The organism is Streptomyces sp. NPDC048290 (genome assembly GCF_040652095.1).
In the GTDB taxonomy this organism is placed as follows: domain Bacteria; phylum Actinomycetota; class Actinomycetes; order Streptomycetales; family Streptomycetaceae; genus Streptomyces.
The window spans coordinates 160014-217199 of the sequence record NZ_JBEZLM010000003.1 but is presented as its reverse complement, the minus strand read 5'-3'; the positions used below and the strand labels follow the sequence as shown (position 1 = coordinate 217199).

47 protein-coding genes (2 of these 47 running past the window's edge) are annotated in these 57186 nt (G+C 72.9%); 27 read left to right on the top strand and 20 right to left on the bottom strand.

Annotated elements, in window-relative coordinates; all coding sequences use genetic code 11:
• Positions 1-305 carry the 3' end of an enoyl-CoA hydratase-related protein gene (locus AB0D49_RS05775; RefSeq protein ID WP_362751284.1) on the top strand. It extends 454 nt beyond the left edge of the window, so the window shows 305 of its 759 coding nt (coding positions 455-759); its start codon lies off the left edge, out of view; it ends in the stop codon at positions 303-305.
• A 349-nt stretch (positions 306-654) separates the two neighbouring features.
• Positions 655-3042, top strand: coding sequence for a Tex family protein (locus AB0D49_RS05770; protein ID WP_362751281.1), 2388 nt, complete (start codon positions 655-657; stop codon positions 3040-3042).
• Between the two features lie 445 nt (positions 3043-3487).
• On the opposite strand, the gene AB0D49_RS05765 is transcribed toward AB0D49_RS05770, so the two are convergent.
• Both AB0D49_RS05765 and AB0D49_RS05760 read right to left on the bottom strand, forming a co-directional pair.
• Positions 3488-5125: an ABC-F family ATP-binding cassette domain-containing protein gene (locus AB0D49_RS05765; protein ID WP_362751278.1), complete on the bottom strand. Its 1638-nt coding sequence runs from the start codon at positions 5123-5125 to the stop codon at positions 3488-3490.
• A 99-nt stretch (positions 5126-5224) separates the two neighbouring features.
• Positions 5225-6256, bottom strand: coding sequence for an oxidoreductase (locus AB0D49_RS05760; RefSeq protein WP_362751275.1), 1032 nt, complete (start codon positions 6254-6256; stop codon positions 5225-5227).
• Positions 6257-6322: 66 nt separating this feature from the next.
• On the opposite strand from AB0D49_RS05760, the gene AB0D49_RS05755 reads away from it, so the two are divergent.
• The gene (locus AB0D49_RS05755) at positions 6323-7279 is read left to right on the top strand and encodes an FAD-dependent oxidoreductase (RefSeq protein ID WP_362751272.1); all 957 of its coding nucleotides are present in this window, start codon (positions 6323-6325) and stop codon (positions 7277-7279) included.
• A 173-nt stretch (positions 7280-7452) separates the two neighbouring features.
• On the opposite strand, the gene AB0D49_RS05750 is transcribed toward AB0D49_RS05755, so the two are convergent.
• Positions 7453-8784 (bottom strand): M14 family metallocarboxypeptidase, encoded by a 1332-nt coding sequence (locus tag AB0D49_RS05750; protein WP_362751269.1) that lies wholly within the window; start codon positions 8782-8784, stop codon positions 7453-7455.
• Positions 8781-10745 carry a Xaa-Pro dipeptidyl-peptidase gene (locus tag AB0D49_RS05745; protein WP_362751266.1) on the bottom strand — a complete coding sequence of 655 codons (1965 nt, stop codon included), beginning with the start codon at positions 10743-10745 and terminating at the stop codon, positions 8781-8783. Before AB0D49_RS05745 ends, AB0D49_RS05750 begins: the two co-directional genes overlap by 4 nt.
• 221 nt (positions 10746-10966) lie before the next feature.
• On the opposite strand from AB0D49_RS05745, the gene AB0D49_RS05740 reads away from it, so the two are divergent.
• The 3 genes from AB0D49_RS05740 to AB0D49_RS05730 all read left to right on the top strand — a co-directional run bounded on the left by AB0D49_RS05740 (position 10967) and on the right by AB0D49_RS05730 (position 14708).
• Entirely contained in the window at positions 10967-12466 is a 1500-nt protein-coding gene (locus AB0D49_RS05740) for a M1 family metallopeptidase (protein ID WP_362751263.1), read from the top strand.
• Positions 12467-12873: 407 nt separating this feature from the next.
• A complete protein-coding gene (locus AB0D49_RS05735) occupies positions 12874-13770 on the top strand; it encodes an arginase family protein (protein ID WP_362751260.1) in 897 nt (298 codons plus the stop codon).
• Between the two features lie 203 nt (positions 13771-13973).
• Positions 13974-14708 carry a MerR family transcriptional regulator gene (locus AB0D49_RS05730; RefSeq protein ID WP_362751257.1) on the top strand — a complete coding sequence of 245 codons (735 nt, stop codon included), beginning with the start codon at positions 13974-13976 and terminating at the stop codon, positions 14706-14708.
• 259 nt (positions 14709-14967) lie between these two features.
• On the opposite strand, the gene AB0D49_RS05725 is transcribed toward AB0D49_RS05730, so the two are convergent.
• From AB0D49_RS05725 to AB0D49_RS05710, 4 genes are all read right to left on the bottom strand, one after another.
• On the bottom strand, positions 14968-17145 hold the full coding sequence (locus tag AB0D49_RS05725) for a 3-hydroxyacyl-CoA dehydrogenase NAD-binding domain-containing protein (RefSeq protein ID WP_362751254.1): 2178 nt from the start codon (positions 17143-17145) through the stop codon (positions 14968-14970).
• A 44-nt stretch (positions 17146-17189) separates the two neighbouring features.
• On the bottom strand, positions 17190-18404 hold the full coding sequence (locus AB0D49_RS05720) for an acetyl-CoA C-acetyltransferase (protein ID WP_362751251.1): 1215 nt from the start codon (positions 18402-18404) through the stop codon (positions 17190-17192).
• A complete protein-coding gene (locus AB0D49_RS05715) occupies positions 18401-19564 on the bottom strand; it encodes a CaiB/BaiF CoA-transferase family protein (RefSeq protein WP_362751249.1) in 1164 nt (387 codons plus the stop codon). Before AB0D49_RS05715 ends, AB0D49_RS05720 begins: the two co-directional genes overlap by 4 nt.
• Before the next feature lie 260 nt (positions 19565-19824).
• A complete protein-coding gene (locus AB0D49_RS05710) occupies positions 19825-20211 on the bottom strand; it encodes an MmcQ/YjbR family DNA-binding protein (protein ID WP_362751246.1) in 387 nt (128 codons plus the stop codon).
• Positions 20212-20301: 90 nt separating this feature from the next.
• On the opposite strand from AB0D49_RS05710, the gene AB0D49_RS05705 reads away from it, so the two are divergent.
• Entirely contained in the window at positions 20302-21480 is a 1179-nt protein-coding gene (locus AB0D49_RS05705) for a saccharopine dehydrogenase NADP-binding domain-containing protein (protein WP_362751243.1), read from the top strand.
• A 148-nt stretch (positions 21481-21628) separates the two neighbouring features.
• Here AB0D49_RS05705 and AB0D49_RS05700 read toward each other — a convergent pair whose 3' ends face one another.
• Positions 21629-21775 (bottom strand): hypothetical protein, encoded by a 147-nt coding sequence (locus AB0D49_RS05700; protein WP_362751240.1) that lies wholly within the window; start codon positions 21773-21775, stop codon positions 21629-21631.
• A gap of 258 nt (positions 21776-22033) precedes the next feature.
• Here AB0D49_RS05700 and AB0D49_RS05695 point away from each other — a divergent pair, with 258 nt between their 5' ends.
• Positions 22034-22222 (top strand): hypothetical protein, encoded by a 189-nt coding sequence (locus AB0D49_RS05695; protein WP_362752081.1) that lies wholly within the window; start codon positions 22034-22036, stop codon positions 22220-22222.
• Here the strand turns inward: AB0D49_RS05695 and AB0D49_RS05690 are convergent.
• Entirely contained in the window at positions 22171-22893 is a 723-nt protein-coding gene (locus tag AB0D49_RS05690; protein ID WP_362751237.1) for an endonuclease V, read from the bottom strand. The two genes, AB0D49_RS05695 and AB0D49_RS05690, sit on opposite strands and share 52 nt — an antisense overlap.
• 74 nt (positions 22894-22967) lie before the next feature.
• A complete protein-coding gene (locus AB0D49_RS05685; RefSeq protein ID WP_362751234.1) occupies positions 22968-24077 on the bottom strand; it encodes an oxidoreductase in 1110 nt (369 codons plus the stop codon).
• Between the two features lie 271 nt (positions 24078-24348).
• On the opposite strand from AB0D49_RS05685, the gene AB0D49_RS05680 reads away from it, so the two are divergent.
• The 5 genes from AB0D49_RS05680 to AB0D49_RS05660 all read left to right on the top strand — a co-directional run bounded on the left by AB0D49_RS05680 (position 24349) and on the right by AB0D49_RS05660 (position 31124).
• Positions 24349-24765, top strand: coding sequence for an SsgA family sporulation/cell division regulator (locus AB0D49_RS05680; protein ID WP_362751231.1), 417 nt, complete (start codon positions 24349-24351; stop codon positions 24763-24765).
• 352 nt (positions 24766-25117) lie between these two features.
• The gene (locus AB0D49_RS05675) at positions 25118-26740 is read left to right on the top strand and encodes an ABC-F family ATP-binding cassette domain-containing protein (RefSeq protein WP_362751228.1); all 1623 of its coding nucleotides are present in this window, start codon (positions 25118-25120) and stop codon (positions 26738-26740) included.
• 10 nt (positions 26741-26750) lie between these two features.
• Positions 26751-29045, top strand: a complete 2295-nt coding sequence (locus tag AB0D49_RS05670; protein WP_362751225.1) for an excinuclease ABC subunit UvrA — start codon at positions 26751-26753, stop codon at positions 29043-29045.
• A gap of 101 nt (positions 29046-29146) precedes the next feature.
• Entirely contained in the window at positions 29147-29923 is a 777-nt protein-coding gene (gene ddaH / locus AB0D49_RS05665; RefSeq protein ID WP_362752079.1) for a dimethylargininase, read from the top strand.
• A 226-nt stretch (positions 29924-30149) separates the two neighbouring features.
• Positions 30150-31124 carry an acyl-ACP desaturase gene (locus AB0D49_RS05660; RefSeq protein WP_362751222.1) on the top strand — a complete coding sequence of 325 codons (975 nt, stop codon included), beginning with the start codon at positions 30150-30152 and terminating at the stop codon, positions 31122-31124.
• 112 nt (positions 31125-31236) lie between these two features.
• On the opposite strand, the gene AB0D49_RS05655 is transcribed toward AB0D49_RS05660, so the two are convergent.
• The gene (locus AB0D49_RS05655) at positions 31237-31482 is read right to left on the bottom strand and encodes a WhiB family transcriptional regulator (protein WP_362751219.1); all 246 of its coding nucleotides are present in this window, start codon (positions 31480-31482) and stop codon (positions 31237-31239) included.
• Positions 31483-31854: 372 nt separating this feature from the next.
• Between AB0D49_RS05655 and AB0D49_RS05650 the strand changes: the two genes are divergently transcribed.
• Entirely contained in the window at positions 31855-32646 is a 792-nt protein-coding gene (locus AB0D49_RS05650; RefSeq protein WP_362751216.1) for a VOC family protein, read from the top strand.
• Between the two features lie 77 nt (positions 32647-32723).
• Here the strand turns inward: AB0D49_RS05650 and AB0D49_RS05645 are convergent, their stop codons facing one another.
• From AB0D49_RS05645 to AB0D49_RS05635, 3 genes are all read right to left on the bottom strand, one after another.
• A complete protein-coding gene (locus AB0D49_RS05645; RefSeq protein ID WP_362751212.1) occupies positions 32724-33770 on the bottom strand; it encodes a LacI family DNA-binding transcriptional regulator in 1047 nt (348 codons plus the stop codon).
• Positions 33771-33995: 225 nt separating this feature from the next.
• Positions 33996-34928, bottom strand: coding sequence for an ornithine cyclodeaminase family protein (locus AB0D49_RS05640; protein WP_362751209.1), 933 nt, complete (start codon positions 34926-34928; stop codon positions 33996-33998).
• Positions 34929-35128: 200 nt separating this feature from the next.
• Entirely contained in the window at positions 35129-36247 is a 1119-nt protein-coding gene (locus AB0D49_RS05635; protein WP_362751206.1) for a multicopper oxidase domain-containing protein, read from the bottom strand.
• A 282-nt stretch (positions 36248-36529) separates the two neighbouring features.
• Here AB0D49_RS05635 and AB0D49_RS05630 point away from each other — a divergent pair, with 282 nt between their 5' ends.
• Together AB0D49_RS05630 and AB0D49_RS05625 are read left to right on the top strand one after the other, a co-directional pair.
• A complete protein-coding gene (locus AB0D49_RS05630; protein ID WP_362752076.1) occupies positions 36530-38959 on the top strand; it encodes a ThuA domain-containing protein in 2430 nt (809 codons plus the stop codon).
• A 17-nt stretch (positions 38960-38976) separates the two neighbouring features.
• Complete coding sequence (locus tag AB0D49_RS05625) at positions 38977-41193, top strand: family 16 glycoside hydrolase (RefSeq protein ID WP_362751203.1); 2217 nt, start codon at positions 38977-38979, stop codon at positions 41191-41193.
• A gap of 67 nt (positions 41194-41260) precedes the next feature.
• Here the strand turns inward: AB0D49_RS05625 and AB0D49_RS05620 are convergent, their stop codons facing one another.
• Positions 41261-41539 carry a hypothetical protein gene (locus AB0D49_RS05620; protein WP_362751200.1) on the bottom strand — a complete coding sequence of 93 codons (279 nt, stop codon included), beginning with the start codon at positions 41537-41539 and terminating at the stop codon, positions 41261-41263.
• Between the two features lie 129 nt (positions 41540-41668).
• Complete coding sequence (locus AB0D49_RS05615; RefSeq protein WP_362751197.1) at positions 41669-42544, bottom strand: CPBP family intramembrane glutamic endopeptidase; 876 nt, start codon at positions 42542-42544, stop codon at positions 41669-41671.
• A gap of 194 nt (positions 42545-42738) precedes the next feature.
• On the opposite strand from AB0D49_RS05615, the gene AB0D49_RS05610 reads away from it, so the two are divergent.
• Positions 42739-42927 carry a hypothetical protein gene (locus AB0D49_RS05610; RefSeq protein WP_362751194.1) on the top strand — a complete coding sequence of 63 codons (189 nt, stop codon included), beginning with the start codon at positions 42739-42741 and terminating at the stop codon, positions 42925-42927.
• Between the two features lie 96 nt (positions 42928-43023).
• Here AB0D49_RS05610 and ligD read toward each other — a convergent pair whose 3' ends face one another.
• The gene (gene ligD, locus AB0D49_RS05605) at positions 43024-44034 is read right to left on the bottom strand and encodes a non-homologous end-joining DNA ligase (RefSeq protein WP_362751191.1); all 1011 of its coding nucleotides are present in this window, start codon (positions 44032-44034) and stop codon (positions 43024-43026) included.
• A gap of 75 nt (positions 44035-44109) precedes the next feature.
• Here ligD and AB0D49_RS05600 point away from each other — a divergent pair, with 75 nt between their 5' ends.
• Both AB0D49_RS05600 and AB0D49_RS05595 read left to right on the top strand, forming a co-directional pair.
• Positions 44110-45180, top strand: a complete 1071-nt coding sequence (locus AB0D49_RS05600; protein WP_362751188.1) for an ATP-dependent DNA ligase — start codon at positions 44110-44112, stop codon at positions 45178-45180.
• 526 nt (positions 45181-45706) lie between these two features.
• Positions 45707-46627, top strand: coding sequence for a DUF3048 domain-containing protein (locus tag AB0D49_RS05595; protein WP_362752073.1), 921 nt, complete (start codon positions 45707-45709; stop codon positions 46625-46627).
• A 19-nt stretch (positions 46628-46646) separates the two neighbouring features.
• Here AB0D49_RS05595 and AB0D49_RS05590 read toward each other — a convergent pair whose 3' ends face one another.
• The gene (locus AB0D49_RS05590; protein WP_362751185.1) at positions 46647-47114 is read right to left on the bottom strand and encodes a MarR family transcriptional regulator; all 468 of its coding nucleotides are present in this window, start codon (positions 47112-47114) and stop codon (positions 46647-46649) included.
• Between the two features lie 276 nt (positions 47115-47390).
• Between AB0D49_RS05590 and AB0D49_RS05585 the strand changes: the two genes are divergently transcribed.
• The 7 genes from AB0D49_RS05585 to pcaD all read left to right on the top strand — a co-directional run bounded on the left by AB0D49_RS05585 (position 47391) and on the right by pcaD (position 53981).
• Positions 47391-48146, top strand: a complete 756-nt coding sequence (locus AB0D49_RS05585; protein WP_362751182.1) for a CoA transferase subunit A — start codon at positions 47391-47393, stop codon at positions 48144-48146.
• Positions 48146-48832: a CoA transferase subunit B gene (locus AB0D49_RS05580; RefSeq protein ID WP_362751179.1), complete on the top strand. Its 687-nt coding sequence runs from the start codon at positions 48146-48148 to the stop codon at positions 48830-48832. Before AB0D49_RS05585 ends, AB0D49_RS05580 begins: the two co-directional genes overlap by 1 nt.
• Positions 48829-50031 carry an acetyl-CoA C-acyltransferase gene (locus AB0D49_RS05575; protein ID WP_362751176.1) on the top strand — a complete coding sequence of 401 codons (1203 nt, stop codon included), beginning with the start codon at positions 48829-48831 and terminating at the stop codon, positions 50029-50031. The genes AB0D49_RS05580 and AB0D49_RS05575 overlap by 4 nt, the downstream gene beginning before the upstream one ends.
• Before the next feature lie 11 nt (positions 50032-50042).
• On the top strand, positions 50043-50819 hold the full coding sequence (gene pcaH / locus AB0D49_RS05570; RefSeq protein ID WP_362751167.1) for a protocatechuate 3,4-dioxygenase subunit beta: 777 nt from the start codon (positions 50043-50045) through the stop codon (positions 50817-50819).
• Positions 50820-50824: 5 nt separating this feature from the next.
• A complete protein-coding gene (gene pcaG / locus AB0D49_RS05565; RefSeq protein WP_362751165.1) occupies positions 50825-51430 on the top strand; it encodes a protocatechuate 3,4-dioxygenase subunit alpha in 606 nt (201 codons plus the stop codon).
• A gap of 71 nt (positions 51431-51501) precedes the next feature.
• Entirely contained in the window at positions 51502-52770 is a 1269-nt protein-coding gene (pcaB, locus tag AB0D49_RS05560; RefSeq protein ID WP_362752070.1) for a 3-carboxy-cis,cis-muconate cycloisomerase, read from the top strand.
• Positions 52767-53981 carry a 3-oxoadipate enol-lactonase gene (gene pcaD / locus AB0D49_RS05555; RefSeq protein WP_362751162.1) on the top strand — a complete coding sequence of 405 codons (1215 nt, stop codon included), beginning with the start codon at positions 52767-52769 and terminating at the stop codon, positions 53979-53981. The genes pcaB and pcaD overlap by 4 nt, the downstream gene beginning before the upstream one ends.
• A gap of 122 nt (positions 53982-54103) precedes the next feature.
• On the opposite strand, the gene AB0D49_RS05550 is transcribed toward pcaD, so the two are convergent.
• Positions 54104-56788, bottom strand: coding sequence for an AAA family ATPase (locus tag AB0D49_RS05550; RefSeq protein ID WP_362751159.1), 2685 nt, complete (start codon positions 56786-56788; stop codon positions 54104-54106).
• A gap of 248 nt (positions 56789-57036) precedes the next feature.
• On the opposite strand from AB0D49_RS05550, the gene AB0D49_RS05545 reads away from it, so the two are divergent.
• Positions 57037-57186, top strand: partial view of an MFS transporter gene (locus AB0D49_RS05545; protein ID WP_362752067.1) — the start only. It continues 1104 nt past the right edge of the window; 150 of the gene's 1254 nt are visible here — the first part of the coding sequence; it begins with the start codon at positions 57037-57039; its stop codon lies beyond the right edge, outside the window.

Below are 57186 nucleotides of genomic sequence, written 5' to 3'. Positions count from 1 at the left end.
CCAAGTACCTGCTGTTCTCCGGCGAGCTGATCGACTCGGCGCGGGCGCTGCGCACCGGTCTGGTGGACGAGGTGCTGCCGGAGGGCGAACTCGGCAAGCGGGTCGCCGAGTTCACCCGGACGCTGGCCGCCCGCTCGCTGCTGACCCAGGCGTCGGCGAAGGAGTTCGCGGGCGGCCGGACGGACCGCGACGCCCACTGGGAGGCGCAGGCCCGCGCCAGCGGGGACGGCGCGGAGGGGGTAACGGCGTTCCTGGAGCGCAGGGCGCCGGAGTTCGGCTGGACGGTGCCCGGCTCGGCCCCGTGAGGCGACCGGGCTCCTGATGGTGCCGGGTCCCCCGGCCGCCCCGCCCGGCCCCGTGAAACGACCGGGCTCCCGGTGGTGCCGGGTCCCCCGGCCGCCCCGCCCGGCCCCGTGAGGCGACCGGGCTCCTGATGGTGCCGGGTCCCCCGCCCGTCCCGCTCGGCCCTGCGGGGGACCCGGCTCCCGGTGGTGCCGAGTTCCCCGCCCGCCCCGCTCAGCCCCCTGAGGCGACCCGGCTCCCGGTGGTGCCAGGTCCCCCGGCCGCCCCGCCGGGGCCCGCCCTGATCCCCGGTTGTCGGTGCCACCTGCCACAATTGCGGCGCAACCCGAAGTGGAGAAGGCGGTACGGCTCGTGACGACACCCGGGTCCCTGGCAGTGGGGTCCATCGAAGGCAGGATCGCCGAGGAACTCGGCGTACGGGAGCGGCAGGTCAAGGCCGCCGTGGAGCTGCTGGACGGCGGTTCGACGGTGCCCTTCATCGCCCGCTACCGCAAGGAAGCGACCGAGATGCTCGACGACGCCCAGCTGCGCACGCTGGAGGAGCGGCTGCGGTATCTGCGGGAGCTGGAGGAGCGCCGGGCGGCGATCCTGGAGTCGGTGCGTGAGCAGGGCAAGCTCACCGAGGAGCTGGAGGCGCGGATCCGGGGCGCCGAGACGAAGGCGCGGCTGGAGGACGTCTACCTCCCCTACAAGCCGAAGCGGCGGACGAAGGCGCAGATCGCCCGGGAGGCGGGTCTTGAGCCGCTGGCCGAGGGGCTGCTCGGCGATCCGTCCGTGGAGCCGCAGGCCGCCGCCGCCGCGTTCGTGGACGCGGACAAGGGAGTCGCCGATGCGCAGGCCGCGCTGGACGGGGCCCGCGCGATCCTCACCGAGCGGTTCGCCGAGGACGCGGATCTGATCGGTGAGCTGCGCGAGCGGATGTGGGGGCGCGGGAGGCTCGCGGCGAAGGTGCGGGAGGGCAAGGAGGAGGCGGGCGCGAAGTTCGCCGACTACTTCGACTTCGCCGAGCCCTTCACCGCGCTGCCCTCGCACCGGGTGCTGGCGATGCTGCGCGGCGAGAAGGAGGAGGTCCTCGATCTCGCCCTGGAGCCGGAGGAGGCGACCGAGGGCCCGTCGTCGTACGAGGGGATCATCGCCCACCGGTTCGCCATCGCGGACCGTGGGCGGCCCGCCGACAAGTGGCTGACGGACACGGTCCGCTGGGCCTGGCGCACCCGGGTGCTGGTGCACCTGGGCATCGACCTGCGACTGCGGCTGCGGACGGCCGCCGAGGACGAGGCGGTCGGGGTGTTCGCCGCCAATCTGCGTGATCTGCTGCTCGCCGCCCCCGCGGGCACCCGGTCGACGCTGGGTCTGGACCCCGGTTTCCGGACCGGCGTGAAGGTGGCCGTGGTGGACGCGACGGGCAAGGTCGTGGCCACCGACGTCATCCACCCGCACGTCCCGGCCAACCGCTGGGACGAGGCCATCGCCAAGCTGGCCCGGCTGGCGAAGGAGCACGCGGTCGAACTGGTCGCGATCGGCAACGGCACGGCGTCCCGCGAGACCGACAAGCTCGCCGCCGACCTGATCACCCGGCACCCGGAGCTGAACCTCACCAAGGTGATGGTGTCGGAGGCGGGCGCGTCGGTGTACTCGGCGTCGGCCTTCGCCTCGCAGGAGCTGCCGGACATGGATGTGTCGCTGCGCGGCGCGGTCTCCATCGCCCGCCGCCTCCAGGACCCGCTGGCCGAGCTGGTGAAGATCGACCCGAAGTCGATCGGCGTCGGCCAGTACCAGCACGACCTGTCCGAGGTGAAGCTGTCCCGCTCGCTGGACGCGGTGGTGGAGGACTGTGTGAACGGCGTCGGCGTGGACGTCAACACGGCCTCGGCGCCCCTGCTGTCCCGGGTCTCCGGCATCACCTCGGGGCTCGCCGAGAACATCGTGGCGCACCGCGACGCCAACGGCCCGTTCACCTCCCGCGCCCAGCTGAAGAAGGTGTCCCGGCTGGGCCCGAAGGCGTACGAGCAGTGCGCCGGGTTCCTCCGCATCCGTGGCGGCGACGACCCGCTGGACTCCTCCAGCGTGCACCCCGAGGCGTATCCGGTGGTCCGGCGGATGGTGAAGACCGCCGGTCAGGAGGTCGCGGCGCTGATCGGCAACACATCGGTGCTGCGCTCGCTGAAGCCCGGTGACTTCGTGGACGAGACGTTCGGTCTGCCGACCGTCTCCGACATCCTGAGGGAGCTGGAGAAGCCGGGCCGCGACCCGCGCCCCGCGTTCAAGACGGCCACGTTCAAGGAGGGCGTCGAGAAGCTCGGCGACCTGTCCCCGGGGATGGTCCTGGAGGGCGTGGTCACCAATGTGGCGGCGTTCGGCGCGTTCGTGGACGTCGGTGTCCACCAGGACGGTCTGGTGCATGTGTCGGCGATGTCGAAGACGTTCGTCAAGGACCCCCGCGATGTGGTCAAGCCGGGCGACATCGTGAAGGTGAAGGTGCTGGACGTCGACATCCCGCGCAAGCGGATCTCGCTGACCCTGCGGCTGGACGACGAGGCGGCCGGGCAGGAGCGCGGCACCGGGGGCGGCCGGTCGCAGCAGCGGGGCGGCGGGCGTCCGCCGCAGCAGCGCCAGGGCGCGCCGCGCGGCGGTGACCGGGGCGGGTCCCGTCAGGCGCCGCCGCCCGCGAACAGCGCGATGGCGGACGCCCTGCGCAAGGCGGGTCTGCTGAACCCGAAGGACGGCAAGCGCCGCTGAGACGGTGACTGGAGGGCCCGGTTCCGCCCCACAGGGGGTCGGGGCCGGGCCTTTCGGGTCCGTACAGCGCGGGGGGGGCGGCGGCGGCTCGGCTCCGCACGGAGGGCGGGCCCAGGGGGTCGAATCGTCTCCCCGAGGTGTTGCGGGCTCGGCTCCGCGCGGGGGGGCGGGCACAGGGGGTCGAATCGGTCCCCGCGAGGTGTTGCGGGCTCGGGACCACACGGGGGGGCGGGCACAGGGGGCCGAATCGGCCCGCGAGGCGTGGCGGGCTCGGGACCACACGGGCGGGCGGGCTCAGAGGGCCGATTCGGCCCCCGCGAGGCATCGCGGGCTCGGCTCCGAACAGGGGGCGGGCCCCTGCCGTCCGTACACCGCAGCGCGAGCCGCTCCCCCATCGCCCCCCGGTCGCTCGGCGGCGCACTCCCATGGAAACGGCCCGCGCCGGTCAGCGTTCCGTGACCTTCCCGTCCGAAACCTCCAGGCGGCGGGTGACCTGGACCGCGTCCAGCATCCGGCGGTCGTGGGTGACCAGGAGGAGCGTGCCCGTGTAGGCGTCCAGGGCGGATTCCAGCTGTTCGATGGCCGGGAGGTCCAGGTGGTTGGTGGGCTCGTCCAGGACCAGCAGGTTGACGCCCCGGCCCTGGAGCAGGGCGAGGGCGGCGCGGGTGCGTTCGCCGGGGGACAGGGTGTCGGCGGGGCGCAGCACATGGTCCGCCTTCAGGCCGAACTTGGCGAGCAGGGTGCGGATGTCGGCGGGTTCCGTGTCGGGGACGGCGGCGGCGAACGCGTCCAGCAGGGTGCGCGGGCCGTGGAACAGCCCCCGGGCCTGGTCGACCTCGCCGATCAGCACGCCGGGGCCGAGGGTGGCGCCTCCGGCGTCCAGGGGGACGCGTCCCAGCAGCGCGCCGAGCAGAGTGGACTTCCCGGCGCCGTTCGCGCCGGTCACGGCGACCCGGTCGGCCCAGTCGACCTGGAGGGTGACCGGTCCGAGGGTGAAGCCGCCCCGCCGTACCTCGGCGTCCCGCAGCGCGGCCACGACGGCGCCGGCGCGCGGGGCGGCGGCGATCTCCATACGCAGCTCCCACTCCTTGCGGGGCTCCTCGACGACCTCCAGGCGTTCGATCATGCGCTGGGTCTGCCGGGCCTTCGCGGCCTGTTTCTCGCTGGACTCGCTGCGGAACTTGCGGCCCAGCTTGTCGTTGTCCCCGGCCTTGCGGCGGGCGTTCTTGACGCCCTTGTCCATCCAGGAGCGCTGCATCTGGGCGCGGTCCTGGAGCGCGGCCTTCTTGTCGGCGTACTCCTCGTAGTCGTCCCGGGCGTGTCGGCGGGCCACCTCGCGCTCCTCCAGGTAGGCCGTGTAGCCGCCGCCGTAGAGGGTGATCTGCTGCTGGGCGAGGTCGAGTTCGAGGACCTTGGTGACCGTGCGGGTGAGGAACTCGCGGTCGTGGCTGACGACGACCGTGCCCGCGCGCAGCCCGGTCACGAACCGCTCCAGGCGTTCCAGGCCGTCGAGGTCGAGGTCGTTGGTGGGCTCGTCGAGGAGGAAGACGTCATAGCGGGAGAGGAGCAGGGAGGCGAGGCCCGCGCGGGCGGCCTGGCCGCCGGACAGGGACGTCATGGGCTGGTCGAGGCCGATGGCGAGGCCCAGCGCGGCGGCGGTGTCCTCGGCCCGCTCGTCCAGGTCGGCGCCGCCGAGGCCGAGCCAGCGCTCCAGGCTGACGCTGTAGGCGTCGTCGGCGCCGGGTGCCCCGTCGACCAGGCCCTGGGTGGCCTCGTCCATGGCCCGCTGGGCGGCGGCGACCCCGGTACGGCGGGCCAGGAACTCCCGCACGCTCTCCCCCGGGCGGCGCTCGGGCTCCTGCGGGAGGTGTCCGACGGTCGCGGTGGGCGGGGAGAGCCGCAGCTCGCCCTCCTCGGGCGCGGTGAGCCCGGCGAGCAGCCGCAGCAGGGTCGACTTTCCGGCGCCGTTGGCACCGACCAGTCCGATCACATCGCCGGGCGCGACGACCAGGTCGAGCCCGGAGAACAGGGAGCGGTCGGCGTGTCCGGCGGCGAGGTTCTTGGCGACGAGGGTGGCAGTCATCAGGGGGCCGATGCTATCCGGCGGGGTGGTCGGCGCTCCGGGGGCGTCGGCCGGGATGGGAGGACCGGTCGCCCGCACGCTCCCCGCGCTCCGGGGACGTCACGGGCGACGGGCCACCGGCTGGACCAGGACCCCGCCCGCCGTCCGGGCCACCACGTACGACTCGCCCCGAACCGCGCGGGCGTCCAGGGGGATGCGGTGGTGGCCGGGTTCGAGGACGCCGTCGAAGAGAGGGTGGGTGTGGGTGCGGTAGAGCCGGTCGAGGCGGTAGGCGGTGAGCTGGACCCGACAGGGGGAGGTGACGTCGACGCCCGCCTCGCCGTCGCCCGCGACCAGCCCGGTCAGGCGGCGCCGCTCGGCGGGGCCGGGGTCGAGGGCGTGCTCTATCTGGGCGACCAGCAGCGGGATGATCGGGGCGAGTCCGTCGACGTAGGCGACCGTCACGTCGGCGCGGGTGAACGCCTCGCGGACGGCGGCGCGTTCTCGCTCGCCGACCGCGCGGCCGAAGGCGACGGCGCCGTAGCCGCGCAGTTCGTCGGCGGGCACGTCCTGGGCGTCACGGGTGATGTCGGCGCCGATGCCGATGGTGCGCAGGGCGGCGGCGAGCTTGGCGAGGACGGCGACGCGGGCGCCGATCAGCAGCACCCGGCGGCGCGGGGCGGCGGGTTCGGCGGTGTCCAGCAGGGCGTGCAGGGCGGCGCGGTAGTCGGCGCCGCGGAAGCGGAACGGCCCTATCCCGTGGTAGCCGTTGCGTTCCAGGTCGGCTTCGGGGGCGGTCTGCCAGGCGAAGTCCCGCCAGACGTAGTCGTCCTCGTCGCGTTCGATGACGGCGGTCACGGCGCCGCAGGCGAGGTCCTCGCACTCGGGACAGCCGTAGATGACATGGCGGGCGCCGGGCAGCGGGGCGTCCGCCTCCAGCAGCAGTCCGCGGACCTGCTCGGTGAAGATCGCGGGTGGGACGTCGGAGGCGAGCGGGGAGACGGCGTCGAGGTCGGAGAGCTGGAAGAGCAGCGGGCGGCCGTCGACGAGGAAGTCGACGAAGTCCCGGTGGATCTGATAGCCCCCGTCCGACAGCACACCCCCGGCACGTATCGCAGGGGCCAGGCCGAAAGTCGCGTACGCGGCAGACATGCCCTGAGTATCCCCAGTCGGACACCTCCCTGAGCGCGGCATGACACATTCCGCTACGGTCGCGGTGTGACGGGCCAAGAGCGGGACGACGTGATCGTCGTCGGCGGTGGGGTGATCGGGCTGACGACGGCCGTGGTGCTGGCCGAGCGGGGCCGGGACGTACGGCTGTGGACACGGGACGCGGCCGAGCGGACCACCTCGGCGGTTGCGGGCGCGCTGTGGTGGCCGTACCGGATCGAGCCGGCCGAGTCCGTGCACGCGTGGGCGCTGCGGTCGCTGACGGTGTACCAGGAACTGGCGGAGCGGGGGCCGGAGACCGGCGTACGGATGGTCGAAGGGGTACTCGCCGAGACGGACCCTGACGAGGTGCGCGGGTGGGCCGGGGACCGGCTGGCGGTGCGGGCGTCGCGGGAGCGGGAGTACGCCGGGGGGCCGGGCATGTGGGCGCGGCTGCCGCTGATCGACATGCGGACGCATCTGGGGTGGCTGCGCGAGCGGCTGCGCGCGGCGGGCGGCACGGTGCAGGAGCGGTCGGTGTCCCCCGGGTTCCCGGAGGCGGACGCGCCGGTCGTGGTCAACTGCACGGGGCTGGCCGCCCGTGAGCTGGTGCCGGACCCGGCGGTGCGGCCGGTGCGCGGGCAGTTGGTGGTGGTGGCCAATCCGGGGCTGGAGACCTGGGTGGTGGCCGCCGACTCCGGTGCGACGGACAGCACGTACTTCTTTCCGCACGGCGACCGGCTGGTGCTGGGCGGCACCGCGGAGGACGGCGAGTGGTCCACCGCTCCGGACCCGGCCGTGGCGGCGGCGATCGTCCGGCGCTGCGCGGAGCTGCGGCCGGAGATCGCGGGGGCGCGGGTGCTGGAGCACCGGGTGGGGCTGCGTCCGGCGCGGGACGCGGTGCGGCTGGCGGCGGAGCGGGAGCCCGGCGGGCGGCTGCTGGTGCACAACTACGGGCACGGGGGCGCCGGGGTGACGGTGGCGTGGGGCTGCGCGGAGGAGGCGGCGGGGTGGTGCGGGGCGTGACGGGCGGGGGTGACCTGTGGGTGGCGGGGCGGGAGGTATGCCCCCCTCGTAGAACGGGAGGTGTCCCCCGTACGACGGGAGGCTTGACCTCCGTGGAGCGGGAGGTGTGTCCCCGCCCCGCCGTCCGTCAGGGACCGGCCCTCACGGACCGGTCCTCATGAACCGGATGTCGCTCAACCGCCGGACGGGTGCCCGCAGTCCGGGTCGGGCGTGGCGGCCGTGAGGTGGTACGTGGCCCGGCCGTCCAGCAGCATCGGCACCAGCGCGCGCAGCGACTGCCGCAGCGGTACGTAGCTGCCCCGCCGGTCGTGGCGGACCTGGACGCCGTGCAGCGCGAGTTCGTCCCCGACGTCCGCGTACTGGGCGTCGGTGAGGCGGTAGGCGCAGGGCGGGTCCTGGAGCACCTCGGCGGGTTCGGGCGGGTCGTTGTCGGCGCCGCCGAGATAGACCGGGCCGGTGTCGCGGTACCCGGCGAGGCGGGCGGCGGCCGTCGCCGTCCCGAGCCGGGCGCGACGGTCGTCGGTGTAGCCGAACAGGCCGTCGAGCGCGGCCAGTTGGGAGTGGACCCGGCGCCGGTTGTTGAGCGCCTCGTCGGCCTGCTCGGCGTCGGTGAGCGGGTCGACGCGGGACTCGATGAGCAGTCCGACGGCGTGCTTGGCGCCGGACATGTTGCGCAGGATGCGTTCCTGTCCGTCCCCGGCGACCTGCCGGACCGGTTCACCGGTCACGGGGTCGGTCCAGATGCCGTAGGTGCCGGTGGTGTACCCGGCGGCCTGGGCGGCGGGCCGTACATAGGTCCGGGAGAGGGTCTGCGCCTCGTCATGGACGGCGGACGCCGTATTGAGGTTGCGGGGCCACAGATCGAACAGGTCCTTGTCGTAGTAGCGCGGGGTGGACCCGTATTCGTGCAGGTCGTAGATGACGTCGGGGCGCCGGTCGCGGATGACGGCGGCCAGGGCGCGAGCCTCGCGGGTGGCGAGGGCCACATGGTCGCGGTTGATGTCGACGCCGTCGGAGTTGCCCCGGGTGTCGGCGGCCCGGCCGTCGGGGTTGGCGGTGGGCACGACCAGGACGGTGGTGCGGTCCAGGAAGCGCCGGGTGGCGCGGTCCGTGGCGTAGGCGAGGTCCCGGACCGTGGTGAGACAGGCTTCGCGGCCGGAGGGTTCGTCGCCGTGCTGGCTGCACACCAGCAGGACGGTGGTGGCGCCCGCGCGGGCGCCGACCCGGACGAGCTGGAGGGGCCGGTCCTGGGCGGTGGTGCCGATACGGGTGACGGAGACCCGGTCACTGGCGCGGTCGACGGCGGTCAGGAAGCGCTGTTCCTCGGGCTGGGTGGTCCAGCGGGCGCCGTCGGTGCGTTCGAAGCCGGTGCGTGGAGGCGCCTCCTGTGCGCGGGTCTCCTGGGCGGGGGGCACATGTGCCGGGTTCGCGTGTGCCGGGGCGGCGGTCAGGGCCGCCGTGACGGCCGCGAGGGTCAGGGTCAGGGCCTGTATGCGGTGTTTCACCGGCCTCCCTCCGGGACGCGCTGGACGGTCCGGGGCGGTTCGACACCGTCGAGTCCGGCGGCGGGGGCGGTCGCCGTGGCGCCCGCGGTGGCACGGGCGAAGGCGGTGGTGCCGCCGACGACCGGGACGTACGCCGTGGTGCGGGCGAGGTCGAGGGTGAGGGCAGGGGTGTCGGCGGGCGGCTCGATGAGGCCCTCGTCGGTGCCCGCCACGATCAGGGCGAGCCGGTGTCCGGCCGGGACGACATGGTCGGTGGCGGCCAGGTCCAAGGTGATCGTGTACTTCTTGCCCGGGGTGAGCGGGGTGCCCTTGCCGTCGCCCCGGTGATGGCCGAGGTCGGCCCAGCCGCGGCTGACGACGGTGTGCTCGACGGCGGTGGTCTTCGCGGCGGTCTCGCGGAAGCAGGCGCTGTCACCCGGGGTGCTGGCGCCCCAGCAGGTGCGCTGCGGCAGGGTGGTGATGCCTTCGCCGGAGGCCGCGTAGTCCCGGATGGTGGCCGGGCCGAGGTCGACCAGGACGGCGGAGAGATGGGCCGTCGGGGTGCTGGCGGCGGCGGTGACGGTGACCTTCGAGGAGCCGGACAGCCGCAGGTCGCGGGTGAGCGGTCCGGTGACGAACCCGGCCTTCTCGGGGGTGGACACGCCGATGTCGGTGGCCCAGTCGCCCTCGTCGCGCGTCGGGTCGTCGGTGAAGGTCTCGGTGCCGCGGCCGGTGCGCTGGCCGAGGGTGCCGACACCGGGGGCGGTGCCCTGGGCGGGCTTGAGGCGGACGGTGCCGGTGGTGCGCGGCGGCCAGGTGGTGGAGGTGACCCACTGGTCGGGGGCGCGTTCGAGGTCGGCCATGGGTTCGTCGTCGATGCCGTTGTCGTAGCCGAGCAGTTCATGGTCGAACCAGCGGTGCAGGGTGGTCACCCAGTCGGCGCGGCGGAAGTCGAAGGGGTCCACATGACCGGCCTGGGTCAGCCAGATCTTGCGGTCGACGCCGTTCCTGGCGAGGGCGTCCCACCACTGGCCGAAGTGCTTGGCGCGGACGTTGAGGTCCTGCGTGCCGTGCACGACGAAGACGCTGGCCTTCACTCGGTCGGCGTCGGGGACGTAGTTCCGCTCGGTCCACAGGCCGGTCCAGTCGCCGGAGCGCGGGGCGCCCTCGACGATGTCCTCCTGGACGGCGCCGCAGCGGGCGCGGGCGGCGGGGCTCTCCACGTAGTTCGACAGCCAGTCGGGGCCGGAGCCGAAGAGGGGGGCGCCCTGGGCGAAGTAGTAGTCGTACCAGGAGGAGATCGCGCCGATCGGGACGATGGTCTCCAGGCCCTCGACGCCGGTGGCGGCGACCCCGTTGGCGATGGTGCCGTCGTAGCTCTTGCCGATCATGCCGGTGCGGCCGTTGCTCCAGGTGGCCTTGGCCCGGGTGGTGCCGGTGGGGGTGGTGTAGGCGGTGCCGCGGCCGTTGAGCCAGTCGACGACGGCCTTCGCGGACTGGATGTCGGAGCGTCCGCCGACGTCCACACAGCCGTCGGAGCGATTGGTCCCGGCCAGGTCGACACCGACGACGGCGTAGCCGCGCGGGACGAAGTAGTTGTCGTAGTACAGCGGCATCTGGACCACGTTCCCGGCCGCGTCGTACGTCTTGCGCTGGCTCTCGTTGCCGCGTCCGCAGCACGAGTAGTAGGGGCTGGCGTCCATGATGACGGGGACGCGGCGGCCCTCGCGGGCGGGTTCGGCGGGGCGGACGATGTCGACGGCGACCCGGTCGGTGCGGCCGTCGCCGTCCCCGTCGAGCCGGGTGTCGACCCAGACGGCCTCGCGGACGGCGTTCTCGTAGGAGTGGACGGGCTGGCTGGTGCGCGGGGTGTGCGGGGCCTTGGCCTGTGCTGCCGGTGCGGTCAGGACGGTGGCCATCAGGGCGGCCGTGGCCGCCGTCGCGAGCGGTCTCCAGATCGTGAAGCGCGTGCGTTTCGGCATGGGGCGGACGGTACCCCCGTCAATTCCCGGGCAGAAGACGGCATCTGTGCGACACCTGTGGAGAAGGTGGCCGGAAGTCGCCGGTGGGGCGCAGTGAGGCGAGGTGCGTCGATGTCGGCCGAATGGCGATCGTGTGACAGGCGTGGCCATGGACAGCGGGGCGGGGGCGGGGCGTACATAGGGTTCGAACAGCCTTCCACCCCCTACGACTTGGAGCCTTCGTGCACCGCAGAATCATCGCGCCGGGAGCGCTCGCCGCGGCCTCGCTGCTGCTGGCGGTCCCGGCATCGGCCGCCGGTGTCTCCCCCGGCGCGCCGGGCATCGGCGACCCCTACTACCCGGACTACGGCAACGGCGGCTACGACGTATCCCACTACGACCTGCGGCTGACGTACCGGCCCGGCACCGACCGGCTGGACGGCACCGCGACCCTGCTGGCCCGCACCACGCAGGACCTGTCCCGGTTCAACCTGGACTTCCTGCTGGATGTCTCCGAGGTCCGGGTCAACGGCATCCCCGCCGCCTTCACCACGTCCGGCGTCCATGAACTCGTCGTCACTCCGCGCACACCACTGGCCAAGGGTACGGCGGTCACCGTCGTGGTGCGCTACTCCGGCGTGCCCTCCTCGAAGGAGGCGTACGGCTTCACGAGCTGGCACCGCACCCCGGACGGCGGGGTCGCCGCGAACGAGCCCGAGGCGGCCTGGTGGTGGTTCCCCAGCAACGACCACCCGCTCGACAAGGCCACCTTCGACGTCTCCGTGCAGGTCCCCGATGGCACTCAGGCCATCTCCAACGGGACCCTCCAGTCCACGAGTTCCCGCGCGGGCTGGACCCGCTACAACTGGCGCTCGAACAAGCCACAGGCCACGTACCTCGCCACGCTCGCCGTCGGCCGCTTCGACATCACCCGCTCCACCACCGAGAGCGGTGTGCCGGTGCTGAACGCCTACAGCGAGGACCTCGGTGACTACGAGGCCGCCGCGCGGGCCAGCATCGAGCGGACCGGCGAGATCACCGACTGGCTGACCGGCTACTTCGGCCCCTACCCCTTCAACGCGGTCGGCGGCTACGTCCCGAACACCGGCACCGGCTACGCGCTGGAGACCCAGACCCGGCCCTTCTACAGCCCGCGCCAGTTCGTGAACGGCTCCAACACCTCCGTCGTCGTCCATGAGCTGGCCCATCAGTGGTACGGCGATCTGGTGTCGGTGACCGGCTGGCAGGACATCTGGATCAACGAGGGCTTCGCCCGCTACGCCCAGTGGCTGTGGTCCGAGCACGAGGGCGAGGGCACGGCCCAGGAGATCGCCGACTACGTGTACGCCTCCCGTACGGCCGACGACCCGTTCTGGACGGTGCCGCCGGGCGACCCCGGGCCCGAGCACCAGTTCGACATCGCCGTCTACGACCGCGGCGCGCTCGCCCTCCAGGCGCTGCGCAACACGATCGGCGACAGCGACTTCTTCGCCATCCTCAAGGGCTGGCCCCGCGCGTACGCGCACGGCAACGCGACCGTCGCCGACTTCCGGCGCTACGCCGAACGGATCAGCGGGCAGTCGCTGACCACGCTGTTCCAGACGTGGCTGTACGAGCCGGTCAAGCCGGGGGCACCGGCGGCGTCCGACGCGGTCGACGCCGGGCGCGCGGCGGCCTCACGGCTCTCGCCACCGGAGTCGTGGGAGAAGATCGCGGCGACCAATGGGGTGCATGAGCACTGACGTCCGCGCGGGGTCGGCGTGGGCGCGTCGACGGCGGTGGGCACGCGGCGGCGGCCTCGCGGCCCACGCGGTGGCTGAGCACGACGGCACGCGCGCTGACGCCCACGCGGCGTTGGAGTGGGGACGCGCCCGGGTCCGCGGCGACGGACACCGGCCCACAGAGACGGCCCCGCAGCCGAAGCACGGCGACGCACCAGGGGCACGCGCCCTGACGCCCACGCGGCGTTGGAGTGGCTCCACAGTGACGTGCCGGGACGCGCCCGGGTGCTGACGCGCCGGGGCGCGTCCCTCGGTCTACGGTGGGCCTGTGCGCCGGAGGGCCCGTACCGCACGGGTCGTCGTCGTGCGCGCGGGTCGGCCGGGCGCCCGCCGGGCGGGCCTTCGGACGTGAGCGAAGGAGCCGTAGCGTGCGGGACGTCGCGATCATCGAGGCACCGTCCGTACTGGGACTGCGGCCCACCGGGGTCGAGGAACTGCCCGAGGCGCTGCTGGGCGCGGGGCTCGCCGAGGGGCTGCGGGCGGTACGGGCCGGGCGGGTCGAGCCGCCGCCCTATCTGCCGGACCGGGACCCGGAGACCGGGGTGCTCAATCCGGCGGGTATCGCCGACTACTCCGTACGGCTGGCGGACGCGGTGGGCGCGGTGCTGGACGACGGGATGTTCCCGCTGGTGCTCGGCGGGGATTGCAGCATCCTGCTCGGCAATCTGCTGGCGCTGCGGCGCCGGGGACGGTACGGGGTGTTCTTCCTCGACGGCCACACCGACTTCTACCAGCCGGAGGCCGAGCCGGTGGGCGAGGTGGCCTCCATGGCGCTGGCCCTCGCGACGGGGCGGGGGCCGGGCGTGCTGGCCGATCTGGAGGGGCGCGGGCCGCTGGTCGCGGACGAGGACGTGGTGGCGTTCGGTTTCCGGGACGCGGCGGAGTCGGCGGTGTTCGGGGTGCAGCCGCTGCCGGACGAACTGCTCGCGCTGGATCTGCACACCGTGCGGGAGATCGGGGCGGTGGGGGCTGCGCGGGAGGCGTTGGAGGTGCTGTCCGGGGAGTCGGGCGGGGAGGGGTACTGGGTGCATCTGGACGCGGATGTCCTGGACGACGCGGTGATGCCGGCGGTGGATTACCGGTTGTCGGGTGGGCTGGCTTGGCAGGAGTTGGATGCGGTGCTGGGTGCTGCGCTGGCTGATCCGGGGGTTCGGGGGATGTCGGTGACGATCTTCAATCCTCGGCTGGATGCGGGGGGCGATATCGCGCTTCGGTTCACCGAGTGCGTGGTGGGGGCGTTCGAGAGGGCACGGGGGGTGGGGTGAGGTCGGGGGTGTGTGCGGGCCGGTGGGGCTTGTTCGCGCAGTTCCCCGCGCCCCTGAAAGCCTCGGCCGTCCCCGACGCCTGGAGGGGTCACCCCCTAGGGGCGCTGGGGGTACCCCCTCTGGGGGAGGAACTGCGCGAACTGCCCCCACCGGGCCGCAGGTCACACGAGACCTCGCTCACCCCGTCGGTGATACTGCTGCGCATGAATCGTCGTCGTGAGGGTGTGGAGACGGGGGCCGACCCCCTGACCGTCGACGGGCTGGCCGCACGGGCCGGCGTCACCGTACGCACGGTCCGCTTCTACGCCACCAGGGGCCTGCTCCCACCCCCCGCGCTGGGCCCGCGCCGCGTGGGACAGTACGGCCGCGCACACCTCGCCCGCCTCGCACTGATCGAGGAGCTGCGCCACCAGGGCATGACCCTGGCCGCCATCGAACGGTACGTGCACCGCCTGCCGCCCGACCTGAGCGCCGACGACCTCGCTATCCACCGCGCGGTGGTCGCCGCGTGGGCGCCGGACGCGCTGGAGACGGTGGACCGCGCGGAGCTGTCCCGGCGCGCCGGGCGTGACCTGGGCGACCCGGACCTGGCGCGCCTGGCGGCGATGGGCGTGATCACCGCCGACGGGACGGCGGCGTTCCGCGTGGAGCCCGCCCTCCTGCGGCTCGGCGTCGAACTGCTCGACGTACCGCTGTCCCCGGAGGCGATCGTCGCCGCCCGCACCGTACTGATCGAGCACTCGCGCGCGGCGGCCCGGGAGCTGTCGGGGCTGCTGCGCGCGGAGGTGGCGGAGCGGGACAGCGACGCGGTGCGGTCGTTGTCGGCGCATATGCAGCCGATCGTGGTGCAGGCGCTGCTGACGGCCTTTCAGCGCTCGCTCAAAGAGGAGCTACGGGCATGGCAGCAAGGGGAGCGGGACACGGACCCGCGCGGGTAGGGCGCCGCCGGGCATACGCAGCCGATCGTCGTGCAGGCCCTGCTGACGGCCTTTCAACGCTCGCTCAAGGAGGAGCTACGGGCGTGGCAGCAAGGGGAGCAGGTCACGGACCCGCGCGGGTAGGGCGCCGCCGAGCATACGCAGCCGATCGTCGTGCGGGCGCGACTGACAGCCTTTCGGCGCCCGCTCAAAGGGGAGCGGGTCACGCGCGGGTAGGGCTCCGTCAGGGCGCCGGGGGCCTACCCGCGCGGGGGCGTCCTCAGCGGGTGTCCGTGAACGTCTCCCCTCGGTCCGCCTTGGCCACCAGCAGTGCCGGCGGCGTGAAGCGCTCCCCGTAGCGCTCGGCGAGTTGCCGGGCGCGGGCGATGAAGCCGGGCAGGCCGCCGTCGTAGCCGTTGATGTACTGGAGGACGCCGCCGGTCCAGCCGGGGAAGCCGATGCCGAGGATCGAGCCGATGTTGGCGTCGGCGACGGACGTCAGGACGCCCTCCTCCAGCAGCCGTACGGTGTCCAGGGCCTCGGCGAAGAGCATGCGCTCCTGCATGTCAGCGAACGGGATCTCCGCGTCCGCGCGGGTGAAGTGCTCGCGCAGGCCCGGCCACAGGGCGGTGCGGGTGCCGTCCCCGGCGTAGTCGTAGAACCCGGCGCCGCCGCTGCGGCCGGTGCGGCCGAACTCGTCGACCATGCGGTCGATGACGGTCTCGGCGGGGTGCGGGGTCCATGTGCCGCCGGACTCCTCGACCGCCTGGCGGGTCTCCTTGCGGATCTTGCGGGGCAGGGTGAGGGTCAGCTCGTCCATCAGGGAGAGCACCTTGGCCGGGTACCCGGCCTGCGCGGCGGCCTGTTCCACGGAGGCGGGTTCGATGCCCTCGCCGACCATGGCGACGCCCTCGTTGATGAAGTGGCCGATGACCCGGGAGGTGAAGAAGCCGCGGGAGTCGTTGACCACGATCGGTGTCTTGTTGATCTGCCGGACCAGGTCGAAGGCGCGGGCGAGGGCCTCGTCGCCGGTGCGTCCGCCCTTGATGATCTCGACCAGCGGCATCTTGTCGACCGGTGAGAAGAAGTGCAGCCCGACGAAGTCGTCCTGGCGTTCGACGCCTTCGGCGAGGGCGGTGATGGGGAGGGTGGAGGTGTTGGAGCAGAGCAGCGCGTCGGGGGCGACGATGTGCTGGATCTCCTGGAACACCTTGTGCTTGAGCCCGGTGTCCTCGAACACGGCCTCGATGACCGCGTCGCAGCCCGCGAGGTCGGCGGCCTCGGCGGTGGGCGTGATCCGGGCGAGCAGCGCGTCGGCCTTCTCCTGGGTGGTGCGGCCCCGGGCGACGGCCTTGGCGCAGAGCTTCTCGGAGTAGCCCTTGCCCTGGGCGGCGGCTTCGGCGGAGACGTCCTTGAGGACGACGTCGATGCCCGCGCGGGCGCAGGAGTAGGCGATCCCGGCGCCCATCATCCCGGCGCCGAGGACGGCGACCTTGCGGACCGGGCGGGGCTCGACGCCCCGGGGGCGGCTGGCGCCCGCGTTGACGGCCTGGAGGTCGAAGAAGAACGCCTGGATCATGTTCTTCGCGGTCTGCCCGGTGGCGAGTTCCACGAAGTAGCGGGCCTCGATCAGCTGGGCGGTGTCGAAGTCGACCTGGGCACCTTCCACGGCGGCGGCCAGGATGGCGCGCGGCGCCGGGTAGGGGGCGCCGCCGGTCTGCTTGCGCAGAGTGGCCGGGAAGGCGGGCAGGTTGGCGGCGAACCGGGGCTGGGCGGGGGTGCCGCCGGGGATGCGGTACCCGGGCACATCCCAGGGCTGCTGGGACGCGGGGTGGGCGTCGATGTAGGCGCGGGCCTTGGCGAGCAGCTCCTCGCGCGTGTCGGCGACCTCGTGCACGAGTCCGTTGTCCCGGGCGCGTCGCGGGCTGTACTGGGTGCCCTGGAGGAGGACCTTCAGCAGGGCGTCGGTGATGCCGAGGAGCCGGACCGCGCGGACCACTCCGCCGCCGCCGGGCAGCAGACCGAGGGTGACCTCGGGGCAGCCGATCTTGGAGCCGGGCGTGTCGAGGGCGATGCGGTGGTGGCAGGCGAGGGCGAGTTCGAAGCCGCCACCGAGGGCGGCGCCGTTGAGGGCGGCGACGACGGGCTTGCCCAGGGTCTCGATCCGGCGCAGGTTCCGCTTGATGGCCATGCCGCCGTCGAAGACCTCCTGCGCGGTCCCGGGCGTGGCGCGGATCAGGTCGCGCAGGTCGCCGCCCGCGAAGAAGGTCTTCTTGGCGGAGGTGAGGACGATCCCCCGGATGGAGTCGCGTTCGGCCTCCAGGCGGTCGGTGATCACGGCGAGGGAGTCCCGGAACGCCTGGTTCATGGTGTTGGCGGACTGGTCGGGGTCGTCCAGGACGAGGGTGACGATCCCGGTGTCGTCCTGTTCCCAGCGGATGGTGGTGCTCGTGGTCATGACGTTCTCCGTTGAGGTCTGCTGAGGGCTGCCGCTGGGAAGGGTCAGACGCGTTCGACGACGGTGGCGATGCCCATGCCGCCGCCGACGCACAGGGTGGCGAGGCCGTACCGCTTGTCCTGGCGCTCCAGTTCGTCCACCAGGGAGCCGAGGATCATCGCGCCGGTGGCGCCGAGGGGGTGGCCGAGCGCGATGGCGCCGCCGTTGACGTTGACCTTGTCGAGGCTGAGGCCCATGTCCCTGGCGAACCGCAGGACGACGGCGGCGAACGCCTCGTTGATCTCGACCAGGTCGATGTCGTCGATGGTCAGCCCGGCGCGGGCGAGCGCCTTGCGGGTGGCGGGCGCGGGGCCGGTGAGCATGATGGTCGGCTCGGAGCCGGAGACGGCGGCGGAGACGATCCGGGCGCGTGGGGTGAGGCCGTAGCGCTCGCCGACCTCCTTCGAGCCGATGGCGACGAGGGCGGCGCCGTCCACGATGCCGGAGGAGTTGCCCGCGTGGTGGACGTGGTCGATCTTCTCCACCCAGTGGTACTTCTGGAGCGCCACGGCGTCGAACCCGCCGAGTTCGCCGATGTCGGCGAAGGACGGCTTCAGCCGGGCCAGGGAGTCGGCGGTGGTGCCGGGCCGCGGATGCTCGTCGTGGTCGAGGACGACCAGGCCCGCGCGGTCCGTGACCGGGACGACGGAGCGGTCGAAGCGGCCCTCCTTCCAGGCGCTGGCGGCGCGCTCCTGGGACAGTGCCGCGTACTCGTCGACGTCCCGGCGGGAGAAGCCCTCGATGGTGGCGATCAGGTCGGCGCCGATGCCCTGGGGCACGAAGTTCACCGCGAGGTTGGTCATCGGGTCGTTGAACCAGGCGCCGCCGTCCGAGGCCATCGGCACCCGGGACATCGACTCGACGCCGCCCGCGAGCACCAGGTCCTCCCAGCCGGAACGGACCTTCGCGGCGGCCATGTTGACGGCCTCGAGGCCCGAGGCACAGAAGCGGTTCTCCTGGACCCCGGCCACGGTGTCCGGCAGTCCGGCGGCGATGGCGGCGATCCGGGCGATGTCGGAGCCCTGGTCGCCGACCGGGCCGACCACCCCGAGCACGATGTCGTCGATCGCCGCCGGGTCCAGACCGGGGAAACGGGCCCGGATCTCGTGGATGAGGCCGGTGACCAGGTCGATGGGCTTGGTGCCGTGCAGGGCGCCGTTGGCCTTTCCGCGCCCGCGCGGGGTGCGGATCGCGTCGTACACATACGCTTCGGTGCTCACGGTGCAGCCTTTCGGGGGTTCTCGTGGGGAGCGGGGTCGGGGGGTGCGAGGGCCGGGACGTCCCAGTCCGCGGCGACCTCCGCCGTGTCCGCGCCGGGCAGGGCGGGGCCGCCGCGCAGGGCGGCGGGGGTGGCGGAGAAGCGGGGCGCGGGGGCGGGCTGTACATGTCCCGCGTGGTCGGTGAAGGTGCCGCGCGCGGCGAGCTGCGGATGCCCGGGGGCCTCGCGCAGCGACAGCACGGGGGCGACACATGCGTCCGACCCCGCGAAGACGGCGGTCCATTCGTCCCGGGTACGGGTGCGGAAGCGGGCGGCGATCAGGGTGCGCAGCTCGTCCCAGCGGGCGAGGTCCTTGCGGGCGGGGGCCTCGCCGGCGATGCCCAGCAGCCGCACGAACTCGTCGTAGAAGCGCTGTTCCAGCGCGCCGACGGCCATGTACTTCCCGTCGGCGGTCTCATAGGTGTCGTAGTACGGGCAGCCGCCGTCCAGGAGGTTGGCGCCGCGCCGGTCCTGCCAGCCGCCGGTGGCGAGCATGCCGTGCAGCATCGTGGCGAGGTGGGCGGTGCCGTCGACGATGGCGGCGTCCACGGTCTGTCCGGTGCCGGTGGCGCGGGCGTGGTGCAGGGCGGCGAGGACGCCGACGACGAGGTACAGGGAGCCGCCCGCGTAGTCGCCGAGGAGGTTGGCCGGGGCGGGCGGGGGGCGGTCCGGGGCGCCGATCAGGCCGAGGGCGCCGGTGACGGCGATGTAGGCGAGGTCGTGCCCCGCGCTGGCGGCCAGCGGTCCGTCCTGGCCCCAGCCGGTCATCCGGCCGTAGACCAGGGCCGGGTTGCGGGCGTGGCAGTCCTCGGGGCCGACGCCGAGGCGCTCGGCGACCCCGGGGCGGTAGCCCTCGACGAGGATGTCCGCGCGGGCGGCGAGATCCAGCACACGGGCGGGGCCGTCCGGCGTCTTGAGGTCCAGCAGCACCGACCGCTTGCCCCGGTTGGTGAGGTCGTGGGCGGGGTCGACGGCGATTCCGGGGCCCCCGGGACGGTCCACGCGGACCACGTCGGCCCCCAGGTCGGCCAGGAGCATCGCGGCGAACGGGCCGGGGCCGATCCCGGCCAGCTCGACCACGCGCACCCCGCTGAGCGGACCCCGTCCGGGTGTCCCTGCCATGCGGCCCCCGATCACTGTGACAGCGATGTTGTTACACCGGTGGTGTCATAGACGTTAGGAAGGATGTTAAGAACGTGTTCCAGTCGGCACAAGGCTAGAACGAGCAAGCGCTTAGTCCATTGTGGCGCGTGCCGGGCGTACCGCGCACGGGCGGCTCCGTCAGGGCGGGCGGGTGCCGCTCGCCGGGCCGGACAACGCCCACGCGGAGACACCTGGTCGCCCGGAGACGCCCCCGGAGACGCCCTGGCACCCGCCAGCGCCTACGCGGCGCCCCCGTCCAGCTCCGCTATGAGCCGCTTCGGCGCGAGGGCGCGATAGCTCTCCTCCACCCAGTCGCACAGCAGGTCGGCGGACGGGGCGCCCGTCGGCTCCAGGGGGACCACCACCCAGCCGGCCCGCCCCAGTCCGTACCCGGCTGGTGCGGCGTCCGGGGCGGCCAGGGCGTGCCCGTGGGTGGTCTCGTCGGGGAGCTTCACGGTGATCCGCAGCGGGTGGCTGCCGTCGGCCACGCCCATGAAGGCGAAGACCTTCCCGTTCACCTTGACGGCGGTCTCGCCCCACGGGAACTCCTCGACCGCGCCGGGCAGTCCGAGCGCGAACGCGCGCGCTTTCTCCCACTTGTTCAGGGCATGAGCGGTGAACGTCACCTCGAACCTCCGGACTCGTCGTCGGGCTCCGCACTTCTCACGCTAGCCTCAGCCACTGACAGCGGCGCGGGCTCGGCACCGAGGAGCGGCATGACCATGCGGAACACGGACGACCGTGCCTACGACATCGTGCTGTTCGGAGCCACCGGCTTCGTCGGCGTGCTCACCGCCGAGTACCTGGCGGCGCACGCGCCGAAGGAGGTCCGCTGGGCCGTCGCCGGGCGCAGCGAGCGCAAGCTGCGGGAGCTGTGCGAGCGGCTGCCCGGCGGGGAGCGGGTCGGAGTGCTCCCGACCGACGCCGGGGACCCGGCCGCACTGCGCGCCCTCGCCGGACAGACCCGTGTGATCGCGACCACCGTGGGCCCCTACCTCACCTACGGCGAGGAACTCGTCGCCGCCTGCGCCGACCTGGGCACGGACTACCTCGATCTCAGCGGCGAGCCGGAGTTCGTGGACCTGATGTACGTCCGCCACGACTCCCGCGCGCGGGAGACCGGCGCCCGGCTGCTGCACGCGGCCGGGTTCGACTCGATCCCGTACGACCTGGGCGCCTACTTCACCGTGCGGCAGCTCCCGGAGGGCGTCCCGCTGACCGTGGACGGCTATGTGACCGCCGACGCGATGTTCTCCGGCGGCACCTTCGCGTCCACGCTGGGCCAGATGGCGCGGCTGCGGCAGATGGGCGCCGCCGCGCGGGACCGGCGCCGCCATGAGCCCCGGCTGGTGGAGCGGCGGGCGACCGCCCCGACCGGAGTCCCCCGGTTCGCCCCGGAGGTCGGGGCGTGGGCGCTGCCGATGCCGACCCTGGACCCGCAGATCGTGCGCCGCTCGGCCCACGCGCTGGAGCGCTACGGACCCGACTTCCGCTACCGCCAGTACTTCGCCGTCCGTCGGCTGCCCGCGGCGCTGGGCGGGGTGACCGCGTTCGGGGCGCTGGCCGCCGCCGTACAACTGCCGCCCGCGCGGCGCTGGTTGTCCGACCGCTACCGGCCCGGCGACGGACCGGACGCGGAGCGGCGCGAACGCAGCTGGTTCTCGGTGCGGTTCGTCGGCGAGGGCGGCGGACGGCGGGTCTACACGGAGGTCTCGGGCGGCGACCCGGGGTACGGGGAGACGGCGAAGATGTTCGCCGAGGCGGCGCTGTCCTTCGCGCTCGACCCGCTGCCGGACACCGCCGGGCAGGTCACCACGGCCGCCGCCATGGGCGACGCGCTCACCGAACGGCTCGTCCGCGCGGGGATCGTCTTCCGGGTGGCCGCGACACGCTGACACGCCCCCTCCGGGTCCCGCCCGCAGGGAGCGCCCCCGGGAACAGGCCCCGCAGGGAGCGCCCCCGGGAACACGCCCATATGGAGCGCCCCGGTGAACACGCCCGGACGGGGCACCTCAGGGAACACGCCCCATGGGGCGCCCTCGGTCAGAAACCCCACTCCATCAGCGTGTAGATCATCCCGGCGATCCACCCGAGCCCCGACAGCACGGCCAGCACGAGCGCCGCGGTCACCACGGGTCCGACGGGACGGCCGGGTTCGGTCAGGGGCTCCGGTGCGTGGTGTGTCGTCATACGCCCAGCCTGTCGCCGGGGACGGGTCCATGACATCCGTACAGCTACTCAGCCGTCGTACTCACCCGATGTACTCAGCCGCCCGCACGCCATCGCCCAGGCCGTACGCCCCTCCTATGCCCCCTGTTTGAGACTTTTGGTCCCCCTTCTCATGCCACAGCGGCCAGAAGTCCCTACAAGGACTTCAATGAAACACTTGAAGGGAGCCGGGCCGGCAGGAGGTCGCGGCCGATCAGCGGCGGAAGGCGGGTGGAACGCATGAAGTTCGTCCTGGAGGTCACCTTGGACGACGGGGCGATGGCCAAGGACCCGGTGCGTGAACTGGGCAGGATCCTGCGGTACTGGGGCGGGAACATGGGCCACTACGCCATCCGGCCGGGCGACGGCAGCGCGGTCTACGACTCCGAGTACGCCGAGGTCGGCGCCTGGCGCGTGACCGCCTCCTGAAGTGCCGCCCGGCAGGCGGCGTCCGCCTTGCGGGTGGTCTCGGGGAGCCGGTAGGCGGGGGTGAGCGCGAGGGTGTGGGCGCAGGCCGTGTCGAGGCCCACCCGGTGCCCCGCCGAGACGTACACGGGCTTGACCCCGTCCCTGGTGCGCAGCGCCCGGCCGACCTCCTCGGTGCCGTCCAGCAGCGGGGTGGACGCGCCGCGCCGGGGGCCGGGCGGGTCGCAGGTGAAGGTGAAGGGGTTCTTGGCGACGCCGATGACCGGCAGGCCGGTCAGCACACCGAGGTGGCTGGCCAGGCCGAAGCGGCGGGGGTGGGCGCGGCCGTAGCCGTCGCAGACGACCAGTCCGGGCGGGCCGGGCAGCGCGGCGAGGGCGGCCAGGACGGCGGGCAGTTCCCGGAAGGCGAGCAGGCCGGGGACGTAGGGGAAGGAGATCCGGCCGACGGCGGTGGCCTGGGCGACCACGTCGAGCGTCGCCGCGTCCAGGACGACGGCCGCAGCGGCGACCAGGTCGCGCTCGTCGTCGTAGGCCACGTCGACCCCGGTGACCCGGCCCGTGCCGGGTGCCGGTCCCTCGTCGTCGAGGACGACCCGCGCGCGCAGCGCGTCCTGCGCCGCGCGGGCCTGCGCCTCGGTCGTGGGCCAGTCCTCGGGGATCTCCACCGTCGTCATCGTGAGGCGATCCTAGGGCCTCCCGCCAGGATCGGCCCGGCCGCGCGGCGGTCTCGGCGACGGGCTCCGGGGGCTCAGCGGGTCAGCCGGGCCACCCGTCCCCGTTCCCCCGCCGCCCAGCAGCCCCGGTCGGCGGCGCAGTCCACGGTGTCGTAGGAGCCCGGGTCGACGGTGCGCCAGGTGCGGCCCGCGTCGGTGGTCAGGTCGGTGCCCGTGGGGCCGACGGCGAGGGCCGTGGTGCGGCTGTGCGGGAGCCAGGTGACGCCGGAGCGGTAGGCGGGCGGGGGCGTGGCCGCCGGGCGCCAGGTACGGCCGCCGTCGGTGGTGCGGGCGGCGGCCTCGGGGGACGCCTCGCCGGGGCGGTAGTCGCCGCCGACGGCGAGGCCGTGGGCGCGGTCGCGGAAGGCGAGGGCGAAGACGCCCCGCGCGGGGTCGCCCGCCGGGACGGGGCTCCGGGCGGCGGTCCAGGTCAGTCCGCGGTCGGCGGAGTGCAGCACCCGCGCGTGTGCCGCGCCCCCGGTGGCCATCCATACGTCCCGGGTCCCGGCGGTCACCAGGCACTGCCCGCTGGCCGCGAACCCGGCCTCGCCGGGCTGGGCGGGCGGCATGCCGGTGTCCGGGAGGACCCGCCAGGAGCGGCCTCCGTCCCGGGTGGACAGGATGCGGAACTTTCCGTCGACCGGATCGCTCATCGCCAGCCCGTTGCGGGAGTCGAAGAAGGCGAGACAGTCGTAGAAGGCGCGCGGATCGGGGTTGCGGAAGCTCTCGGTCCAGGTCGTGCCGCCGTCCTCGGTGCGGTACACCCGGGACGCCTCGCCCTCGCCGATGGCGAGCACCACCGCGCGGCGGGCGTCGAACGCCTCGACGTCCCGGAACTGGAGGCCGTCGGCGCCGGGCGGGGAGACGTTCCGCCAGTGCGCGCCGCCGTCCGTGGTGCGCAGCACGGTCCCGCCGGTTCCGGCCACCCAGGCGGTGTCCCGGCTGACGGCGGCGAGTCCCCGGTAGCGCACCTCGGGCGTGCCGGTGTCGGTCTGCCGCCACTGCGGGGCGCCGCCCCCGTGGCCCCGCTGCCCGGCCTGGGCCGGTACGGCGGTCAGCGCGGTGAGCACCGCCGCCAGCACCGCCCCCACGGCCACCGCGCGTCGCGCGCGCCCCGTACGTCCCGTGTCCCGCGCTCTCCCCATGGGTCCCATGGCGGGGGAAGCTAGCCGACGCGAACAGGGCCGTCCAGGGGGCGTCCCGGGGCAGGCGTGCAGCGAAAGAAATGGATATGCCCGAAACGGCCTGGAAACTGAAGGCGTCAGGGGCGTGTAAAGCACGGTGACAGAGGTCACCGGGAAGGCAGTGCACTTCTTGGCCGGTTCTTTCGTCTTTCCTCATGACCGGCCTCATCCGTCCGGAGCGGTGCCGCCGGTCCGCCGGCAGCCGTTCCGCCGTACCAGAGGGAGCAAGGCCATGAGCACTGTCATCGAGCAGCCCGTGGAGGCCCGCCTCGTCGCCGCCGCGCCCCGGATGCCGCACATCCCCGCCACCTTGCACTACGACCCCAGGGACCCGTTCGCGGTCCGGATGACCTTCCCCGCGCAGGCCACCCTGGAGGGCGTGGAGGTGTGCTGGACCTTCGCGCGCGACCTGCTCGCCGAGGGCCTGGACGGCCCGGCGGGCGAGGGCGACGTACGCGCCCGCCCGTACGGCTACGACCGTACGGTGCTGGAGTTCCACGCCCCGGAGGGCACCGCCGTGATCCATCTGCACTCGGCGGACGTGCGCCGCTTCCTGGGGGCGACCGGCGCGCTGGTCCCGGAGGGCCTGGAGCACCTCCGGTTCGATCTGGACCGGGGCCTCGCCGACCTGCTGCGCGACGCCCACTGAGCGCCGCCGCGCCCGGCCCGACCCCGGCTCGTCCCCGGCTCCGCGGCGATCTTCCGCAGAAAACCCGTTGACATCCCCGCACCCCCCTTCGTACGTTGGGGGCGTCCTGTTGTCGCCGATTGGAGAAGGACGTTGCTCGTCTGAGGTCCTGAGACACCTCCGCCACACGCCTGACGTGTGCGTTGCGTGCGACCTCGGCATCGCGAGCCGTCCCCCCGCGGAACAGGGCTTTCTCTTGAATCTCTGAACCTCCGCTGATCCAGGACTCCCCTCCCGCCGTCCCGCGTCGCCGCCCCGGTGTCTCGATACGCGTTGCTGCCACCCCGTCACACCAAGCAACCGCGAGGCCCCCATGTCTACGTCGCTCACCCTCACCTCCCTGTCCTACGCCTGGCCCGACGGGACCCCCGTCTTCGAGGGTCTGGATGTCTCCTTCGCCGCCGGTCGCACCGGACTCGTCGGCGTCAACGGATCAGGGAAGTCGACCCTGTTGAAACTCATCGCGGGAGAGCTCCAGCCCTCCGACGGCACCGTCCGGGTCACCGGCGAGGTCGGCTATCTCCCGCAGAACGTCACCCTCGACACCGCGCTGCCGGTCGACCGCGCGCTCGGTATCGCCGAGCAGCGGGCCGCGCTGCACGCCATCGAGTCCGGTGACGTGTCCGAAACACACTTCGAGACCATCGGCGACGACTGGGACGTCGAGGAACGCGCCCTGGCCACGCTCGGTGAACTCGGGCTCGGCCATGTCGACCTGGACCGCACCATCGGTGAGGTCTCCGGCGGCGAGTCCGTGCTGCTGCGCCTCGCCGCGCTGCTCCTGGAGCGGCCGGACGTGCTGCTGCTGGACGAGCCGACCAACAACCTGGACGTGTACGCCCGCAAGCGGCTGTACGCGGCCGTGGAGACCTGGCAGGGGGTGCTGGTCGTGGTCAGCCACGACCGGGAACTCCTGGACCGGGTGGACCAGATCGCCGATCTGCGCTCCGGCGGGATCACCTGGTACGGCGGGAACTTCTCCGCCTACGAGGCGGCGCTCGCCGCCGAGCAGGAGGCCGCCGAGCGGATGGTCCGGGTCGCCGAGGCCGATATGCGCAAGCAGAAGCGCGAACTGGCCGACGCCCAGGTCAAACTGGCCCGCCGCAAGCGGTACGGGCAGAAGATGTACGAGCAGAAGCGCGAACCCAAGATCGTCATGGGAGAGCGCAAGCGCACGGCGCAGGAGTCCGCGGGCAAGCACCGGATCATGCACGAGGAGCGGCTCAGCGACGCCAAGGAGCGCCTGGGCGAGGCGGTGGACGCGGTGCGGGACGACGACGAGATCCGCGTCGACCTGCCGTACACCGCCGTCCCGGCCGGGCGGACGGTCCTCACACTGCGGGAGCTGGAGCTGCGCTACGGCGCCCGGGTGGACGGTGGTTTCGATCTGTACGGTCCGGAGCGGATCGCGCTCGTCGGGCGGAACGGGGCGGGCAAGACCACCCTGCTGCGGACCATCGCCGGGGAGCTGGAGCCGGTGGCGGGGACGGCGACGGCCCATGTGCCGCTGCGTTTCCTGCCCCAGCGGCTGGATGTGCTGGACGACGCGCTGACGGTGGCGGAGAACGTGGCCCGGTTCGCGCCGGGCGCCACCCACCAGCAGATCCGCTCCCGGCTCGCCCGGTTCCTGTTCCGGGGCCAGCGGGCCAACCAGCGGGCGGACACCCTGTCCGGCGGTGAGCGGTTCCGGGCGACCCTGGCGGCGCTGATGCTGGCGGAGCCCGCCCCGCAACTGCTGATGCTGGACGAACCGACGAACAACCTGGACATGGCGAGCGTCCGGCAGCTCACCACGGCATTGGAGGGATATGAAGGCGCGCTGATCGTGGCCAGTCACGATGTGCCGTTCCTGGAGTCCATCGGGATCACCCGCTGGCTGCTGCTGGACGGCGAACTCTCGGAAATCACGCCAGAGGCTGTCGGGTTTGACGCCTAGCGTCGGCCTCATGCCTGAGTTCGACGAGTTCCACGCCCGCTCTCCCTGGCCCGGCGGTCATCTGACCATCACCGGCGCCAGGGAGAACAACCTCCAGGACGTCTCCCTGCGGATTCCCAAGGGCCGGCTGACGGTGTTCACCGGCGTGTCGGGGTCCGGGAAGTCGTCCGTCGTGTTCGACACCATCGCGGTGGAGTCCCAGCGCCAGCTGAACGAGACGTTCACCTGGTTCGTGCGCAACCGGCTGCCCAAGTACGAGCGGCCCCAGGCGGACGCGCTGGAGGACCTCGCCCCGGCGATCGTGGTCGACCAGCGGCCGATCGGCGGGCACTCCCGCTCCACGGTCGGCACCATGACGGACGTCTACTCGGTGCTGCGGGTGCTGTTCTCCCGGCACGGCACACCGAGCGCCGGCGCGGCGACGGCGTACTCGTTCAACGATCCGGCGGGCATGTGCCCGCGCTGCGACGGGCTGGGCCGTACGGTCCAGCCCGACTGGGAGCGCATCCTGGACCCCGCCCTGTCCCTCGCGGACGGGGCGGTGCGCTTCCCTCCGTTCACGGCCGGGACCTGGCAGGGACAGACGTATGTGAACACCGAGGAGCTGGACCCGGACAAGCCGGTCGGCGCGTTCACGGCGGCCGAGCGGGAGTTCCTGATGCGGGGGCGGTCCGGCAGCAAGGTCACCATCAGCGGCTCGGGCGGCACCTGGGTCACCGACTACGAGGGGCTCGCCGACCGGTTCGAGCGGCTCTATCTCAAGCGGGACCTGTCGGCGCTCAGCCAGAAGACCCGCGACCTGGTGAACGGGTTCCTGGTGGAGGGCGGGTGCTCCCTGTGCGGGGGCGCACGGCTGAACGCGGCGGCGCTGGCGTCGCTGATCGGCGGGCGGTCCATCGCGGACTGCGCCCGGATGCAGGTCACGGATCTGGTCGAGGTGCTGCGGGAGATCGACGACCCGGTGGCCCGGCCGATCGCCGCGGCGGCGGTCGCCGCGCTGGAGCGGATCACCGCGATCGGCCTCGGCTATCTCAGCCTGGACCGGGAGACCGGCACCCTGTCCGGCGGCGAGGGCCAGCGGCTGAAGACCGTACGGCACCTGGGCTCCAGCCTCACCGGGATGACGTACATCTTCGACGAGCCCAGTGTCGGGCTGCATCCACGGGACGTGGGGCGGCTCGGGGATCTGCTGCTGCGGCTGCGGGACAAGGGCAACACGGTGCTGGTGGTGGAGCACGACCCGGATGTGATCGCGCTGGCCGACCATGTGGTGGACATGGGGCCGGGCGCGGGGGCGGCGGGCGGCACAGTGGTCTTCGAGGGCACCCCGCGCGAGCTGGCCTCGGCCGACACGCCGACGGGACGCTGCCTGGGACGGCGTACGGCGGTCAAGGAGCCCGTCCGGGAGGCGGCCGGAGGGCGCTGGGTGAAAGGGGCGGACCGGCACAATCTGCGGGGGGTGACGGTGGAGTTCCCGACCGGGGTCCTCACGGCGGTCACGGGAGTCGCCGGATCCGGGAAGAGCACCCTGGTGGCGCAGTTCACCGAGGCGCACCCGGAGGCGGTGGTCGTCGACCAGTCCGCGATCGGCATCTCGGGGCGCTCCACCCCGGCCACGTACCTCGGGGTGCTCGACCCGGTGCGGCGGCTGTTCGCGCGGGAGACGGGCGCGGACGCCGGGCTGTTCAGCTTCAACTCCACCGGGGCCTGTGCTGCCTGCGAGGGCCGCGGGATCATCTACAACGACCTCGCCTTCATGGACCCGGTCACCACCGTCTGCCCGGACTGCCGTGGACGGCGGTTCAAGGAGGAGGTACTGCGGCTGACGGTCGGCGGGCACTCCATCGCGGACGTGCTGGACATGACCGCCGGGGACGCCCTCGGGTTCCTCACCGAGCCGGGCGTCCGGCGGCGGCTCCAGGCCATGAACGACGTCGGTCTGACCTATCTCGCGCTCGGACAGCCCATGTCCACGCTGTCGGGCGGTGAGCGCCAGCGGATCAAACTGGCCACCCGGCTTCACCACACGGGCGCGGTGTACGTCCTGGACGAGCCGACGACGGGGCTGCACATGTCGGACGTGGACCGGTTGCTGGCGCTGCTGGACCGGCTCGTGGACGGCGGCAACACGGTGATCGTGGTCGAGCACAACCTGGACGTGGTGGCGCACGCGGACTGGGTCGTGGACCTGGGACCGGACGGAGGCCGGGACGGCGGACAAGTGATCTTCGAGGGAACCCCGCGCCAACTCCTCGACACGCGCGGGTCGTTCACCGCGGACCATCTGCGGCGCGCCACGGCCTGACATACGGGGGGTTTCGTCCGCACCGAGCGGCACTGCATCATGGCCCACCGGTGCCCCATGACGGCACCGCCGCCGCCGTCGCCGATCCGGAGTGTTCCCTCGTGCCCAGCAAGAAGGCCCTTGTCCGCCGCCCCGGTCCCCGACTGGCCGAGGGGCTCGTCACCCATGTCGAACGCACGGAGATCGATCCGGAGCTGGCCGCCGCCCAGTGGGAGTCCTATGTGGACGTGCTCGCCGCGCACGGCTGGGAGACCACCGAGGCGGCCCCGGCCGACGACTGCCCGGACGCGGTGTTCGTGGAGGACACCGTGGTCGTGTACAAGAACGTGGCCCTGATCGCCCGGCCCGGCGCCGAGTCCCGCCGTGGGGAGACCCACGGGGTGGAGCAGGCCATGGCCGGGCTCGGCTGCTCCGTGAACTGGGTGTGGGAGCCGGGCACCCTGGAGGGCGGCGACGTGCTGAAGATCGGGGACACGATCTACGTCGGCCGGGGCGGGCGCACCAACGCGGCCGGGGTCCAGCAGCTGCGGGCCACGTTCGAGCCGCTCGGGGCGCGGGTGGTGACCGTGCCGGTGAGCAAGGTGCTGCATCTGAAGTCGGCGGTCACGGCGCTGCCCGACGGGACGGTCATCGGGCATGTGCCGCTCATGGACACGCCGTCGCTGTTCGGGCGTTTCCTTCCGGTGCCGGAGGAGTCCGGGGCACATGTGGTGCTCCTGGGCGGCGACACGCTGCTCATGGCGGCCAGCGCGCCGAAGACGGCGGAGCTGTTCCAGGATCTGGGCTACGCGCCGGTCCTGGTGGACATCAGCGAGTTCGAGAAGCTGGAAGGCTGTGTGACATGCCTCTCGGTCCGGCTGCGGGAGCTGTACGCCTGACAGGTGGCCGCCCCACCCGGACGGCCCGCGTATGCGCGGTCCCCGAGGGGGCTCCGCCGCCGGACCGACACGCACGGATTTCCGCAGCGTAGGGCGTGACCTGGGGCCTTTACCGCGGACTTAACCTACGGTTTCGTAACCTACGGGTTCGTAGCCTACGATCCCGTAGGTTCCGGCTCCGCTCGCCGGTCCCGTCCCCCTCGAACGACGTCCCCCTGGAGTTCCTGTGACCATCACCCCTCCGCACCTCGGCAGCCCCTCCGTGTGGACCGACGCACGGCTGCTGTACGCCCTGGAGGAAGTGGTCGAGACCGAACTCAACCGGCATCTGAAGATCGCCAAGGACTGGATGCCGCACGAGTACGTGCCCTGGAGCGACGCCCGTAACTTCCCCGGCTTCTTCGAGGACGGCGAGCCCTGGGAGAAGGAGCACTCCAAGGTCACCGAGATCGGCAGGATAGCGCTGGTGGTGAACCTCCTCACCGAGGACAACCTGCCCAGCTACCACCACGAGATCGCCTCCCTGTTCGGCCGGGACGGCGCCTGGGGCACCTGGGTGCACCGCTGGACGGCGGAGGAGGGGCGCCATGGCATCGTGATGCGGGACTATCTGCTCGCCTCCCGCGCGGTGGACCCGGACAAGCTGGAGCAGTTCCGGATGTCCCACATGAGTGAGGGCTTCGAGTCCGACAACCGGCACTCGATGCTGCACTCGGTCGCCTATGTCGCCTTCCAGGAGCTGGCGACCCGGATCTCCCACCGCAACACCGGCCACCAGTCCGGGGACCCGGTCTGCGACCGCATGCTGGCCCGGATCGCCACCGACGAGAACCTGCACATGGTCTTCTACCGCAATCTCCTCAAGGCGTCCTTCGAACTCGCCCCCGACCTGACCATGCAGGCCGTGCGCGATGTCGTGGTGAACTTCCGGATGCCGGGGCACGGCATCCCCGGCTTCGAGCGGGCCGCCGCGCAGATGGCCATCGGCGAGGTCTACAACATGCGCATCCACCACGACGACGTGCTCCAGCCGGTGCTGCGGTTCCTGAAGATCATGGAGATCGACGGGCTCGGCCCCGAGGGCCGCCACGCGCAGGAGGAACTCGGGATGTTCATGGGCGGACTGGACGCGGAGGCGCTCAAGTTCGACGAGAAGCTGGCCGCGCGCAAGGCGCGGATGGCGGCGCGCGCACAGGGCTGACGCGACCGCCGGGACGGTGGGAGAGGGCGGCGCCGGGGAGCGGATCCCCGGCGCCGCCGCTGCGTGTCCGGCGGTATGGGCGGGCCGGACACGGCGGGCGTACCGGACGGGCTCAGCGGACGAGACGGCGCAGGTGCAGCCGTTCCTTCTCGGAGAGACCGCCCCAGACGCCGAAGCGCTCGTCGTTCTCCAGGGCGTAGTCCAGACAGGCGCGGCGCATGTCGCACATGCCGCAGATGCGCTTGGCCTCGCGCACCGAACTGCCCGGCTCGGGGAAGAAGAAGTCCGACCCGGTCTGTGCGCACAGGGCCTGGTCCTGCCAGGCGGGGGCGGCCGGGGTGAGGGAATCGGAGTGCATGCCAAGAGCGTGCCGGGGCGCGCGAAACGTTCGCTCAACGCGCGATATACGCGGGAGCGAGGAGGGAGCGATTCGGCGGTCGGGGCGTATATCCGGGCGTCTGTCGGGGGTTGCGGGGGACGTTTTCCGGGGTCGCTCCCCCGGGCCGGTTCCGCGGGGCGGTGACGGTGGCGACGGGAACGATGGTGCACCCGCCGGACGGTGCGGCACACGGCGGCGCGCGGGCGGGGGCGGCTCCGGCAGCGATTGTCAGTGGGCGGTGCGAGACTCGGCAGTGGACGGTGTGCGCGGTGTGTGCGCCGGAGCGGCGACGGACAGACAGCGGTACCGGACAGGCAGTGAACAGGCAGTGATGTCCCCGGGAAGGTGATCATGCTCAGCACCCATTTCGTCACCGGCGCACCGAACTGGGTCGATCTCGGTACGGCCGACCTCGACCGGGCGACCGCCTTCTACCAGGGGCTCTTCGGCTGGCAGTGGCGCTCCGCCGGACCGGACACCGGGGGCTACGGCTTCTTCCAGCTCGACGGGAAGACGGTCGGGGGTGTGATGCCGGTCACGCCCGAGCAGGGGCCGCCGTCCTGGACCGTCTTCTTCCACACACCGGACGCCGACCGGACGACGGAGACGGCCCGCGCGGTGCGGGGCACGGTGCTGGCGGAGCCGATGGACGTCATGGACCAGGGCCGCATGGCGATGCTCACGGACCGCGGGGGCGCGGCGTACGGCATCTGGCAGCCGGGGCGGATGACCGGGTTCGAGACGGCCGGTGAGAGCGGGGCGCTGGTCTGGGTCGAGCTGTACACGCGGGACATCGCGGGGGCGGCGGGCTACTACCACAAGGTGCTCGGCTGGGAGACGTCCTCGGTCAGCTACCCCAGTGGCTCCTACACCTGCGTCAATCCCGCCGGGCAGGACGAGGAGACCATGTTCGGCGGACTGGTGCCGCTGGACGAGGACCCGACGGAGGCGGGCGGCGAGCCGTACTGGCTCCCCTACTTCGCCACGGACGACCCGGACCGGGTGTGCGCCCGCGCGGCGGAGCTGGGCGGTGCGGTCCGGCTGGCGGCCATGGACATTCCCGAGGTGGGGCGGGTGGCGCGGCTCGCGGACCCCTCCGGGGCGAGATTCGCGGTGCTGCGGCCCAATCCCCGGCGGGGGTGAGGTGAGCCCCCGGCAGGGGTGAGGTGGGCGCGGTGTGAGGCGGGCTCGGTGTGCCGTGCGTGGTGTGGCGTGGGCGCTCAGGCTGACGCGCGGTGGACGAGGGTGGTCGGGAGGATGACGCCGGTCGCGGGGGCGGTGGGCCCGGAGTGGGTCGCGGGGCCGCGCAGCCGGGCCAGGAGGCGGCGGGCCATCAGACGGCCCATGCCCTCGATGTCCTGACGGACCGTCGTCAGCGGGGGTTCGGTCTGCTCGGCGATCGGCAGCATGTCGTCGAAGCCGACCACGGCGACGTCGCTCGGGACGCGCAGACCCTGCTCGCGCAGTACGCGCAGGGCGCCGACGGCGGTGAGGTCGTTCGCCGCGAACACCGCGTCCAGGTCGGGGCGCCGGTCCAGGAGTTCCCGCATCGCCCGGTCCCCGCCGGACGGGGTGAAGTCGCCGTGCGCGACCAGCGCGGGGTCGCCGTCCGGGAGGACGTCGCGGTAGCCGTCGAGGCGGTCCGCCGCGGACGTCTGGTCCAGGGCGCCGGTGATGTGCGCGATCCGGGTACGGCCGAGGGCGAGGAGATGGCGTACGGCCTCGCGGGCGCCGCCGCGGTTGTCGCTGTCGACGTACACGGTCGGTTCCGGGGCGGGTTCGCCGTCGCCCCAGCCGGGACGGCCGCCGAAGACGGCGGGGACGCCTGCGCGGTGGATCAGCGCGGGGAGTGGGTCGTCGAGGTGGAGGGAGAAGACCAGGGCGCCGTCGACATGGCCGCCGGCGAGGTAGCGGCCCACCCGGGCGTGGTCGTCGCGGCCCTCGGTGAGCAGGAGGACGAGTTGGTTGTCGTGGGCGGTCAGTTCCTTGCTGATGCCGCGGAGCTGGAGGGCGAAGAAGGGGTCGGCGAAGATGCGGCTCTCTGGTTCGGCGGCGACCACGGCGATGGCGTCGTGGCGGCGGGTGACGAGGCTGCGGGCCGCCTGGTTGGGAACGTAGCCGAGTTCTTCCACGGCTTGGCGTACGCGCTCCGCCAGGGGGGCGCGTACGCCGTCGCCGCCGTTCACCACGCGGGAGACCGTGGCCCGTGAGACCCCCGCCCGCGCGGCGACTTCCTCCAGCGTGGGGCGCGGGGTGGTGTCGGTCACGTGGGGGCTCCTTGGTGGGGGCGGGTGAGTTGTGGAGCAGGATAGCGAGGGGGTGGGGTGGGGGGTTGGTTTATGGGTGCGGGTGCGGGTGCGGGTGCGGGTGCGGGTGCGGGTGCGGGTGCGGATGCGGGTGCGGGTGCGTGGGGGTTGAGCGCGCAGTTCCCCGCGCCCCTGGAGGGGGTTGGCTATACCGGTGATGGCCGGTCGCCGCCGTCACGCCCCTGTTCAGGTCAAAAGGTCCGTCTCCCGGCCCCTTCCCGTGCGGTGGGCCTGGTCGTATGCCAGCCAGGCCAGTGACAGGTCCTGCCAGGGGAGGCCCACGGGGGCGTAGACCGTGCGTTGGGTGGGGGTCTCGCGGCCGGGGTGTTCGGTGCGCAGGATCTCGCCGAGGGTCGCCGCGGCGGCCGTCGGGGGCAGGCCCGCCGCCGCCAGGGCGCCCGTCTCGGCAGCCAGCCCACGGTCGTCGACGACGAGCAGGGCGGACGACAGGAGATCCGCAGCCAGTTCCTGCTTGCCGGGCTCGTCGGCGCCCAGGCTGGTGACATGGGTGCCGGGGCGGATGTCGGCCAGGGTGAGCAAGGGTTCGCGGGACCAGGTGGCGAGGAGGACGATGTCCGCCGCCGACGCCACCGCCCGCGCGTCCATGGCCACCCGGCCCCCGTGGCGCGCGGCGAACGCCTCGGCGCGGGCGGGGTCCGTGTCGCACACCACCAGGTCGGTGCGCGGTCGCAGCGCGGCGAGGCCCCGGACCATCAACTCGGCCTGGGCACCCGCGCCGATCACCCCGACTCTGGTGCCGTCGCCCGCGAGGGCGTGAGTGCCGAGGGCGGCGGCGAGGCCGGTGCGCCATGCAGTGAGGGTGGCGGAGTCGAGCAGGGCGAGCAGGGTGCCGTCCCGGCCGTCGTGCAGACAGACCACCCCACGCAGGGCGGGACGGGCGGCCGGGAACTTGGCGTTGACCTTGACGGTGTAGGCGTCGATGCCGGGCAGCAGGCCCGGGACGAGGACGGTGGCCGTGCCGGGGAACGGGAGGTCGGTCCGTATCCGCCGTCCGTCGGTCTCGACGGGGGCGGCCACGAACCCCTCCCGCAGGGCGGCGAGACAGGCCGCCGGCTCCAGTAGGGCTTCGAGATCGGTGCGAGTGAGAAGTCGGGTCACCCCCACATGATCGCCCAGACGTAATCACCCAGGCATGGCCACCCCCACATGATCACCCAGACCCGATCACCCAGGCACGGTCGACGAGACCCGATCACCCAGCTCCGGCCGCCCAGACATGGTCACCCGGTCCCGATCACCCAGGCACGCTCACCCAGCCCCGGCCACCCAGCCCCGATCACCCCCACCCGCCCCCCACCTCAGTGCTGATGCCCACCCGACTTCCCGCCCGCCGGGTCCGCGGCCGGTGCCGAGGGCGAGGCCGAGCGCGACGACTGGGGCGCGGACGCCTTCGGGGCCGCCCCCGACGCCCCCGACGTCCCCGACGCCTTCGGAGCCGTCCCCGACCCCCCCGACCCCGCCCCATGCCCCTGGTGCCCGCCATGCGGGTCGTACCCCGGAATCGTGCCGTCCGGCTTCTTCACCAGGAACAGGCCGACCATCCCCATGTCGGAGTGGCTCTGGACATGGCAGTGGTACATCCAGGCGCCCGCGCCCACGCCCTCCCCGGCGATCACCTGGAAGCCGAAGGAGTCGGCGGGGCCGACGATCTTGTTGTCGATGACCTGGCTGGGGTCCTCGGGGCCGGTGAGCAGGCCGGTGCGGTTGTCGGCCCAGCGATGACCGTGCATATGGAACGTGTGGTAGTACTCGCCGTGCGTGATCATCACGAACTCGACCCGGTCACCGACGGTGGCCTCGAAGTCCGGGCCGGTGTGCGCGGCGCGGTTGTTGATCGACATGTCGTTGAAGACCACGGTGTGGGTGCGGTCGGGGAGGATGTCCCCCTTGCGGCGGACTATCACGGGGCCGTACAGACCGTTGCGAATGCCACCGGTGCCGTGCTCGGTGCCCACCACATGGTCGTGGTAGTGCCAGTAGCCCGCGCTTCCGGCCCGCCAGGTGCCGTCCTTGCGGCGGCCGGGGGCGTGGGTGCGCCAGGTGTAGGTGCGGGTGCCGCCGGGCTCCACATGACTGTTGTTCATCTTGGTGCCGTCGCTGGTGATCTCGTAGTCCAAGCCATGGACATGGAGGCTCACGGGCACGTCCATGGTGTTCTCGAACTCGATGTGGACGGTGTCGCCCTCGTTGAGCTCGATCAGCGGGCCCGGCACGCTGGCCTTGCCCTTCTCGAAGCCGTAGCCCATTTTTCCGCCGTCGAGGCGCTCGGCGTAGAGCTTGATGCGGCGGGTCTCGCCGCCGGCCGGGGCGGTGCGCGCCGGGCCCTCGGCGCTCACGGCATCGGGTCCCAGGGACAACGATGTCGCGACCGCCGCACCGCCCAGCAGCACCCGCCGGTTGAATCCGCGTCTGTCCATGCCGAACTCCCCACGTCGGTACGGGATTCAGGACGGTAGCCGGGAGACGGGGGGTTTTTCCACACTCAGGACAAAGTTTGTTTCTTCTCGGTCATACCTATTGGCGAACCGTGCAAAGAGGTCTAGCTTTCCTAGGCGCCGACTGTGAACCGACGAGGGGTGGAAGACCACATGCGGTCCACGACGCACCAAAGACCCTTTCCCGTACCGGGACCGGGGACACCGGGGCGCACCGGGAGACCGGCCGGGAGACGTACCGGGCGGCGGGCCCTGACGGCCGTGCTGGCCGCCGGGTTCGTCACCGCCGGGCTGCTCTCGGGCCCGTCCGCGAGCGCCCGCCCGGCCCCCGATCCGTCCCTGACAACGATGTCCATCAAGTCGCCCCCGGGCGGCGCGAATGTACGAGTGCTGGTGTTCTACGGCTCGGCGGCGGGCGGCGAGGAGTCGCCCGTGGTGAACGCCGGGATCGAGGCGATCGAGGCGATCGGGCTGTCCGGCCCGCTCAACCAGCGCTTCACCACCGAGGCCACGGACGACGCCTCGGTCTTCACCAACGCCACCAAGCTGGGCCGGTACAACGCCATCGCGTTCGTCACCGGCGGCGGCGACATCCTGGACCCGGAGCAGGAGGCCGGTCTTGAGGCGTACATGGAGGCCGGAGGCGGTTTCCTGGGCGTCCATGACGCGGCGAAGGCGGAGCCGTACTCGGACTGGTTCACCGGTCTGATCGGCGCCCGGCCGGCCGCGTCTAGCCCGACGAACGTCCAGCGGGCCACCGTCGAGATCGGTGACCGGCAGCACCCGGCGACCAAGAGCCTGCCGCTGACCTGGAAGCGGCCGGACGTCTGGTCGAACTGGGTGAAGAACCCGTCCGGCAGTGTGCACACGGTCGCCCGGGTGCGCGAGTCGACGTACAAGCCCGGCGCGGGCGCCAACGGCTGGGACCACCCGGTCAGCTGGTGCCGTGACTACGACGGCGGGCGCTCCTTCTACACCGGGATGGGCGGCACGGCCGCCGCCTACGACGAGACCGACTTCCGGGGTCATCTGCGCGGCGCGCTGCTGTGGACCACCCGGCTGGTGCAGGCCGACTGCAAGGCCACCATCACCGGGAACTACAAGGCGGAGCGGCTGACCCGGCCCAACCAGCCGGGGCAGAACGACCAGATCGGCGAGCCGCACGGACTGGTGACCGCGCCCGACGGGCGGGTGTTCTACATCGGCCGGGGCGGTGCCGACTCCTCGCAGCCGGTGATCACCGACTGGAACAACCCGGACATCGGCAAGGGCAAGGGCGAGATCCACGTCTACGACCCGAAGACCCAGCAGGTCACGCTGGCCGGGGCGCTGTCCGTGTTCGGCAACAAGGGCGGCGGCGACGAACTCGTCAAGGTCGAGGAGGGGCTGCTCGGGATCGAGCTGGACCCGGGGTTCGCCCGGAACGGGTGGGTGTATCTGCACTACACCCCGCACGACCGGATCGACCGGGACACCCGGATGGCCGAGCGGCGGGTCTCCCGCTTCACCCTGGACCAGGCCACCAACAAGCTGGATCTGAGCAGCGAGAAGGTGCTGCTGAAGTGGCCGGTGCAGATCCACAGCTGCTGTCACGCGGGCGGCGGCATGGCCTGGGACTCCCAGGGCAATCTGTACATCGCCACCGGTGACAACAACTCCAGCGGCTTCAGCGGCGGTTACTCGGGCAACAACCCGCAGCCCAACTACAAGGGCGTCTCCTTCGCCGACGCCCGCCGCACCTCCGGCAACACCAACAACCTCAACGGCAAGATCCTGCGCATCCACCCGGAGCCGGACGGCACGTACACCCTGCCGAAGGGGAACCTGTTCACCGGCCAGGAGCCCGACGAGGGCGGCGGCAAGACCCGCGGCGAGATCTATGTGATGGGGGTCCGCAACCCGGCCCGGATCTCCGTGGACCAGCGGACCGACATCCTGTACGCGGGCTGGGTCGGCCCGGACGCCGGGTCGCCGTCGACGACCTGGGGCCCGGCGAAGTACGACACCTTCGCCGCGATCACCAAGGCGGGCAACCACGGCTGGCCGTACTGCATGGGCAACAAGCAGCCCTACCGGGACCGCAATCTGCCCGATCCGTCCCAGCCGCTGGGCTGGTACGACTGCAACGCGCCGAAGAACGAGTCGCCGAACAACGACGGCCTGGTCAATCTGCCGCCGGTGACCGGGAACAGCATCTGGTACTCGCCGCAGGGCGGTGGCCCCGACTTCCCGCGCAACGCCGCCGGTGTCCCCTCCTACAAGCAGGAGGAGGCGACCTACGCGCTGCCGTGGCTCAAGGGCGGCGGTCAGGCCGCGATGAACGGGCCGGTGTACCGCTACGACACCGCTTCGGCGAGCGCGGTGAAGTGGCCGTCGTACTGGGACGGCAAGTGGTTCGTCGGTGACTTCTACGACGGCGACCAGCCGCGCAACGCGGTCCAGATGGACCCGAAGACGGTCGGGAACGGCGGTCTTCCGGTGCACTCGGAGTCGCTGAAGAAGATCGTGCCGATCGGCAACGACGGCATCAGGAACCTCATGGACTGGAGATTCGGTCCGGACGGCGCGCTGTATGTGCTCGACTACGGCCGGGGCTTCTTCACCTCGGACGCCAGGTCGGCGCTGTGGCGGGTCACCTACACCGGCGGCGGCCCGACCCCGGCCGCGGGCCAGCTCGCGAAGGGGGCCAAGTGAGACGCCCGATACGAAGAATGCCCCGCGGCAGACTCCTCACCGCGCTGCTCGCGGCCGTACTGATGATGCTGGGCCTCGCGTCGGCGCCGGCGCTCGGGCAGCAGTCCGCGGCGCCGAAGGCACCGGCCGCGCCCGCCGCGGAGCAAACCCTGACCTGGACGGCGGGCGATCCGATCGACCGCTATCTGTCGGCGCCGAAGACGGCGGTGGCGGGTCCGGCGACGATCGTGTTCGAGAACAGCACGGCGACCGGCAACACCACCGGGATGCCGCACACCCTGACGTTCGTGACGAGCGACCCGGAGTTCAACGGCGATGTGCAGCTGAACATCCTGGCCAGCCCGTCGGACGCGAACGGCGGCAAGCACACCGCCCAGGTGAACCTGACGCCGGGCCGCTACTTCTACCACTGCACGATCCCCGGCCACGGCATGATGCAGGGCATCCTGGTGGTGACCGAGGGCAGCGGTGAGGACACCACGGCCCCGCAGACCGACGTCCAGGTCACGGGCACGCAGAACACCCAGGGCGAGTACGTCGGTGCGGCGACCGTGGCGGTCACGGCGACGGACGAGGCGGGCGGCTCGGGCGTGGACCGGATCGAGTACGCGCTCGGCGACGACGGCGCCTGGCAGCCGTACACCGCGCCGGTCGTGGTCGACCAGGTCGGGGCGCACAAGGTGCGCTACCGGGCGGCCGACAAGGCGGGCAATGTCGCGGCGGAGAAGGCCGCGCAGTTCACCGTGATCGCCCCGCCGACCGACGACACCACCGCGCCGGACACCTCGGCGACCGTGACGGGTGAGCGCAACCCGGACGGTACGTACATCGACATGGCGACGGTGACGGTGTCCGCGTCGGACACCGGGTCCGGGGTCAACACCATCGAGTACGCGATCGGGGCGGACGGCGCCTGGCAGCCGTACACCGCGCCCGTGATGGTCCACCAGGTGGGCGCGCACACCGTGCGCTACCGGGCCACCGACAAGGCGGGCAATGTGGCCGCCGTGAAGAGTGTGCAGTTCACGGTGGTGGCCGCGCCGCCCAAGGACACCACGGCCCCGGTGACGGGCATCGCGGTGGACGGGGCGCGCAACTCCGACGGGGCGTACATCGGCAACGCCAAGGTGACGGTGACGGCGACGGACGAGGGCGGGTCCGGTGTCGACCGGATCGAGTACTCGCTCGACGGCGGCCCGTACCTGGCGTACTCCGCGCCGGTGGTCGTCGACCGGGCCGGTGCCCACGCGCTGGCCTACCGGGCGACCGACAAGGCGGGCAACACCGCGGCGGCCCGCACGGCGTACTTCACCGTGGTGTCCGGCGGTCCGCCGCCGCCCGCTTGCGCGGAGTACGACGAACGGCTGACGGTGATCGTCGGCACGGTCGACTCGGGTGTGCCGAACCGGCTGACCCAGAACCGCTGCCGGATCAACGAGCTGATCGAGGACGAGAAGCAGTGGACGTCCCACGCGCTGTTCCTCAAGCACGTCAAGACCGTGCTGGACAAGCTGCGCAGGGACGGGGTGATCGACACCCGTGAGTACAACACGATCACCCGGGCCGCCAAGCAGTCCGGCATCGGCACCCCGGGCCAGACGACCGGCTACCGTCCGCTCTTCGACGGCACGGCGGGCTCCTTCGCCAAGTGGCAGCACGTGGGCGGCGGTTCGTTCGGGCTGAACGCGGACGGCTCCATGACCAGCGGCACCACCAAGGGCGGCCTGGGCATGCTGTGGTTCCCGCAGCGCAAGTACGGGGACTTCTCGCTGCGCCTCCAGTGGCGGGACGACGCCCCGGGCACGGGCAACGCCAACTCCGGTGTGTTCGTGCGCTTCCCGGGTGTGCTGAACCACCCGGAGGAGTCGCGGCCGGAGTGGGTCGCCATCAAGTTCGGCCATGAGGTGCAGGTCCTCGACCGTCCGGACGGGGACATGTACAAGACGGGTTCCGTCTACGGCTTCGACCGGGTCGGTCTGGCCGGGGCGGGCGTGACCCAGAAGGGCACCTGGAACGACTACGAGATCCGGGTGGTCGACCAGCACTACTCGGTCTACCGCAACGGTGTCCTGATCAATGAGTTCGAGAACAGCGGCGGCCAGGAGTTCGTGCCGCCGCGCGGGGACGACCCGGGCACGGACGGACGCCGGTACGCCTCCGGCTACATCGGGCTCCAGGTGCACGGGACCACGGATGTGATCTCGTACCGGGACATCCGGATCAAGGACCTCTAGCGGAAGGTGCGGCACAGGTGAGGCGCCCGCGACCGGAACCCCGGTCGCGGGCGCCTCGCGCTGTCCGTCAGGGGCGCCAGAGGTCCAGGGCCCACTGGCCGGGGGCGATCTCGTAGCAGTTGAAGTAGGAGGCGCCGGCGTTCATGACGGCCCAGTTGCCGACGTAGAAGCAGGCGGCCTGGCTGGTGTAGGTGCCCCAGGAGACCCAGCGGGAGATGCCGACATCGGTGGTGACGGTGGATGTGGTGGCCGGGGTGGCGGCCTGGGCGGCCGGAGCGGCGACCAGTCCGGCGGTGGCGGCGGCGCCGATCACGGCCGCGGTGGCGAGCGTCTTGCGCAGGGACATACGTGGGCCCTCCCTCTCTTCGGGGCCGTCCAGGGTTCCGCCCGGGACGACATGGGGAAGATTGGTCCAGACCTCCTTGGGGGCACAACGAGAACCTCACATTCCGGGACTTATTGGCTGATACCAGAGCTATTGGCTGAAATCCTCTCGCCCGCTCCCGACGCCCGGCCGGTCCCCGTCGTCCCGCAGCAGGAACACCGCGACGAGCGCGAACACGAACATCCCGACCGTGGCCACCGCCGCCACCAGCGGCCACAGCCCGTTCTGCGCCGCCACCGCCTCGTCCACCCCGCCGGACGCCAGGATGGTCGTCGGGTCGGTGAGGGCATGCAGCACGATCGCCGTCCAGAGCGTGCCGGTGACCCGCATGGCCAGATACATGCAGACGCCGTACGCGAACGCGTACAGGACGGTGACCAGGACCGTGCTCGGCGCCATCCCGGACACCAGGTTGACCAGGTGCATCAGGGCGAACAGCAGCGCGGACACCACCATCACGTACCGCTCGCGGTGTCCGGCGCCGCGCAGCATCTGGACCGTCAGACCCCGGGTGGCCAGCTCCTCGGCCAGGCCGACGCAGAGGCCGAGCAGGGCGAGGGACGCGATCTGCTGCGGGCGCCAGTCGCTCCAGTCGACGGCGGCGGTGTGCGCCACGATCGCCACGACCACCAGCGCGGGGCCCACCCACATCCAGGGGCGGGTGCTGAGCCGCCGCCGGCCGAAGACCCGGCCGGTCCAGTGCAGCGCAGCGGTCAGGCCGAACAGGGTGACCGCGCCGACCGCGACGGGCAGCACCAGACCGAAGACGATGCTCGCGCCGGTCGCCAGGACGTCGTCACGGTCGATCCGGTCGCCGAAGAGGGCGTCGACCAGTCGGCCGACCAGCAGGTAGTACCCGAGGTAGCCGAGGATCAGCAGGACCGCCCGACCGGTGGACGGGCGGCCGAAGAACCTGTCGAGCGCCCCGCGCGGGCCTCCCGGTCCGTTCCCGGTGCTCCGTGTCATCGCGTCTCCCCCGCCTCGTCCATGTTCATGACAGTGCGCACTAATCGGACAATTAGAGCACAGCGCCGGTGGCGGCAACCTCGTGATCTGCGGGATCGATTCAGCGGACTCGTTCGAGTGACGAAAGGGAAACCACGGAGCGGATCGGGGCAGGCTCGTCGGCGTAACAACTGCCGCTCCCTTGGAGGACGTTCATGCCCCGCTTCGCCGCCGCCGCCCTCGGTGCCTTCGCCCTGATCGGCGTACTGGCCGCTCCCGCCGCTGCCATCCCGGACCCGCTGACCACCGTCGACTGCGCCGTGCAGGAGGTCACCGGACTGGTCTCGCTCACCGGTCTCGGTGTGCCCGCCGAGGTACCGGCGATGGCCTGTCTGGCGCCCTGAGGGACCCGGCTCCGGGGGCCGGAGCTGGTCTCGCCATCACGGCGGGGCCGGCTCCGGCCTCCGGCCCGTTTCCGGGGCCCCGCACCTCGGAGCCCGTCAGTCCTTCTTCGCCCGGCTCGGCTGCACCCGCTTCGGCTCGCCCGGCATCTTCGGGTACTCGGGCGGATACGGCAGATCGCCGAGACCGTGGTCGCGTTCGTCCCGCGCGGCCAGGTCCAGCAGCGCCTCCAGCGAGTAGCGGTGGTCGTCCATGTCGGCGTGGACGTCTCCGAGTGCGGCGAACCGGGCGGGCATGGTCGCCAGATCGAAGTCACGGGGATGCGCCTCGCCGACCTCCTCCCAGCGCAGCGGCGCCGAGACGGGGGCGTGCGGACGGGGGCGTACCGAGTAGGCGGAGGCGATCGTGCGGTCGCGGGCCGTCTGGTTGTAGTCCACGAAGATGCGCTCGCCGCGCTCCTCCTTCCACCACTTGATGGTGACCCGGTCCGGCATCCGGCGCTCCAGTTCGCGGCCGACGGCGATGGCGGCGCGGCGCACCTGGGTGAAGGTCCAGCGCGGTTCGATGGGCACGAAGACATGCAGTCCGCGTCCGCCGGAGGTCTTGGGGAAGCCGCGCAGACCGCCGAACTCGTCCAGCACGGCCCGGAGTTCATGGGCGGCGCGGACCGCGTCGTCGAAGTCGGTGCCGGGCTGCGGGTCCAGGTCGACGCGGAGTTCGTCGGGGTGGTCGACGTCCGCGCGCCGCACCGGCCAGGGATGGAAGGTGAGCGTGCCGAACTGGGCGGCCCAGACCACAGCCGCCGCCTCGGTCGGGCACATCTCGTCGGCGCTGCGTCCGCTGGGGAAGGTGATGTGGGCGGTGGGAATCCAGTCGGGCATGTTCTTCGGCGCCCGCTTCTGGAAGAACGACTCGCCGGTGACACCGTCGGGATAGCGCTCCAGCGTGGTGGGGCGGTCGCGCAGGGCGCGCAGGATGCCGGGGCCGACGGCGATGTAGTAGCGCGCGAGGTCCAGCTTGGTGAAACCGCGCTCCGGGAAGAACACCTTGCCGGGGCTGGACAGCCGTACGGTCCGGCCGGCCACGTCGAGCTGTACCGCTTCACCCATGCGAGCCACGGTAGGCGCACCGCCCATACCCCGCATATCGGGCGGATCGCCAGGTGCGGGCGGAGAATCTGAGGCATGGATCTGCCGGTGATACCGCCCGTGAAGCCGATGCTCGCCAAGTCCGTGGCGAAGATCCCGCCGGATATGCAGTACGAGGCGAAGTGGGACGGCTTCCGGGCGATCGTGTTCCGCGACGGCGCCGAGGTGGAGGTCGGCAGCCGGACCGGCAAGCCGCTGACCAGGTACTTCCCCGAGCTGGTGGCGGCGCTGCGGGAACGGGTGCCGGCGCGGTGCGTGCTGGACGGCGAGATCGTCATCGCGCGCGGCGGACGGCTGGACTTCGACGCGCTGACCGAGCGCATCCATCCGGCGGACTCCCGGGTACGGCAGCTCGCCGAGCGCACCCCGGCGTCGTTCGTGGCGTTCGACCTGCTGGCGCTCCAGGACGAGTCACTGCTCGACGTGCCCCTCACCGACCGGCGGGCGCTGCTGGTCAGGGCGCTGTCCGGGGTCACCGCCCCGGTGCATCTGGCCCCGGCGACCACGGACACCGCGCTGGCCGCGCGCTGGTTCGAGCAGTACGAGGGGGCCGGGCTCGACGGGGTGATCGCCAAGCCGCCGAACCTGCCGTACCGGCCGGGCGAGCGGGCCATGTTCAAGATCAAGCATGAGCGCACGGCGGACGTGGTGGTGGCGGGGTACCGGCTGCACAAGAGCGGACCGGTGGTCGGCTCGCTGCTGCTGGGGCTCTACGACGACCGGGGCACGCTCCAGCACGTCGGAGTGTCCGCCGCGTTCTCGATGAAGCGGCGCGAGGAGCTGATCGGGGAGCTGGAGCCGCTGCGGATGACGGACGCGGCCGGGCATCCGTGGGCGGCCTGGGCGGACGAGGCGGCGCACGAGGCGGCGCGGCTGCCGGGGGCGCCGAGCCGGTGGTCCGGCAAGAAGGACCTGTCCTGGGTGCCGCTGCGGCCGGAACGGGTGGCGGAGGTGGCCTACGACCATATGGAGAACGGGGCGCGCTTCCGGCACACGGCCCCGTTCCGCCGCTGGCGCCCTGACCGGACGCCGGAGAGCTGTACGTATGCGCAGTTGGAGGAGCCGGTGCGGTATGACCTGGCGGAGATTCTGGGGTCGGGGGGCTGACGGGCCCTCCGGTTGCCGCGCCGCCCCACCGGGGGTAGGGCGCCGGCCCCTCCTGGGCGCGCCGCTCCTCTTGGGCGTGCCGCTCCTCATGGGCGTGCCGCCCCGGACGCCGGTGGGCGACAGCCCCCGCGCCGCGCCTCACGCGCCTCCCGCGCCCCCCGCCCCTCACGCCCCTCCCGCTGCTCCGATCGGCCGATCCCGCCGTCCGGTCCCCGGTGATTCTTCGCGTTCCTTGCGAACGCCCCGAAGGGGGGCGGGTACAGCACCGACCAACCGATAAGCACACAATGAGGACACGAGCGGGCGGGTGGCGACGGTGAGCATCACAGACAGGACGAGCGACCCGGACGGGGCGGACATCGCGGGCGCGAGGGGCAAGGGCGCCGCTGCCGCCGGGGCGGACAGGACGGGCGACACGGCCGGGGCGGGCCTGACGCGTGGCGGGGGCGCCGCACTCCCCGCGTCGCCGGGCCCCCGGACGCGCCGCGCCGCGCGCACCGCCGCGCTGCTGGTGGTCGCCGCGGCCATGGCGCTGACCGCGAGCTGCACCGGCGGCGGCAGCGGTCGGGGCGACGACGGACGCGCCCCGGTGACCCCGCCCCCGGCCGTCTCCGAGAGCCCCCGCACGCCCACCGGCCCGGTGCTCGCCGTGAAGATCGACAATGTGCCGCAGGCCCGCCCGCAGACCGGTCTCGACGCGGCGGACATCGTCTACGTCGAGCAGGTCGAGGGCGGCCTCAGCCGTCTGATGGCGGTCTACGCGACCCGGCTGCCGGAGTCCGTGGGGCCGGTGCGCAGCGCCCGGGAGAGCGATCTGGAGCTGCTGCGCCAGTTCGACGAGCCGCTGTTCGCGTTCTCCGGCGCGCAGGGCAGGCTGCTGCCGGTGATCGACGGGGCGCCGGTGCGCGCGGAGACCCCGGAGACCGCCGCCGACGCGTACACCCGCTCCTCCGACCGGGCCACCCCGCACAATCTCTATCTGCGTCCGGACCGCCTGCTGTCCGCCCCGCCCGGCGCCGCCGCGCTGACCACGGGCTTCACCTACGGTCCGGCCCCGCGTGAGGGCGGCACCGCCGTGGACTCCCGGACCGTGCGCTACCCCGCCGCCACGTACACGTTCACCTGGTCGCCGGAGGAACACCGCTGGCTGGTCGCCATGGACGGCCGGGAGGCGGTCACCACGGACGCCGGTGCCGTCGCCCCGGCCACGGTCGTCGTCCAGCACGTCACCGTCCGGCCGTCGGTCTTCCACGACTCCAACGGCAACTACACCCCGTACACCGAGACGGTCGGTTCGGGGACGGCCGAGGTGCTGCGGGACGGGAAGGCGTACGAGGCGAAGTGGGAGCGGCCGGAGGGCGCCGACGGCACCCGGTTCACCACCGGCGACGGCAAGCCGCTGAACTTCGCGGACGGTCAGGTGTGGGTGGTGTTCGCCGAGCGGTGAGACATGCCCGGGGGGCGGCTCAGGAGGGGCGGCCGACCAGGGGTTCCTCCGGGTTGCGCAGCCCCTCCGCCGCGTCCGCGACCCGGCGGATCAGGTCGAGGAACACGGTGCGCTCGCCGGGGTCCAGCGGGGCCAGGAAGACCTGGTTCATCCGGGCGGTGCGCACCACCAGACGGCGGTGGACGCGGGCGCCGTCCTCGGTGAGGCGCAGCAGGAAGCGGCGGCCGTCCTGGGGGTCGCGCACCTTGTCCAGCAGGTCCCGGCGGCCGAGCCGGGAGATCACCTCGGCGATGGTCGACCGGTCGAGCCCGACCCGCTCCCCCACGGTCCGCTGGTCGAGACCTGGCTCCTCGGCGAGCGCGTTGAGGACGGCGAACTGCGGTGAGGTGATCTCCTCCGAGACCATGGTGTTCCACAGCAGGTAGTGCGCCTGCTGGAGGCGCCGGGCGAGGTGCCCGGGGTGGGTGGAGAGGTCCACCGCGGCCATGTGCGCTCCCCTGGTCCGATTGATCCGATCGGTCTGATGTCACAGCCGGGCTGTGACATCAGACGTGATGAATTTCGTTGGTGCACTGAACGATACCCCGGTACCCGTCCCACCGTCTGCGGCGGAACCGCCCTGCCTCACCCCGGATATACCAGCTCTTGACGCTAGCGCCGTCCCGGTGGCAGCGTGAAAGGAAGCTCGGCGAAACAATCAGTGCCCTGACTAATTGCCTGACCGGCTCAGGGGTCGGGGCGCCGGACAGAGAGGGCTTCGGGGATGGACAAGGTGGTCGCCTCGGCCGCCGCCGCGCTGGCCGACGTGCCGGACGGCGCGTCGCTCGCGGTGGGCGGATTCGGGCTCAGCGGGGTGCCGAACGTACTGATCCAGGCGCTGTACGAGCGCGGTACGGGCGGGCTGTCGGTGGTGTCGAACAACTGCGGCGCGATGGAGTCCGGTCTCGCCGTGCTGCTCGCGGCCGGGCGGATCGCCCGGGTCACGGGGTCGTACATCGGCGCCAACAAGGAGTTCGCCCGGCAGTACCTCGCCGGGGAGCTGGAGGTGGAGTTGATCCCGCAGGGCACCCTCGCGGAGCGGCTGCGCGCCGGGGGCGCCGGGATTCCCGCCTTCTACACCCCGGCCGGCGTCGGCACCCAGGTCGCCGAGGGCGGACTGCCCTGGCGGTACGACGGGTCGGGCGGGGTGGCGCTGGCCTCCCCGGCGAAGGAGGTCCGGGAGTTCGACGGCGTCGAGTACGTCCTGGAGCGCGGTATCCGCACCGACTTCGCGCTGGTCCGGGCGGCCCGGGGCGACCGGCACGGGAACCTCGTCTTCAACAGGTCGGCCCGGAACTTCAATCCGCTCGCCGCGATGGCCGGGAGGGTCACGATCGCGGAGGTGGAGGAGCTGGTGGAGCCCGGCGCGATCGATCCGGACGCGGTGCATCTGCCCGGCGTCTTCGTGCGCCGGGTGGTGGCGCTGACCCCGGAGCAGGCGGCGGACAAGCGGATCGAGCAGCGGACGGTGAGCAGCTGATGGCCTGGACCCGGCAGGAGATGGCCGCGCGGGCCGCGCGCGAACTGGCCGACGGACAGTACGTCAATCTGGGCATCGGGCTGCCGACGCTGATCCCGAATCACCTCCCGGCAGGCGTGGAGGTCGTCCTGGAGTCGGAGAACGGGATCCTGGGCACCGGACCGTACCCGGCGGACGACGAGGTCGACCCGGATCTGATCAACGCGGGCAAGGAGACGGTGACCGTCCTGCCCGGGGCGTCCTTCTTCGACTCGGCGCTGTCCTTCTCGATGATCCGCGGCGGGCACATCGATGTCGCCGTGCTGGGCGCGATGCAGGTCTCCGCGGGCGGCGACCTGGCGAACTGGGCGGTCCCGGGGAAGCTGATCACCGGGATCGGCGGGGCGATGGACCTGGTGCACGGGGCACGGACGGTGATCGTCGTGATGACCCACACCGCGAAGGACGGCTCCCCGAAGATCCTGGAGAACTGCACGCTGCCGCTCACCGGCCGGGCGTGTGTGGACCGGATCGTCACCGATCTCGGCGTCCTGGACGTCACCGCCGATGGACTGCTCCTGGTGGAGACCGCGCCCGGGGTCACCGCCGACGAGATCACCGCCAGGACCGCCGCCAAGGTGCGGACCGCGACCGCCGCCACGGCCGCCCCGGTCCCCCCGGCCGCCACCGAGGAGGCGCGGTCATGAGGGACGTCTACATCGTCGACGCCGTCCGCACCCCCATCGGCCGCTACAACGGCGCCCTCGCCTCCGTCCGCCCGGACGACCTGGCCGCGCACGCCGTCCGTGAACTCCTCGCCCGCACCCCGGACCTGGACCCGGCCCGGATCGAGGACGTCTACCTCGGCAACGCCAACGGCGCCGGTGAGGAGAACCGCAACGTCGGCCGCATGGCCGCGCTGCTCGCCGGACTGCCCGTCACCGTCCCCGGCGTGACCGTGAACCGGCTGTGCGCGTCCGGTCTGGAAGCGGTGATCCAGGCGGCCCGCGCCATCGCCGCCGGGGACGCCTCGATCGCCGTCGCGGGCGGGGTCGAGTCGATGACCCGCGCCCCGTACGTGCTGCCCAAGTCGGAGCAGCCGTTCCCGGCGGTCCACGCCGAGCTGTACTCGACCACGCTCGGCTGGCGGATGACCAACCCCAAGATGGACCCGCGGTGGACCGTCCCGCTGGGCGAGTCCGCCGAACTCATCGCCGACAAGCACGCGATCGGCCGCGACCAGCAGGACGAGTTCGCGCTCGGCAGCCACCGCAAGGCCGCGGCGGCGCGGGAGGCGGGGCTGTTCGACGGCGAGATCGTGCCCGTCACGATTCCCCGGCGCAAGGGGGACCCGGTCGTCGTCGCGGCCGACGAATCGGTCCGCGCCGACGCCTCCCTCGCCGCGATGGCGAAGCTCAAGCCGTCCTTCCGGCCGGAGCACGGGACCGTCACGCCCGGCAACGCGTCCCCGCTCAACGACGGGGCCGCCGCCCTGCTGCTCGCCGACGAGGCGGGGCTGAGGGCCACCGGGCGGGAGCCGCTGGCCCGGGTGGGCGCGACCGGGGTGTCCGCGATCGAGCCGCACCACTTCGGGCTCGCGCCCGTCGAGGCGGTCCGGCGGGCGCTGCGCAAGGCGGGGCGGGACTTCGCCGACCTTTCCGTGCTGGAGCTGAACGAGGCGTTCGCCGCGCAGGTCCTCGGCTGTGTCGCCGAGTGGCCGGAGCTGGACCCGGCGGTGCTCAATCCGCAGGGCGGTGCCCTCGCCCTCGGTCATCCGCTCGGCGCGTCCGGTGCCCGGCTCGCCGGGACCGTCGCGCATCAGCTCGCCCGGCGCGGCTCCGGCACCGGGGTCGCCACCCTCTGCATCGGCGTCGGCCAGGGCCTCGCCCTCGTCCTCGAACGCTAGGAGCCGCCCCCATGAACCTCCCCACCCAGCACACCATCGACCAGGAGATCGCGGCCCGGCGCGCCGCGTACGAGAAGGGGCTCGCGGACGGCGCGCCCGTGGAGCACCAGCCGCGTCGCGACTACGGCCCGTACCGCTCCTCGACGCTGCGCCATCCCCGGCAGCCGCTGGTGGCGATCGACCTGGGCCAGGACCCGGAGGCGGTGGAGCTGGCCTCCCCGGCGTTCGGGGAGCGGGACATCACCGAGAGCGACAGCGATCTGACGGTCCAGCACAGCGGGGAGCCGATCGGGGAGCGGATCACCGTCTCCGGGCGGCTGCTGGACCGCGCCGGGCGTCCGGTGCGCGGCCAGCTCATCGAGATCTGGCAGGCGAACGCGGCGGGCCGGTACGCGCACCAGCGGGAGAAGCACGACGCCCCGCTCGACCCGCACTTCACCGGCGTCGGCCGCACCCTCACCGACGCGGACGGCGGCTACAGGTTCACCACCATCCAGCCCGGCCCCTACCCCTGGCGCAACCACGACAACGCCTGGCGCCCGGCACACATCCACTTCTCCTTCTTCGGCACGGCGTTCACCCAGCGGCTGGTGACCCAGATGTACTTCCCGGCCGACCCGCTCTTCCCGTACGACCCGATCATCCAGTCCGTCACGGACGACGCGGCCCGCGCGCGGCTGGTCGCGACCTACGACCACGGCCTGTCGGTGCCGGAGTTCTCCATGGGCTACCACTGGGACATCGTGCTGGACGGCCCGCACGCCACCTGGATCGAAGAAGGGCGCTGAGCAGCATGACGAGGATCGACACCGGCCGCCCGGACCAGGTGCTGCCGACGCCGTCGCACACGATCGGCCCGTTCTACGGGTACGCGCTGCCGTTCACCGGCGGCCCGGAGATCGCCCCGCTGGGGCATCCCGCCACCGTCACCGTGCACGGGTATGTGACGGACGGCGAGGGGCAGCCGCTGCCCGACGCCCTCGTGGAGATCTGGGGCCCGGACCCGGACGGAACCATGCCCCGCACCGACGGTTCGATCCGGCGGGACGCGGCCTCGGGCGGCTACGCGGGGCGCAACGGGGTGGAGTTCACCGGCTGGGGCCGGGTCGCGACGGACACCGACGGCCACTGGTACGTACGGACGCTGCGGCCGGGGGCGCGCGGGAGCAGCGCCCCGTATCTGAGTGTGTGCGTGTTCGCGCGCGGGCTGCTGGTGCATCTGTTCACCCGGATCTACCTCCCCGGCGACGACAGCGCCCTGGCCGCCGATCCGCTGCTGGCCGCGCTGCCCGCGACGCGCCGTCGGACGCTGATCGCCCGTCCGGAGCCGTCGGGCGCCTACCGTTTCGACATCCGCCTTCAGGGCGAGGGCGAGACGGTCTTCCTGGAGTTCCGGTGACAACAGCGGCATCCCCCGACGGCACGCCCCCCGACGGCACCCGACCCGACGGCCCGGCGTCCGGCGCCGGTCTGCTCGCGCCGGGCTGGACCGGCTCCCCCGCCGCCACGACGACCGGTGACACCGCCTACCTCCAGGCCCTGCTGGACGCGGAGGCGGCCCTCACCCGCGCGCAGGCCGCCCTCGGGCTGGCCCCGGCAGAGGCGGCGACGGCCGTCACCGCAGCCGCCGACGCGGCCCGCTTCGACCCGGCGTCCCTCGCGCACCGCGCCCGTGGCGGCGGGAACCCGGTGATCCCGCTGGTGGCCGAGCTGACGGCGGCGGTCGGCCCGGAGCACGGGCCGTATGTCCACCGGGGGGCGACCAGCCAGGACATCCTGGACTCGGCGGCCATGCTGGTCGCGGTCCGCACCCTCGGCCCGGTCCTCGCCGACCTCGACCGCAGCGCGGCGGCGCTGGCCCGGCTCGCCGCCACGCACCGGGACACCGCGCTGCCCGCCCGTACCCTCACCCAGCACGCGGTGCCGACCACGTTCGGGCTGAAGGCGGCCGGGTGGCGGTCGCTGGTGCTGGACGCCCGGGACCGGCTGACGGCCGTCCGGGACGCGCTGCCCGCGCAGCTCGGCGGCGCGGCGGGCACACTGGCCGCGTTCGGCGCGTACGGCGCCGCCGATCCGGTCGCGCTTCCGGCCGCGTACGCCCGGGAACTGGGGCTGCGGGCACCCGAGCTGCCCTGGCACACGCTGCGGACGCCGGTCGCCGATCTGGCGGGGGCGCTGGCCTTCACGGCAGGGGCGCTGGGCAAGCTCGGCGTGGATGTGCTGACCCTGTCCAGGACCGAGATCGCGGAGGTCACGGAGGGCGGGGGCGGCGGCTCCTCGGCGATGCCGCACAAGTCCAACCCGGTCCGGTCCACGCTGATCGTGGCGGCGGCGCGGCGGGCGCCGCAGCTGGCGGCCACGCTGTACGGGTCGCTGGTCGCGGAGGACGAGCGGCCCGCCGGGGCGTGGCACGCCGAGTGGGAGCCGCTGCGCGACCTGCTGCGGCTGACCGGCGGGGCGGCCCGGGACGCGGCGGAGCTGACGGCGGGCCTGCGGGTGCGGGCGGACGCCATGCGGGCGCATCTGGCGCTGACGGGTGGGGCGATCGTCTCCGAGCGGCTGTCGGCGGAACTCTCCGCGACGCTGGGCCGGGCGGCGGCCAAGGAGCTGCTGACCCGGCTGGCGGCCGAGGGGCGTCCGCTGGCCGAGGCGCCGGAGCTCGCGGACGCCGATCTCGACCCCGCCCACTACACCGGCTCCGCGGGAGCCCTCACCGACCGAGCACTGGAGCGACGTTGACGGCTCTTCTCCACCACCGTACGGAAGGGTCGGCTGCCGCTCCCCCGCTGCTGCTGGGGCCCTCGCTGGGCACCTCGTACGCCCTGTGGGACGCGGTCGCGCCCGAGCTGTCGATCACCCACCGGGTGGTCCGCTGGGATCTGCCGGGGCACGGCGGCTCGGCGCCGGAGCTGATCCGGGCCGGGGCGACGGTCGGCGACCTGGCGGACCTGGTGCTGGCGCTCGCGGACGCGCTGGACGTCGAACGGTTCGCGTACGCCGGGGTGTCGCTGGGCGGCGCGGTCGGACTGCATCTGGCGGTGCACCACCCGGAGCGGCTGGTGTCCCTCGCCGGGATCTGCACCTCGGCGCACTTCAACGGGGCGAAGGGCTGGCGGGAACGGGCGGCGCTGGTGCGGGCGGAGGGGCTCGGGGCGCTCGCGGACGGCGCGGACGCGCGCTGGTTCGCGGACGGCTTCACCGTGCCCCGGCTGGTCCAGGACCACCGGGAGGCCGACCCGGAGGCGTACGCGGCCTGCTGTGACGCGCTCGCCGCGTTCGATCTACGGGACCGGCTCGGCGGGATCGCCGTGCCGACGCTGCTGATCGCCGGGCGGCGGGACCCGGCGACCCCGCCCGCGCATCTGCGGGAGATCGCGGACGCGGTGCCGGGCGCGGCCCTCGTGGAGCTGCCGGGCGCCTCCCATCTGGCGCCCGCGCAGTGCCCCGAGGCGGTGCTGACCGCACTGCGCACCCAACTGGACGGTCCGGCCCGGCGGGGCATGGCGGTCCGCCGGGAGGTGCTCGGTGACGCCCATGTGGACCGGGCGCAGGCCCGGCAGACCCCGTTCACGGCCCGCTTCCAGGACTTCATCTCCCGCTACGCCTGGGGCGAGATCTGGACCGATCCGACGCTCACCCGCCGGGAGCGCAGCATGATCACCCTGACCGCGCTGGTCGCCCACGGCCACTACGACGAGCTGGCCATGCATGTACGGGCGGCGCGGCGGGGTGGTCTGACGCCGGAGGAGATCGGCGCGGTGCTGCTCCAGACGGCGGTGTACTGCGGAGTTCCGGCGGCGAACTCGGCGTTCGCGACGGCACAGCGGGTGCTGGCGGAGGAGGCGGGGGGTGGAGAGCCGGGGGGTGGGGAGCCCGGCGGTGGGGATCTGGATGGCGGGGAGCCGGGGAGCGAGGAGCCCGACGGTGGGGAGCCGGGCCGGGCCGACTGACCTGGCCATCCGTCAGCGGGACGCCCGACGCCTCACCGGGCCGCCCGGCCGCCGACCCCATCCCGGCTCACTCTGCGACTCACTCCCGGGTCACTCCAGGCTCACCAGCGGCGCGCCCCCGCTCACCAGGTGAAGCCGCCGCCCGCCCGCTCCACCCCGTGCAGCGCCGCCTCCGCCCGCTGCACCAGGCCGTCCGCGCCGCACGAGCGGGCCAGGGTCAGTCCGCGGTCGAGTTCCGGCGCGGAGCGGGTGGCGATGCCGAGTTCGATCCGGGCCGCGGCGTGTTCGAACTGGCACGGCGAGGACTCCAGGTAGGTCACCGCCTGGGCGGCGAGCCGGACCTTGCGCTGGCCGGTCTCCAGGGCGGCGGCACAGCGCAGGGCCTCGCCGATCGCGGTGTCCGTGCCGAAGCGTTCGGCCTGGCCGCGGGCGTCGGCGGCGAGCCGGGCGGCACGGTCCGGGTCCTCGGCGGCGACGGCCAGCGCGAGATCCACGGTCCACGGCGCGAGCACCGGGTTGTGGCCGCCGCGAGCCGCTGCCGCCTTCTCGGCCGCTTCGAGTTCGCTCACCCCGTCCTCGGTGCGGCCGACGGCCAGCAGCAGCCGGCCGCGTACGGTGCGCGGGTCGGGCAGCACGATCGTGGAGGGATAGGGCGGGGTGAAGCCGTACTGCTCGGCGACGTTCCACGCCTCCTCGACATGGCCGCGGGCGAGCAGCGTGTCGACCAGTCCGCACGTCGCCGACCAGTGCAGGGGCAGTCGCCGTCCGACCCGCTCGGCGAGCCGGAGCGATTCGCGCAGCACCTCCTCGGCGTCGCGGAGCCGTCCGCGTCTGCGGTGCGCCATGCCGAGGAAGGCGTGCGCGAGCGAGAGATGACCACCGCTCCAGCCCGCCGTGGTGTAGGCGCGCAGCGCCTCGGTGAACAGGCTCTCGGCGCGGTCGAGCCGGTCGGCGTAGGCATAGCTGCTGCCGAGCATCATCAGCAGTTCGATGCCCCACTCGGTGTCGGTCCAGCCGAGTCCGGGCGCGAGCCGTTCGTTGACGAGGGCGCGGTCGCAGTACTCGACGACCTCCTCGGCGCTCTCGCCGTGGGTCATGGCGTCGAAGGCGCGCAGGATGAGCAGCGCGCGTTCGGAGTTGTCCCGGCCGGTGCAGGTGCGGGCGAGGGCGGCGAGCCGTTCGGAGCGGCCGGGCGTGGCGATCTCGCCGTAGATGCCCTCCCACATGTACTGGACGGCCTGCAACCGCATCCGGGCCGGTCCCTCGGAGTGCCGGGCGGCCTCCGCCTCGACCGTGCGGACGGCCTGGTCGAGCTGGTCGTTGTGGAGCAGTGCCTGGGAGAGGCGGACGACGGCGTCGACGCGTTCGCCGCCGTCGAGGCCGGGTGTGGCCAGCGCGTTCTGGAGGTGGTCGATGGTGGTGGCGGGCGCGGTGAGCAGGGTGGCGCAGCCGAGTTCGAACAGCACCTGGGCGTGGACCTGCTGCCGGGGCGGTTCCCGGAGCGCGCGTTCCAGACAGCGGCGGGCGGCGTCCGGGGCGCCCACGGCGAGGTGTTCGCGGGCGGCCTCACGCAGCTGTTCGACGATCTCGGCGTCGTCCTCGGGGTGGATGGGCAGCAGATGCCGGGAGGCCGCGGCGGCGCCGAGCCCGGACGCGAGGACGAGTCCGGCCGCTATGCCGTGCATCGCGGTGCGCAGTGCCTCGGGGATGGACTGGTAGACGGCGGAGGCGATCAGCGGGTGTACGAACTCCAGGTCGCCGCCGCCCACGGTGGCGTTGGCCGGGTCGGGCGCGGTGAGGATGCGGGCGCCGCGCAGCAGCTCGGCGCAGCGCACCGCCTCCGTGCGGTCCACGCTGATCAGCTGGGCGACCAGGTCGACGGTGATGCCGTTGCCGAGGATCGCGGCGGCCCAGGCGAACCGGGTGGCGTTGATGCCGAGTTCGCTGAGCCGGTCGGCGAGGCCGCCGCCGCGGGCGGTGCGGTTGAGGCCACGGAGTTCGTCGGCGGAGGACTCGACGGGCTCCATCTCGCTGTCCTGGACCTTGGCGAGCAGTTCCACCGTCTCGTACGGATTGCCCGCGGTGACCGCCCAGACCTGGCGGCAGAACGGTCCGTCGGCGTGCTGTCCGACGGTGGCGCGGGTGAGGGCGGCGGTGGCGTCCGGGGTGAGGGCGCTGAGCTGGGAGTCGCGGTCGCTGAGGGCGGCGAGCCGGTCGAGGTGGCGGGCGCGGGCGCCGCCGACGTCGCCGGGTCTGCGGGCGATCACGACGAGGACGGAGAGGTCGTCGAGGCGTTCGGCGAACGCGGCGAGCCAGCGCAGCGACTCCTGGTCGGCCCAGTGCGCGTCGTCGACCATCAGCACCAGTGGCCACTCCCGCTCGGCGAGCCGCCGTACCGCGACGACCAGGCCGTCGCAGACGCCCTGCGGGTCGGGCTGGACCTCGCCGGGTTCCGCTATGCCGAGGGCGGGTCCGGCCGCGTCGAACCAGTCGCCGAGGTAGGCGCGGGCCTCGTCGGGGTGCATGGGGATCAGCGCGGGCTGGAGCAGTTGGCGCACCACGTTGTACGGGACGGCGCGCAGGGTCTCGCCGCCACGGGCGGACCAGACGGTACAGCCGAGGGACTCGGCGATCCTGCGGGTCTGGGTGAGCAGCGCGGTCTTGCCGAATCCGGCGTCGCCGCGCAGCATCAGCAGTCCGCCCGAGGAGGAGCCCTCGGCCCGCACGCTCTCCACGGCCTGCCGGAGGGCGGCGACTTCCTCGTCCCGCTCCCACAGCGGAGCCGCCGGGGGCCGTTCCTCCGTCATCCCGCTACCTCCCCAGTCGCCCGAACGACGTACAAAGGCTGAGCGTAGCCGCCCGGTGGGGGTCGGGGTGGCGGGTATCGGGCAGCCGTTGCCGGGGTGGGTGAACGGACGTACCGTCGGGCGGCGCGCCGGGCGTGCGACGGGGTTTGCGGGGCGCCCGCGCGGTCAACAGCCCTGGAGTGAGCGACACCTTCCGCAAGCCGTCCGGCCCGTCCGGGGCGGACCCGCGGCGGCCCGGGGTACGGGCCGTGGTGGCGGGTTCGGTGGGCAATTTCATCGAGTGGTACGAGTTCGGCGTCTACGGCTACTTCGCCACGGTGATCGCGGAGCGGTTCTTCACCCCGGAGGGCGGCGGGGACGCCGAGGCGCTGGTGCGTACATACGCCTCCTTCGCACTG

What these genes read in the sequence shown, in the direction of transcription:
- AB0D49_RS05595 (WP_362752073.1), top strand. Translation starts at nt 45,707, where the DNA reads ATGGCGCTGACCGCGAGCTGCACCGGCGGCGGCAGCGGTCGGGGCGAC.
- AB0D49_RS05730 (WP_362751257.1), top strand. Translation starts at nt 13,974, where the DNA reads ATGAATCGTCGTCGTGAGGGTGTGGAGACGGGGGCCGACCCCCTGACC.
- pcaG (WP_362751165.1), top strand. Translation starts at nt 50,825, where the DNA reads ATGACGAGGATCGACACCGGCCGCCCGGACCAGGTGCTGCCGACGCCG.
- AB0D49_RS05685 (WP_362751234.1), bottom strand. Translation starts at nt 24,077, where the DNA reads ATGGGGAGAGCGCGGGACACGGGACGTACGGGGCGCGCGCGACGCGCG.
- AB0D49_RS05680 (WP_362751231.1), top strand. Translation starts at nt 24,349, where the DNA reads ATGAGCACTGTCATCGAGCAGCCCGTGGAGGCCCGCCTCGTCGCCGCC.
- AB0D49_RS05635 (WP_362751206.1), bottom strand. Translation starts at nt 36,247, where the DNA reads ATGGACAGACGCGGATTCAACCGGCGGGTGCTGCTGGGCGGTGCGGCG.
- AB0D49_RS05625 (WP_362751203.1), top strand. Translation starts at nt 38,977, where the DNA reads ATGCCCCGCGGCAGACTCCTCACCGCGCTGCTCGCGGCCGTACTGATG.
- AB0D49_RS05700 (WP_362751240.1), bottom strand. Translation starts at nt 21,775, where the DNA reads ATGACGACACACCACGCACCGGAGCCCCTGACCGAACCCGGCCGTCCC.
- ligD (WP_362751191.1), bottom strand. Translation starts at nt 44,034, where the DNA reads ATGGGTGAAGCGGTACAGCTCGACGTGGCCGGCCGGACCGTACGGCTG.
- AB0D49_RS05670 (WP_362751225.1), top strand. Translation starts at nt 26,751, where the DNA reads ATGCCTGAGTTCGACGAGTTCCACGCCCGCTCTCCCTGGCCCGGCGGT.
- AB0D49_RS05695 (WP_362752081.1), top strand. Translation starts at nt 22,034, where the DNA reads ATGAAGTTCGTCCTGGAGGTCACCTTGGACGACGGGGCGATGGCCAAG.
- AB0D49_RS05590 (WP_362751185.1), bottom strand. Translation starts at nt 47,114, where the DNA reads ATGGCCGCGGTGGACCTCTCCACCCACCCCGGGCACCTCGCCCGGCGC.
- AB0D49_RS05585 (WP_362751182.1), top strand. Translation starts at nt 47,391, where the DNA reads ATGGACAAGGTGGTCGCCTCGGCCGCCGCCGCGCTGGCCGACGTGCCG.
- AB0D49_RS05760 (WP_362751275.1), bottom strand. Translation starts at nt 6,256, where the DNA reads ATGTCTGCCGCGTACGCGACTTTCGGCCTGGCCCCTGCGATACGTGCC.
- AB0D49_RS05580 (WP_362751179.1), top strand. Translation starts at nt 48,146, where the DNA reads ATGGCCTGGACCCGGCAGGAGATGGCCGCGCGGGCCGCGCGCGAACTG.
- AB0D49_RS05715 (WP_362751249.1), bottom strand. Translation starts at nt 19,564, where the DNA reads ATGGCAGGGACACCCGGACGGGGTCCGCTCAGCGGGGTGCGCGTGGTC.
- AB0D49_RS05650 (WP_362751216.1), top strand. Translation starts at nt 31,855, where the DNA reads ATGCTCAGCACCCATTTCGTCACCGGCGCACCGAACTGGGTCGATCTC.
- AB0D49_RS05725 (WP_362751254.1), bottom strand. Translation starts at nt 17,145, where the DNA reads ATGACCACGAGCACCACCATCCGCTGGGAACAGGACGACACCGGGATC.
- AB0D49_RS05765 (WP_362751278.1), bottom strand. Translation starts at nt 5,125, where the DNA reads ATGACTGCCACCCTCGTCGCCAAGAACCTCGCCGCCGGACACGCCGAC.
- AB0D49_RS05615 (WP_362751197.1), bottom strand. Translation starts at nt 42,544, where the DNA reads ATGACACGGAGCACCGGGAACGGACCGGGAGGCCCGCGCGGGGCGCTC.
- AB0D49_RS05705 (WP_362751243.1), top strand. Translation starts at nt 20,302, where the DNA reads ATGACCATGCGGAACACGGACGACCGTGCCTACGACATCGTGCTGTTC.
- AB0D49_RS05550 (WP_362751159.1), bottom strand. Translation starts at nt 56,788, where the DNA reads ATGACGGAGGAACGGCCCCCGGCGGCTCCGCTGTGGGAGCGGGACGAG.
- AB0D49_RS05600 (WP_362751188.1), top strand. Translation starts at nt 44,110, where the DNA reads ATGGATCTGCCGGTGATACCGCCCGTGAAGCCGATGCTCGCCAAGTCC.
- pcaH (WP_362751167.1), top strand. Translation starts at nt 50,043, where the DNA reads ATGAACCTCCCCACCCAGCACACCATCGACCAGGAGATCGCGGCCCGG.
- AB0D49_RS05620 (WP_362751200.1), bottom strand. Translation starts at nt 41,539, where the DNA reads ATGTCCCTGCGCAAGACGCTCGCCACCGCGGCCGTGATCGGCGCCGCC.
- AB0D49_RS05610 (WP_362751194.1), top strand. Translation starts at nt 42,739, where the DNA reads ATGCCCCGCTTCGCCGCCGCCGCCCTCGGTGCCTTCGCCCTGATCGGC.
- AB0D49_RS05690 (WP_362751237.1), bottom strand. Translation starts at nt 22,893, where the DNA reads ATGACGACGGTGGAGATCCCCGAGGACTGGCCCACGACCGAGGCGCAG.
- AB0D49_RS05675 (WP_362751228.1), top strand. Translation starts at nt 25,118, where the DNA reads ATGTCTACGTCGCTCACCCTCACCTCCCTGTCCTACGCCTGGCCCGAC.
- AB0D49_RS05655 (WP_362751219.1), bottom strand. Translation starts at nt 31,482, where the DNA reads ATGCACTCCGATTCCCTCACCCCGGCCGCCCCCGCCTGGCAGGACCAG.
- AB0D49_RS05745 (WP_362751266.1), bottom strand. Translation starts at nt 10,745, where the DNA reads ATGCCGAAACGCACGCGCTTCACGATCTGGAGACCGCTCGCGACGGCG.
- AB0D49_RS05575 (WP_362751176.1), top strand. Translation starts at nt 48,829, where the DNA reads ATGAGGGACGTCTACATCGTCGACGCCGTCCGCACCCCCATCGGCCGC.